This is a genomic window from Sinorhizobium sp. M4_45, assembly GCF_002885915.1.
Lineage (GTDB): Bacteria > Pseudomonadota > Alphaproteobacteria > Rhizobiales > Rhizobiaceae > Sinorhizobium > Sinorhizobium meliloti_A.
Genome location: NZ_NWVE01000007.1, coordinates 280,768 through 337,116, shown reverse-complemented (window position 1 = coordinate 337,116; position 56,349 = coordinate 280,768). Strand labels below are relative to the sequence as shown.

At 63.9% G+C, this 56,349-nt stretch carries 53 protein-coding genes (2 of these 53 cut by a window edge); 24 read left to right on the top strand and 29 right to left on the bottom strand.

Translation table 11 applies throughout. The features are described from left to right. Positions 1-313, bottom strand: the start of a protein-coding gene (locus CN933_RS20690) for a 3-methyl-2-oxobutanoate dehydrogenase (2-methylpropanoyl-transferring) subunit alpha (RefSeq protein WP_026168781.1). Its footprint begins 920 nt before the window's first position; only the first 313 of its 1,233 coding nucleotides appear in the window; the start codon lies at positions 311-313; the stop codon falls past the left edge of the window. 181 nt (positions 314-494) lie between these two features. On the opposite strand from CN933_RS20690, the gene CN933_RS32260 reads away from it, so the two are divergent. After that, positions 495-617 (top strand): hypothetical protein, encoded by a 123-nt coding sequence (locus tag CN933_RS32260; RefSeq protein WP_018096640.1) that lies wholly within the window; start codon positions 495-497, stop codon positions 615-617. Positions 618-638: 21 nt separating this feature from the next. Here CN933_RS32260 and CN933_RS20685 read toward each other — a convergent pair whose 3' ends face one another. Next, complete coding sequence (locus tag CN933_RS20685; protein WP_018096641.1) at positions 639-1,976, bottom strand: NAD(P)/FAD-dependent oxidoreductase; 1,338 nt, start codon at positions 1,974-1,976, stop codon at positions 639-641. 168 nt (positions 1,977-2,144) lie between these two features. On the opposite strand from CN933_RS20685, the gene CN933_RS20680 reads away from it, so the two are divergent. Next, on the top strand, positions 2,145-2,540 hold the full coding sequence (locus tag CN933_RS20680; RefSeq protein ID WP_020487495.1) for a winged helix-turn-helix domain-containing protein: 396 nt from the start codon (positions 2,145-2,147) through the stop codon (positions 2,538-2,540). A 12-nt stretch (positions 2,541-2,552) separates the two neighbouring features. On the opposite strand, the gene modC is transcribed toward CN933_RS20680, so the two are convergent. Genes modC through modA form a run of 3 tightly spaced genes read right to left on the bottom strand, consistent with a single transcriptional unit; the run spans position 2,553 to position 5,161 of the window. Further along, on the bottom strand, positions 2,553-3,626 hold the full coding sequence (gene modC / locus CN933_RS20675) for a molybdenum ABC transporter ATP-binding protein (RefSeq protein ID WP_018096643.1): 1,074 nt from the start codon (positions 3,624-3,626) through the stop codon (positions 2,553-2,555). After that, entirely contained in the window at positions 3,623-4,315 is a 693-nt protein-coding gene (modB, locus tag CN933_RS20670; RefSeq protein ID WP_018096644.1) for a molybdate ABC transporter permease subunit, read from the bottom strand. The genes modC and modB overlap by 4 nt, the downstream gene beginning before the upstream one ends. Before the next feature lie 60 nt (positions 4,316-4,375). Further along, positions 4,376-5,161, bottom strand: a complete 786-nt coding sequence (gene modA, locus CN933_RS20665) for a molybdate ABC transporter substrate-binding protein (protein WP_018096645.1) — start codon at positions 5,159-5,161, stop codon at positions 4,376-4,378. A 202-nt stretch (positions 5,162-5,363) separates the two neighbouring features. Between modA and ung the strand changes: the two genes are divergently transcribed. The 6 genes from ung (at position 5,364) to CN933_RS20635 (ending at position 10,638) form a co-directional block, all read left to right on the top strand. Further along, entirely contained in the window at positions 5,364-6,089 is a 726-nt protein-coding gene (gene ung / locus CN933_RS20660; protein ID WP_018096646.1) for a uracil-DNA glycosylase, read from the top strand. Between the two features lie 121 nt (positions 6,090-6,210). After that, positions 6,211-6,981: a precorrin-6A synthase (deacetylating) gene (gene cobF / locus CN933_RS20655; RefSeq protein WP_018096647.1), complete on the top strand. Its 771-nt coding sequence runs from the start codon at positions 6,211-6,213 to the stop codon at positions 6,979-6,981. A gap of 123 nt (positions 6,982-7,104) precedes the next feature. Continuing rightward, complete coding sequence (cobG, locus tag CN933_RS20650) at positions 7,105-8,472, top strand: precorrin-3B synthase (RefSeq protein ID WP_018096648.1); 1,368 nt, start codon at positions 7,105-7,107, stop codon at positions 8,470-8,472. A gap of 2 nt (positions 8,473-8,474) precedes the next feature. Beyond that, positions 8,475-9,107, top strand: a complete 633-nt coding sequence (locus tag CN933_RS20645) for a precorrin-8X methylmutase (protein WP_018096649.1) — start codon at positions 8,475-8,477, stop codon at positions 9,105-9,107. Next, entirely contained in the window at positions 9,104-9,877 is a 774-nt protein-coding gene (locus CN933_RS20640; protein WP_018096650.1) for a precorrin-2 C(20)-methyltransferase, read from the top strand. The genes CN933_RS20645 and CN933_RS20640 overlap by 4 nt, the downstream gene beginning before the upstream one ends. Further along, positions 9,874-10,638 carry a precorrin-3B C(17)-methyltransferase gene (locus CN933_RS20635; protein WP_018096651.1) on the top strand — a complete coding sequence of 255 codons (765 nt, stop codon included), beginning with the start codon at positions 9,874-9,876 and terminating at the stop codon, positions 10,636-10,638. Before CN933_RS20640 ends, CN933_RS20635 begins: the two co-directional genes overlap by 4 nt. On the opposite strand, the gene CN933_RS20630 is transcribed toward CN933_RS20635, so the two are convergent. Then, positions 10,602-11,402 carry a cobalt-precorrin-6A reductase gene (locus tag CN933_RS20630; RefSeq protein ID WP_018096652.1) on the bottom strand — a complete coding sequence of 267 codons (801 nt, stop codon included), beginning with the start codon at positions 11,400-11,402 and terminating at the stop codon, positions 10,602-10,604. The two genes, CN933_RS20635 and CN933_RS20630, sit on opposite strands and share 37 nt — an antisense overlap. On the opposite strand from CN933_RS20630, the gene CN933_RS20625 reads away from it, so the two are divergent. Together CN933_RS20625 and cobM are read left to right on the top strand one after the other, a co-directional pair. Further along, on the top strand, positions 11,380-12,612 hold the full coding sequence (locus CN933_RS20625) for a bifunctional cobalt-precorrin-7 (C(5))-methyltransferase/cobalt-precorrin-6B (C(15))-methyltransferase (RefSeq protein ID WP_018096653.1): 1,233 nt from the start codon (positions 11,380-11,382) through the stop codon (positions 12,610-12,612). The two genes, CN933_RS20630 and CN933_RS20625, sit on opposite strands and share 23 nt — an antisense overlap. Before the next feature lie 38 nt (positions 12,613-12,650). Beyond that, complete coding sequence (gene cobM / locus CN933_RS20620) at positions 12,651-13,409, top strand: precorrin-4 C(11)-methyltransferase (RefSeq protein WP_018096654.1); 759 nt, start codon at positions 12,651-12,653, stop codon at positions 13,407-13,409. Between the two features lie 77 nt (positions 13,410-13,486). Here the strand turns inward: cobM and CN933_RS20615 are convergent, their stop codons facing one another. Beyond that, positions 13,487-14,419: a LysR family transcriptional regulator gene (locus CN933_RS20615; protein WP_018096655.1), complete on the bottom strand. Its 933-nt coding sequence runs from the start codon at positions 14,417-14,419 to the stop codon at positions 13,487-13,489. Positions 14,420-14,509: 90 nt separating this feature from the next. On the opposite strand from CN933_RS20615, the gene CN933_RS20610 reads away from it, so the two are divergent. Next, complete coding sequence (locus CN933_RS20610; RefSeq protein ID WP_018096656.1) at positions 14,510-15,322, top strand: NAD(P)H-dependent oxidoreductase; 813 nt, start codon at positions 14,510-14,512, stop codon at positions 15,320-15,322. On the opposite strand, the gene mnhG is transcribed toward CN933_RS20610, so the two are convergent. The 10 genes from mnhG to CN933_RS20560 all read right to left on the bottom strand — a co-directional run bounded on the left by mnhG (position 15,323) and on the right by CN933_RS20560 (position 28,102). Further along, on the bottom strand, positions 15,323-15,688 hold the full coding sequence (gene mnhG, locus CN933_RS20605; RefSeq protein ID WP_018096657.1) for a monovalent cation/H(+) antiporter subunit G: 366 nt from the start codon (positions 15,686-15,688) through the stop codon (positions 15,323-15,325). Next, a complete protein-coding gene (locus CN933_RS20600) occupies positions 15,685-15,966 on the bottom strand; it encodes a K+/H+ antiporter subunit F (protein WP_003528834.1) in 282 nt (93 codons plus the stop codon). Before CN933_RS20600 ends, mnhG begins: the two co-directional genes overlap by 4 nt. Further along, positions 15,963-16,448 (bottom strand): Na+/H+ antiporter subunit E, encoded by a 486-nt coding sequence (locus CN933_RS20595; RefSeq protein ID WP_018096658.1) that lies wholly within the window; start codon positions 16,446-16,448, stop codon positions 15,963-15,965. The genes CN933_RS20600 and CN933_RS20595 overlap by 4 nt, the downstream gene beginning before the upstream one ends. Before the next feature lie 2 nt (positions 16,449-16,450). Continuing rightward, entirely contained in the window at positions 16,451-18,094 is a 1,644-nt protein-coding gene (locus CN933_RS20590; protein WP_018096659.1) for a monovalent cation/H+ antiporter subunit D, read from the bottom strand. After that, a complete protein-coding gene (locus tag CN933_RS20585; RefSeq protein WP_003528841.1) occupies positions 18,063-18,410 on the bottom strand; it encodes a Na+/H+ antiporter subunit C in 348 nt (115 codons plus the stop codon). The genes CN933_RS20590 and CN933_RS20585 overlap by 32 nt, the downstream gene beginning before the upstream one ends. Beyond that, positions 18,410-21,319 (bottom strand): monovalent cation/H+ antiporter subunit A, encoded by a 2,910-nt coding sequence (locus CN933_RS20580; RefSeq protein WP_033047511.1) that lies wholly within the window; start codon positions 21,317-21,319, stop codon positions 18,410-18,412. Before CN933_RS20580 ends, CN933_RS20585 begins: the two co-directional genes overlap by 1 nt. 229 nt (positions 21,320-21,548) lie before the next feature. Then, a complete protein-coding gene (locus CN933_RS20575) occupies positions 21,549-24,185 on the bottom strand; it encodes a bifunctional diguanylate cyclase/phosphodiesterase (RefSeq protein WP_033047513.1) in 2,637 nt (878 codons plus the stop codon). 153 nt (positions 24,186-24,338) lie between these two features. After that, complete coding sequence (locus CN933_RS20570; protein ID WP_018096662.1) at positions 24,339-25,952, bottom strand: cisplatin damage response ATP-dependent DNA ligase; 1,614 nt, start codon at positions 25,950-25,952, stop codon at positions 24,339-24,341. 3 nt (positions 25,953-25,955) lie between these two features. Then, positions 25,956-26,966 (bottom strand): ligase-associated DNA damage response exonuclease, encoded by a 1,011-nt coding sequence (locus CN933_RS20565; protein ID WP_102762222.1) that lies wholly within the window; start codon positions 26,964-26,966, stop codon positions 25,956-25,958. A 182-nt stretch (positions 26,967-27,148) separates the two neighbouring features. Beyond that, positions 27,149-28,102: a nucleoside hydrolase gene (locus CN933_RS20560; RefSeq protein ID WP_018096664.1), complete on the bottom strand. Its 954-nt coding sequence runs from the start codon at positions 28,100-28,102 to the stop codon at positions 27,149-27,151. A gap of 199 nt (positions 28,103-28,301) precedes the next feature. Here CN933_RS20560 and CN933_RS20555 point away from each other — a divergent pair, with 199 nt between their 5' ends. Continuing rightward, a complete protein-coding gene (locus CN933_RS20555) occupies positions 28,302-28,922 on the top strand; it encodes a hypothetical protein (RefSeq protein WP_018096665.1) in 621 nt (206 codons plus the stop codon). 53 nt (positions 28,923-28,975) lie between these two features. Here CN933_RS20555 and lysS read toward each other — a convergent pair whose 3' ends face one another. The 5 genes from lysS to CN933_RS20530 form a co-directional block, all read right to left on the bottom strand. Continuing rightward, the gene (gene lysS / locus CN933_RS20550) at positions 28,976-30,472 is read right to left on the bottom strand and encodes a lysine--tRNA ligase (protein ID WP_018096666.1); all 1,497 of its coding nucleotides are present in this window, start codon (positions 30,470-30,472) and stop codon (positions 28,976-28,978) included. Between the two features lie 10 nt (positions 30,473-30,482). Then, positions 30,483-31,940 carry a glutamate--tRNA ligase gene (gene gltX, locus CN933_RS20545; RefSeq protein ID WP_018096667.1) on the bottom strand — a complete coding sequence of 486 codons (1,458 nt, stop codon included), beginning with the start codon at positions 31,938-31,940 and terminating at the stop codon, positions 30,483-30,485. Positions 31,941-32,212: 272 nt separating this feature from the next. Next, complete coding sequence (locus CN933_RS20540) at positions 32,213-32,965, bottom strand: TerC family protein (protein ID WP_018096668.1); 753 nt, start codon at positions 32,963-32,965, stop codon at positions 32,213-32,215. A 166-nt stretch (positions 32,966-33,131) separates the two neighbouring features. Beyond that, entirely contained in the window at positions 33,132-33,971 is an 840-nt protein-coding gene (locus CN933_RS20535; protein ID WP_018096669.1) for an AraC family transcriptional regulator, read from the bottom strand. A gap of 118 nt (positions 33,972-34,089) precedes the next feature. Beyond that, positions 34,090-34,785, bottom strand: coding sequence for a TetR/AcrR family transcriptional regulator (locus CN933_RS20530; RefSeq protein WP_018096670.1), 696 nt, complete (start codon positions 34,783-34,785; stop codon positions 34,090-34,092). Between the two features lie 225 nt (positions 34,786-35,010). On the opposite strand from CN933_RS20530, the gene CN933_RS20525 reads away from it, so the two are divergent. From CN933_RS20525 to CN933_RS20470, 12 genes are all read left to right on the top strand, one after another. After that, positions 35,011-36,216: an HlyD family secretion protein gene (locus CN933_RS20525; RefSeq protein ID WP_018096671.1), complete on the top strand. Its 1,206-nt coding sequence runs from the start codon at positions 35,011-35,013 to the stop codon at positions 36,214-36,216. A 28-nt stretch (positions 36,217-36,244) separates the two neighbouring features. Next, positions 36,245-37,834 carry a DHA2 family efflux MFS transporter permease subunit gene (locus CN933_RS20520; protein ID WP_018096672.1) on the top strand — a complete coding sequence of 530 codons (1,590 nt, stop codon included), beginning with the start codon at positions 36,245-36,247 and terminating at the stop codon, positions 37,832-37,834. Between the two features lie 274 nt (positions 37,835-38,108). Beyond that, a complete protein-coding gene (locus CN933_RS20515; protein WP_102762221.1) occupies positions 38,109-39,194 on the top strand; it encodes a metallophosphoesterase in 1,086 nt (361 codons plus the stop codon). 97 nt (positions 39,195-39,291) lie between these two features. Then, entirely contained in the window at positions 39,292-40,326 is a 1,035-nt protein-coding gene (locus CN933_RS20510) for a LacI family DNA-binding transcriptional regulator (protein ID WP_018096674.1), read from the top strand. A gap of 9 nt (positions 40,327-40,335) precedes the next feature. After that, a complete protein-coding gene (gene xylB / locus CN933_RS20505) occupies positions 40,336-41,790 on the top strand; it encodes a xylulokinase (RefSeq protein WP_018096675.1) in 1,455 nt (484 codons plus the stop codon). Positions 41,791-41,884: 94 nt separating this feature from the next. Further along, a complete protein-coding gene (gene xylA, locus CN933_RS20500; protein ID WP_018096676.1) occupies positions 41,885-43,195 on the top strand; it encodes a xylose isomerase in 1,311 nt (436 codons plus the stop codon). Between the two features lie 191 nt (positions 43,196-43,386). Beyond that, a complete protein-coding gene (locus CN933_RS20495) occupies positions 43,387-44,439 on the top strand; it encodes a sugar phosphate isomerase/epimerase family protein (RefSeq protein WP_018096677.1) in 1,053 nt (350 codons plus the stop codon). Positions 44,440-44,623: 184 nt separating this feature from the next. Further along, positions 44,624-45,808, top strand: a complete 1,185-nt coding sequence (locus CN933_RS20490) for a Gfo/Idh/MocA family protein (protein WP_018096678.1) — start codon at positions 44,624-44,626, stop codon at positions 45,806-45,808. 210 nt (positions 45,809-46,018) lie between these two features. Next, complete coding sequence (locus CN933_RS20485; RefSeq protein WP_018096679.1) at positions 46,019-47,392, top strand: GH1 family beta-glucosidase; 1,374 nt, start codon at positions 46,019-46,021, stop codon at positions 47,390-47,392. A gap of 336 nt (positions 47,393-47,728) precedes the next feature. After that, a complete protein-coding gene (locus CN933_RS20480) occupies positions 47,729-48,805 on the top strand; it encodes a methionine ABC transporter ATP-binding protein (RefSeq protein ID WP_018096680.1) in 1,077 nt (358 codons plus the stop codon). After that, the gene (locus CN933_RS20475) at positions 48,795-49,460 is read left to right on the top strand and encodes a methionine ABC transporter permease (RefSeq protein ID WP_018096681.1); all 666 of its coding nucleotides are present in this window, start codon (positions 48,795-48,797) and stop codon (positions 49,458-49,460) included. Before CN933_RS20480 ends, CN933_RS20475 begins: the two co-directional genes overlap by 11 nt. A 36-nt stretch (positions 49,461-49,496) precedes the next feature. After that, on the top strand, positions 49,497-50,273 hold the full coding sequence (locus CN933_RS20470; protein WP_018096682.1) for a MetQ/NlpA family ABC transporter substrate-binding protein: 777 nt from the start codon (positions 49,497-49,499) through the stop codon (positions 50,271-50,273). A 155-nt stretch (positions 50,274-50,428) separates the two neighbouring features. Here the strand turns inward: CN933_RS20470 and CN933_RS20460 are convergent, their stop codons facing one another. The 7 genes from CN933_RS20460 to CN933_RS20430 form a co-directional block, all read right to left on the bottom strand. After that, on the bottom strand, positions 50,429-51,679 hold the full coding sequence (locus tag CN933_RS20460) for an adenylate/guanylate cyclase domain-containing protein (RefSeq protein WP_018096683.1): 1,251 nt from the start codon (positions 51,677-51,679) through the stop codon (positions 50,429-50,431). After that, positions 51,676-52,065 (bottom strand): response regulator, encoded by a 390-nt coding sequence (locus CN933_RS20455; protein ID WP_026168783.1) that lies wholly within the window; start codon positions 52,063-52,065, stop codon positions 51,676-51,678. Before CN933_RS20455 ends, CN933_RS20460 begins: the two co-directional genes overlap by 4 nt. Further along, a complete protein-coding gene (locus tag CN933_RS20450; RefSeq protein WP_018096685.1) occupies positions 52,062-53,540 on the bottom strand; it encodes a sensor histidine kinase in 1,479 nt (492 codons plus the stop codon). The genes CN933_RS20455 and CN933_RS20450 overlap by 4 nt, the downstream gene beginning before the upstream one ends. A gap of 6 nt (positions 53,541-53,546) precedes the next feature. After that, positions 53,547-54,590 (bottom strand): mechanosensitive ion channel family protein, encoded by a 1,044-nt coding sequence (locus CN933_RS20445; RefSeq protein WP_018096686.1) that lies wholly within the window; start codon positions 54,588-54,590, stop codon positions 53,547-53,549. Between the two features lie 68 nt (positions 54,591-54,658). Continuing rightward, positions 54,659-55,075, bottom strand: coding sequence for a cupin domain-containing protein (locus CN933_RS20440; protein ID WP_026168784.1), 417 nt, complete (start codon positions 55,073-55,075; stop codon positions 54,659-54,661). A 61-nt stretch (positions 55,076-55,136) separates the two neighbouring features. Continuing rightward, entirely contained in the window at positions 55,137-55,889 is a 753-nt protein-coding gene (locus CN933_RS20435; protein ID WP_018096688.1) for an SDR family oxidoreductase, read from the bottom strand. Between the two features lie 136 nt (positions 55,890-56,025). Continuing rightward, positions 56,026-56,349: the final stretch of an MBL fold metallo-hydrolase gene (locus tag CN933_RS20430; RefSeq protein ID WP_018096689.1), read on the bottom strand. It continues 645 nt past the right edge of the window; only the last 324 of its 969 coding nucleotides appear in the window; its start codon lies off the right edge, out of view; it ends in the stop codon at positions 56,026-56,028.

Sequence of the window (56,349 nt, the reverse complement as noted above, 5' to 3'; positions counted from 1 at the left end):
AGGATGTCTTGCCCTGGCGCTGCGCCATCAGCATGCGCGCGTCGAAGGCGCGCAGCAACATCATGTGCCTGAGACCCCTCAGCAGCTCTTCGTCGGAAAGAAAACCGGCCCAGGGGCCGACTGCCTCGCCCTCGCGGTTGAGAACCCGGATGATCGAATAGGCGAGGTCGCGGATCTCCTCCGGGTCCACATCGACTTCCGGCCGCGGCACCGAGCCCGCCTTTGGTATCTTCACGTTGGAGAAATCGGGCAGATCGCCCGGCCGGACGGCCGGTTCGGGGACATGCAGGCTCAATCGGCTGAATTCATCCATGCGGATTCCGGCCTCCCTTCCGGATTGCGCGTCGCGCAACTCCATTCCCGGAAGAACGGCGCCGCCGCCCGGCGGTTCCCGGCCGGCGCCTGGGGTGTCCTCCGCCCCGCCTGCCATACCGCTACGGCATCCCGCTCTCCCGACAGGATATGGGCACAGACTGCCACGAGTCAGGGGCCAGATGAAGCGCTTTCGCCGCCGCGCCCGGCTGCTGCGCGAAGAAAGACAGATTCGTGCCGGCACGCATGCGGCACCGAACGCCGGGCCGGTGCCGGCGCTGGCGGCGGGCAATTTTCTTTCGTGAGGCGGGCGGGCGACCCGGCCTTCAGACCGGTGGCGCGATCTCTATCGGGCTGCCGTCGGAAAAGCGCGAAAGGCGGAACTCGGAGGGATCGACGATGGGCGGATCTCCGGTGACGAGATCGGCGACGAGATGTCCGGCCCCGGGGCCGATGCCGAAGCCATGACCGGAGAAGCCGGTGGCGATGACGAGGCCCGGTACCTCTTTCGCGTGCGAAATGACCGGGACGACGTCGGGCGTGACATCGATCAGGCCGGCCCAGATCTGCACCGGCTCGACGGTACGCAGCTTCGGAAGAGCCTTTCTTGCTTCCTCGAATGCCTTGAGCACGGATTTCGGATCGGGCCGAGGATCGAGGATGCGGTGGCGCTCGAAGGCGCCGGGCCGATCGAGGGGCACGGATGCGATTTCGAAAAGCTCGCGCCAGCTCTGGGCGCTCAAGCCTGCCTGCACGGCCTCGCCCTCGGCCCTTCTCGCCGCGCGAAAATCGCGGAAGAATGCCAAGGTGTCCGGCACGAGCGGATGCAGGTTGGCACCCGCGGTGGCGATCGTGTAGCCGCCGTCGAGGCGTTTGCGATAGGCGTAAGTCGCCGTTGCGCCTGCGCCGGCCGGGCCGCCCTCGACCGGAGCGGTCCTGAGCACGGTGTTGCGCACCTTTAGCTGCGGCAGCCGAATGCCGAGGCCCTTGCAGAAGAGCCGCGACCAGGCGCCGCCCGCAAGCACCACCGTCGAGGCTTCGATGCGGCCCTTTTCGGTGACGACGGCGCTTACCCGACCCGCACTCTTCTCAACCCCCCGCACCGCACAGCCGGTGACGATATGTGCGCCGGCTCGGCGTGCTCCGGCCGCGATTGCGGGCACGGCCTTCTGCGGCTCCGCTCGACCGTCGCTCGGCGTATAGAGCGCGCCTTTGTAGCGGATCGCCGTCCCGGCCATGCGCTCCCGGGTCTCGTCGGCGGTGAGCTGGCGGCTGTCGACGCCATGGGGTTTCGCAAGCGCGAGCCAGGCATCGCGGTTGGCGACGTCCTGCTCCGTTTCGGAAATATAGAGAATGCCGCTCCGGCGAAATCCCGTCTCGCCGCCGACGCGCGCATCGAGGGTGTCCCAGATCTTCAGCGCCTCCATCGCCAGCGGAATCTCGCGCCGATCGCGGCCCATGACGCGCACCCAGCCCCAGTTGCGGCTCGATTGCTCGCCGCCGAGATCGCCCTTCTCGCACAGGACGACTTTCACGCCGCGCTCGGCGAGAAAGAGCGCCGTGCTTATTCCGATGATACCGCCGCCGATGATGACGACGTCGGCACTACCGGGCAGCGATGCATCGGTTTCAACGGGGTCGAGAGCGGGGCCGGGCATGATCATCTCTTGGGTTTGTTCAGTTATGTCTATCGCTGCATCCAATGTCGGCTTCGATCAAGCCTGCTTGGCCGGTTTCGGGCGGCGATGCACAGTTCCCGTGCCCGAAGTTCCCGCATCGTCTTTGAGCGGTCGCGCCTTCCCGTCTCCTGCGCCAGGCTTTATGTTCGCTCCATGCACGATACCGAAGCCGACCCCCGCCCGATCCTCCGCATCGACTTGCCGCCGAACAGCCGTCTCGGGCGCGGCAAGATCATGCTTCTGGAACACATCCGCGAGACCGGCTCCATTTCCGCTGCCGGGCGGGCCATGGATATGTCTTACCGCCGTGCCTGGCTGCTGGTCGACGCCTTGAACCGCATGTTCAAGGAGCCGGCGGTGGACTCGCAGCGCGGCGGCAAGCAGGGCGGCGGCGCCGTCGTCACCGCTTTCGGCGAGATGCTGATCGAGCGCTTCCGGGCGATGGAGGCCAAGGCGCAGGCCGCGATCGCGGACGATCTCGATTGGCTCGACGCCATGCGCGACTGCAACGGTGCTCCGCAAGAGGAGCCAACCGGAAAGCCGCTCTAACCATTCGCTTCTCTAATGATCGAGCGCGACGGTCTTGATGATGACGTGCACCTGCTTTCCCGGGCCAAGCGCGAGCGCATCGCGGGAGACGGTCGTCACGCGCGCGGCGATGACGTTGCCGCCGCAATCCACGCGCATGTCGACGCTTCCTTGCCGCGGCGACGAGACGCCGACGATCGTTCCCGGAAGCACGTTCAGGGCGCTGATGCCTTCCGGGCGACGGGTCGCCAGCATGACGTCGCGCGCGGCAATGTAGAGGCGTAGACTTTGCCCGGCCTCGGCGACGAGATGCGGCACGCGGATCAGGCAGTCTCCGGCGCGCACCACGGTCAGTTCGTGGCCTTCGTCATGACTGTCGACGATGCCCTCGATCAACGCGCCCGCTTGCCGCCGGTCGGCGGCGGATGTCGGAAACGGCTCGTTCAGAACGGCCGCCGTTTTGCCGAAGGCCTTGACCCGGCCGTTTTCCATGACGACGACGCGCTCCGCCAGCCGCGCCACTTCAGCCACCGAATGACTGACATAGACGATCGGAATCCGCGTCTCGTCGCGCAGCCGCTCCAGATAGGGCAGGATTTCGGCCTTTCTGGCGTCGTCGAGCGCGGCGAGCGGCTCGTCCATCAGGAGCAGGCGGGGGGAAGCGAGCAGCGCCCGGCCGATGGCGACGCGCTGCCGCTCGCCGCCCGAGAGCGTCGAGGGCATCCGATCGAGCAGATGTTCGATGCCGAGCATTTCGACGATCCTGCCGAATTCAGGCCCCGATCGGGCCGCGCCTGCGAACCAACGGCCATAGGCGAGATTTCTGCGGACGCTGAAATGCGGAAAGAGGCGGGCTTCCTGGAACACATAGGCAAAGCGGCGGCGGTGGACGGGGGTGAAAAGCCGGCGCTCGCTGTCGGCGATCGTGTCGCCGTCGAGCACGACGCGGCCCTGATCGGGCCGGAGGAGGCCGGCGATGATGTTGACGAGCGAGGTCTTGCCGGAGCCGGAGCGGCCGAAAAGGGCGGTCACGCCGCCCTCCGAGCCGAAGGCGGCGTCGATCGCGAAGGAGCCGAGACGAAGGCGCGCTTCGACCTCGAGCCTCATGCCGCCACCGTCCGCCGCGCCGCGGCTGAAGCCATGGCTTCCGAAAGCATCAGGGCCGCCATCGAAATAACGACGGAGATCGCGGCAAGGCGCATCGCGCCGGCGTCGCCGCCCGGCACCTGTGTGAAGGTATAGATCGCGGCGGAAAGCGTCTGGGTCTCGCCGGGGATATTGGAAACGAAGGTGATGGTCGCGCCGAACTCGCCCATGGCCTTGGCAAAGGAGAGGACCATGCCGGCGAGAATGCCGGGAAGGATCAGGGGCAATGTGACCGTCAGGAAGATCCAGGCGGGGCTAGCGCCAAGGGTTCCCGCCGCTTCTTCGAGCTTGCGGTCGACTGCTTCGATAGACAGCCGGATGCTGCGGACCATCAATGGAAAGCCCATCACCGCGCAGGCGAGTGCCGCTCCCGTCCAGCGAAACGAAAAGACCAGCCCGAAATTCTCAGCGAGAAATGCACCGATCGGGCCGCGCCGGCCGAAAAGGAGCAGCAGAGCGAAGCCCGTGACGACCGGCGGAAGGATCAGCGGCATATGGACGAGGCCGTTCAGGAGCGACTTGCCCCAGAAGCGGCCGCGCGCAAGTATCATCGAGACAAGGAGCGCCGGCGGCAAGCTCGCAAGCATCGCAACGGTGGCGACCCGCAGGCTCAGGCGGACGGCCGTCCACTCCGCGTCGCTCAATGCCATCCAGTCCAAGCTCGTACTCCCGTTCCTGATGCGCCGTGTCGTGCAATCATTCGGCAAGTTCTATTCCAGAACGGTGAAGCCCTCGGCCTGGAAAAGCGCCGCCGCCTTCGGCGAGCGGACGAATTCGAGGTAGGCGGCGGCATCGGCGTTCCTGCTGTCCGCGGTGATCGCGATCGGGTAGATAATTGGGGGGTGGCTGTCCTCGGGGAAGGTGCCGACCACTTTCACATTGGCGTCCGCTGCAGCGTCGGTTCGGTAGACGATGCCGTAGGGCGCCTCGCCACGTGACACGAGGAGGAGGGCGGCGCGCGCGCTTTCGGCGCCGGCGACCTTTCCGGCAACGTTCGGCCACAGCCCGAGCTTTTCCAGCGCGGCCTTGCCATACTTGCCAGCAGGGACGGATTCCACGGCTCCCATGGCCAATCGTCCGTCGCCGAGAAGACCGGCAAGGTCGAGACCCGGCTCGATCTCGACAGCCCGGGCATCCGACTTGCCGGAGACGAGGACGATACGATTGCCGAGCAGGTTGGAGCGCGTGCCGGCCTTGATCAGCTTCTTGTCTGCGAGGTAATCCATCCAGGCGAGGTCGGCCGAGATGAACACATCGGCGGGCGCGCCCTGTTCGATCTGTTTCGCCAGCGCCGAACTCGCCGCATAGGAAACGGTGGCTTCCTTGCCGGTCTGCTTGAGCCATTCGCCGTTGATCGCATCGAGCGCATTCTTGAGACTCGCCGCGGCGAACACGGTGACCTTCTCCGCCGCCTGAGCCGGTGCAAAGGTCGTTCCCGCCAGTACCACGCCGAGCACCAGTGACACGCCCTTGAGCCAATCTCTTCTCGTTGTCACACCCAAGTCTCCCGGTTCGTGATATTTCCCAAGATATAGCGCTCCGGTATTTTGGTTACCGCTATATTCGTGGAAATACAATGCGGCCGTTGCGCTGTAGTCAAAATCGGTGAACCGATGGGGTGGAGACGACGCGAGCGCTTGCGATAGGCGCTCATGCGTCTAAATTCCCGAACGAGACCCAAGGAGGTGGACGATCCACATGGACGCGACGATCAGGCTGGAAGAAAGCTGGAAAGCCGTTCTGGGCGGGGAATTCCGCCACGGTTACATGGCCGAGCTCAAGCGGTTCCTGCTGGAGGAAAAGCAGCAGGGTCGGCAGATTTTTCCGAGGGGCGTCGAATATTTCCGTGCGCTCGATCTGACCCCGCTCGACAGGGTACGCGTCGTCATCCTCGGCCAGGACCCCTATCATGGCGACGGGCAGGCGCATGGGCTCTGCTTCAGCGTTCGTCCGGGCGTGCGCACGCCGCCCTCTCTCGTCAACATCTACAAGGAATTGCAGGAAGACCTCGGCATTCCGCCGGCGCGCCACGGCTTCCTCGAAAGCTGGGCGCGCCAGGGCGTGCTGCTTCTGAACAGCGTGCTGACCGTCGAACGCGGCCGCGCGGCTTCGCATCAGGGCAAGGGCTGGGAGCGCTTCACCGACGCCGTAATCCGGGCGGTCAACGAGCAGGCGCAGCCTGTCGTCTTCATGCTCTGGGGCTCTTACGCACAACGCAAGGCCGCTTTTGTCGATCGTTCGCGTCATCTCGTGCTCACCGCACCGCATCCGTCACCCTTATCGGCCCATGCGGGGTTCTTCGGCTGCCGGCATTTCTCCAAGGCGAATGCGTTTTTGACGTCCAAGGGGCTGGATCCGATCGATTGGCGGTTGCCGGAAGATCCCCCTTTGGCCGTCGAGCGGCAGCTGGCGCCGAACTGCTGACGCGGCCGTAGCGTTTGCCGTCGCGAATGGGCCTTGCACCCGCCGCGGCGATCCGTCAAACACTGGCCCGACATGCGGGCGGGACTGGCCCGATTATGCGGGTGGCGCAATGGGAGACGGCATGCGACACATCCTGATCATCGGTATCGGTGCCGGCAACCCCGAGCACATGACGGTTCAGGCGATCAATGCGCTGAATCGGGCCGATGTGCTCTTCATCCCGACCAAAGGGGAGAAAAAGACCGAGCTGGCCGAGCTGCGCCGAGCGATATGCGCCCGCTACGTGACGCGGGCCGGCAGCCGCACCGTCGAATTCGCGGTGCCCGTCCGCCGCACCGAAGGCCGCAGCTACGTGGAAAGCGTGGACGAGTGGCATGCGGGCATCGCCGCCGCCTACGAGGCGCTGCTGGAGAGCGAGCTTGCGGAAGGCCAGACCGGCGCCTTCCTCGTCTGGGGCGATCCGATGCTCTATGACAGCACGATCCGCATCGTGGAACGCGTGAAGTCGGGCGGCCGGGTTGCCTTCGGCTACGACGTCATTCCGGGCATTACCAGCCTGCAGGCGCTGTGTGCCAGCCATCGCATCCCGTTGAACCTCGTCGGCAAGCCGGTGGAAATCACCACGGGCCGGCGGCTCGCCGAAAGTTTTCCGCACAAAAGCGAGACGGCCGTCGTCATGCTCGACGGCGAGCAGGCGTTCCGGAGTATCGAGGATCCGGACGCCGAGATCTATTGGGGGGCCTATCTCGGCACGCCCGACGAGATCGTCATTTCAGGGCGCCTCGCCGAGGTGAAAGAGCGGATTCTCGAAGCGCGGGCCGCGGCGCGCGAGCGGATGGGCTGGATCATGGATATTTATCTGCTCCGCAAGGGCGCCGATTTCGAAGAGTAATCGGGCGTTGCCCTGCTCTCGGCGGCAGATCTTTGATCTCTCTCGACGCTCCCCCTGTGATATAGGCTCGATCGATCAGGCGTGCCGGGTTGGCTCGCAGATACCGAAGGATTACCGAGACGAATGAAAAGCTGCGCCGCCCCACGAGCCGACCGATCTGCGACCGGCGCATCGATGCGCCGCGGGAGCTGTCCTTCGCTGGCGGCGCCGATGCAGACCGGGGACGGCCTGCTCGTGCGGCTGCGACCGGCAGGCGACGGCCTGACGCCGGCCGAGATGAGGGCGATTGCCGGTGCGGCTGCGACATGCGGCAGCGGGATCATTGAGGTCACGGCACGCGGCAACCTGCAGATCCGCGGCCTGACGCCGGAAAGCGTTCCGGCGCTCGCCGAAGCGATCGGGGCGGCGGAGATAGCCATTGCCGAAGGGGTGGCGATCGAGACGCCGCCGCTTGCCGGCTTCGACCCGGACGAAATCGCCGATCCTCGCCCGCTCGCCCGCGCGCTGCGCATGGCGATCTCCGGCGCGGGTGAGGCGCTCAGGCTCGCGCCGAAACTTTCGATCGTCGTGGATGGAGGCGGCCGCTTCCGCCTGGGAAGCCTGACCGCCGACCTGCGTGTCTCTGCGTTCGAGCATGAGGACGGCGTGCGATGGCTGCTTTCGCTCGGCGGGACGGCGCGCTCGGCAAAGCCCGTCGCGCTCCTGGAATCGAACGAAATCGTGCCTATCGTTCTCGAAATCCTGGGAGATCTCGCTGCACTCGGCCCCGCTAGCCGGGCCCGCGACCTTGATGCCGATCTTCTTCGGCGGCGCGCGGCGGCCGGCGATGCCCTGCCGCGCGCGGACGGTCCCGCTTTTTCGCCGCCACCGGCGGGCATTCACCACTTCGGCGGCGCCGGCACCGTGCTCGGCGTCGGCCTGGCCTTCGCGCAAACCGATGCGGGCAGTCTCGTCGCATTCCTCAGACAGGCGGAGGAACTCGGCGCAAACGAGATACGCTTGGCACCCCCGCGCGGTCTGTTCGTCCTCGGTCTCTCGGGCGAAACGGCGGCCGTCGTGCAACGCCTTGCCTGCTCGCACGGCTTTCTGGTCGCCTCCGACGATCCGCGCAATCACATAGCCGCCTGCGCAGGCCTCGCCTGCGCCTCGGCGCGAATGGACACAAAGGCGACGGCGAGGCTGTTGGTCGAATCCGCGCCGGAGCTCCTCGACGGTTCGGTGACGGTGCATCTCTCCGGCTGTCCCAAGGGTTGCGCCAGACCCACGGTGTCGCCGCTGACGCTCGTCGGTGCGCCATCAGGATATGCGCTTGTCGTAAATGGCACTGCTTCCGTCGCGTCGAGTGCCTACAGGGATGAAAACGGAATAGGATCTGCGTTCGGCGCGCTGAACGCGCTCGTGCGGGAAAACAAAGACGCTGGCGAATCGGCGCTGTCCTGTCTTACACGGCTCGGGACCGCGCGCATCGCCGCCGCGTTTGAACAGGGATAGAAATGCCTGATTACGATTACATCCGCGATGGCAACGCCATCTATGAGCGTTCCTTCGCGATCATCCGCGCGGAAGCCGATCTTTCCGGCTTTTCGGAAGAAGAAGCCGATCTCGCCATACGCATGGTTCATGCCTGCGGATCGGTCGAGGCGGTGCGACAATTCGTGTTCTCGCCCGGCTTCGTCTCCGCCGCGCGCGCGGCGCTGAAAGACGGCGCGCCGATCTTCTGCGACGCCGAAATGGTCGCCCATGGCGTGACGCGCGCCCGGCTGCCCGCCGGCAACGAGGTGATCTGCACGCTTCGCGATGCGCGTACCGCGGAGATCGCCACCGAGATCGGCAATACGCGTTCCGCAGCGGCGCTGAAGCTCTGGGGCGAGCGGATGGCTGGCTCCGTGGTAGCGATCGGCAATGCGCCGACCGCGCTCTTCTATCTGCTCGAAATGCTGCGCGACGGCGCGCCGAAGCCGGCGGCGATCCTCGGAATGCCCGTCGGTTTCGTCGGTGCGGCCGAATCGAAGGACGCGCTTGCCGAAAATTCCTATGGCGTTCCCTTTGCGATCGTTCGCGGCCGTCTGGGCGGCAGTGCGATGACCGCCGCCGCGCTGAATTCTCTCGCGAGGCCGGGCCTGTGAGCGGCGTGGAATCAGGCCGGCTTATCGGCGTCGGAACGGGTCCCGGCGATCCTGAACTCCTGACCGTAAAGGCCGTCCGGGCACTGGGCGAAGCGGACGTCGTCGCCTATTTCGCCAAGGCCGGACGCAACGGCAACGGCCGCGCGGTGGTGGAAGGTCTTTTGAAGCCGGACATGACCGAATTGCCGCTCTACTACCCGGTGACGACCGAGATCGACAAGGATCACGACGCCTATAAGCGCCAGATCACCGATTTCTACGACGCCTCGGCCGAGGTCGTCGCGGCGCATCTCCTCGCCGGACGGACGGTCGCGGTGCTGAGCGAGGGCGATCCGCTTTTCTACGGTTCCTACATGCATCTCCATGTGCGGCTTGCCGGCCGCTTCCCGGCCGAGGTCATTCCGGGCATCACCGCAATGTCGGGCTGCTGGTCGCTGGCGGGGCTGCCGCTGGTGCAGGGCGACGACGTGCTCTCGGTTCTCCCCGGCACGATGGGCGAGGGCGAGCTTCAGCGCCGCCTCGCCGACACGCAAGCCGCGGTCATCATGAAGGTCGGCCGCAACCTGCCGAAGATCCGCCGGGCGCTGGCGGCGGCAGGCCGGCTCGAGGCGGCCGTCTATGTCGAGCGCGGCACCATGAGGAATGCGGCGATGGTTCCGCTCGGCGAGAAGCCGGACGACGAGGCGCCCTATTTCTCGCTGGTGCTCGTCCCTGGCTGGAAGGACAGGCCCGGCCGGAAGGAAAGGCCCGGATCGGAGGGCAGCGCATGACCGGAAAGCTCTTCATCGTCGGCACCGGCCCCGGCAATCCGGCGCAAATGACGCCCGAGGCCGAGGATGCGATAACGGTCGCGACCGAGTTCTTCGGCTACGGCCCCTATCTCGATCGCCTGCATCTTCGGGCGGATCAACGGCGCATCGCTTCGGACAATCGCGAGGAACTGGACCGTGCCCGGGCAGCACTCGCGCGCGCCGCAGCCGGGGCAGATGTGTGCGTCGTCTCCGGCGGCGATCCCGGCATCTTCGCGATGGCGGCCGCCGTCTGCGAGGCGATCGACAAGGGACCGCAGGAATGGCGTGAGGTCGATCTCACGATCACGCCCGGCGTCACCGCGATGCTCGCGGTCGCAGCCCGGATCGGGGCGCCGCTCGGACACGATTTCTGCGCCATGTCGCTTTCCGACAACCTGAAGCCGTGGGATGTCATCACCAGACGACTGAGGCTTGCCGCCGAAGCGGGGCTCGTCATTGCGCTCTACAATCCGATCAGCAAGGCGCGTCCCTGGCAGCTCGGCGAGGCCTTCGAGGTTCTTCGGCAGGTGCTGCCGGCCCGCGTTCCGGTTATCTTCGGCCGCGCCGCCGGCCGGGCGGACGAGCGCATCGCAGTCATGCCGCTCGGTGAGGCCGACCCCGACCGCGCCGACATGGCGACCTGCGTGATCATCGGTTCGCCGGAGACGCGCACTATCGCCCGCGAGGGTAAGCACGACCTCGTCTACACGCCGCGGTCCTTCACCGGAGAAAGCCATTGACGGATGCGTTCGAGCGCCTCGTCGCAGTCGCCGACCGATTGAACGTCGGCAGGCTTGTGGCGCTCGACCATCACCACCTCGATCCCGAGGTGACGCGCCGCCGCTATCTTGCCGTAGGTGGCCGCACCGCCGCTGTTCTTGGCGACGATGACGTCGATCCCGTGGCGTTCGAGCAGTTCTGTTTCGTCGGTCTGCGCAAAGGGGCCGGAGGCGAGGATGGCGGTGACATCCGGCAGATCGAGCGGCGGCATCACCGGATCGACGCTGCGCACGACGTAGCTGTGCTGCGGCGCCTTCTCGAAATGGTAAGCCTCCTGCCGGCCGATTGCCAGCAAGACGCGGCGCGGCTCCTCGCCCAATGCGGACACCGCTTCCGCGACGCTTCCGACGCAGGTCCATCGATCGCCGGGCTCTGCCGCCCAGGCGGGGCGGCGGAGCGCAATGAGCGGCGTTCCGGTCATCTTGGCCGCTGCGGCGGCGTTGAGCGAGATGCGGGCGGCGAAGGGGTGCGTCGCATCGATCAGCAGGGCGATATTTCGTTCGCGCAGAAAGGCGGCAAGCCCTTCGGCGCCGCCGAAGCCGCCGATGCGCGTCGGAAGCGGCTGCGGGCGGGGATCGGCGGTACGGCCGGCAAGCGAGATCGCCGTATCGTAATGCGGTTCGCAGACCAGGCGCTCTGCGAGCTGCCGCGCCTCGGTCGTTCCACCCAGGATCAGAATGCGAGGTCTGCCCGTGGCTGACATGTCGAACAGTGGCTCGGCCATCGTCGCTCCCTGGCTCACCGTGATCGGTATCGGAGAAGACGGTGTAGCCGGTCTCGGCGACGAGGCCAAGCGCCTGATAGAGGCAGCTCCCGTCGTCTTCGGCGGGGCCCGCCATTTGGAACTCGCCGCACCGCTGATCGCCGGCGAACGCCATAGCTGGCAGAGCCCCTTTGAAAAGTCGGTGGAGGCGATCGTCGTTCGGCGCGGCAGCCCTGTCGTTGTGCTCGCCTCCGGCGATCCGTTTCTTTACGGCGTCGGCGCCACGCTGGCGCGCCGCGTCGATGCCGCGGAAATGCGCACCATCCCCGCGCCGTCCGCCTTCAGCCTCGCCGCTTCCCGGCTAGGCTGGCCGCTGCAGGAAGTCGCGACCGTTTCGCTGCACGGCCGTCCGCTCGATCTCATACGGCCGCATCTTCAGCCGGGCGCGCGCGTCCTGGCGCTGACCTCGGACGAGAACGGGCCGAAGGCGCTTGCCGGGCTGCTTGCAGAAAGCGGGTTCGGTCAGTCACGGCTTACGGTTCTCGAAGCGCTCGGCGGCGCAAGCGAGCGTGTCTCCCGCCACCTCGCTTCCGGCTTCGCGATGGAGGAACTCGACGCTCTGAACGTCTGCGCACTTGAGGTGGTGGCCGATGCCGATGCACGCGTTCTGACGCTTGCCAGCGGCCTGGACGATCGGTTTTTCGAGCATGACGGCCAGATCACCAAGCGGGAGGTGCGGGCGCTGACGCTCTCGGCGCTCGCGCCGCGCAAGGGCGAACTCCTCTGGGACATCGGCGCCGGCGCAGGCTCGATCGCGATCGAATGGATGCTTGCCGATCCGGCGATGCGCGCCGTCGCCATAGAGGCGTCGTCCGAACGGGCTGCGCGGATCGGCCGCAATGCCGCCCGCTTCGGCGTTCCGGGGCTTGTGGTCGCCGAAGGGCAGGCGCCGGAGGCGCTGCGCGGCCTTCCGCAGCCGGACGCGATCTTCATCGGCGGCGGCGGCAGCGAGCCCGGGGTGATGGAGGCGGCGATTGCGGCGCTCGCGCCCGGCGGACGTCTCGTCGCCAATGCCGTGACGACGGAGATGGAAGCGGTGCTGCTCGACCGACACGCGCGGTTCGGCGGCTCGCTGATGCGGATCGACATCGCCCGGGCCTCGCCCGTCGGCGCCATGACGGGCTGGCGGCCGGCGATGCCGGTGACGCAATGGTCGTGGATCAAGGCGTGAGCCGATCTACGAGCCATGCTTTTTCGAGAGGACAGATCATGACGGTTCATTTCATCGGCGCAGGCCCGGGCGCGGCAGATCTCATCACGATCAGGGGCAGGGACCTGATCGGCCGCTGCCCCGTCTGCCTCTACGCCGGTTCGATCGTATCGCCCGAGCTCTTGCAATATTGCCCGCCGGGCGCTCGCATTATCGATACGGCGCCGATGTCGCTCGACGAGATCGAGGCGGAATATGTCCGCGCTGCCGAAGCCGGCGAGGATGTCGCCCGGCTGCATTCCGGCGATCTCTCCGTCTGGAGCGCGGTGGCAGAACAGATCCGCCGGCTGGAGAAGAATGGGATCGCCTACACGCTGACCCCGGGCGTCCCCGCCTTCGCTGCCGCTGCCGCGACGCTCGGCCGCGAGCTGACGATCCCGGCGGTCGCGCAGAGTCTGGTGCTGACCCGCGTCTCGGGTCGTGCCTCGCCCATGCCGAACAGCGAGACGCTCGCCGCCTTCGGCGCCACCGGTTCGACGCTTGCGATCCATCTTGCGATTCACGCGCTCGGTCAGGTGATCGAGGAGCTGACGCCGCTTTACGGCGCCGACTGCCCGGTCGCGATCGTGGCCAAGGCCTCCTGGCCGGACGAACGCGTCGTCCGCGGCACGCTCGGCGATATCGGGGCCAGGGTCGCGGCGGACCCGATCGAACGCACCGCGCTGATCTTCGTCGGACCGGGCCTGGAGGCATCGGATTTCCGCGAAAGCTCGCTCTACGACCCGGCCTATCAGCGCCGCTTCCGCGGGCGCGATTGAACGGGCGGGCATCGTTCAAAGTGTTACAGCGAGCTTTCCTGATAAGACACGCGGCGCCGCAGAAAAGCGCCGGCTGATCATTGCCCGTTCGGCGAACGGTCCATTCCCGGAAGCTTGCCGATCTCATTTGCGAGGAAGTCGATGAGAAGGCGGACCCGGGAGATGCCGGCGCGTTCCGGTACGACCAGCACGTTGAGCGGCACGGAAGGAAGCGAATAGTCGGGCAGCACGACCTCGATCCTTCCCGACTCCAGAAGATCGCCGACAAGCCATCGATGCGCAGGCGCGATGCCGCGTCCGGAGACGAGCGCTTCGCGTGCGGCGAGGCCATGGTCCACTCTCAAGCGACCGCCGAAGGGAACGGCGTGGTACCTCCCATCTCGCCCCTGCAGGGCGAGGGTTTCGCTGCCTGCCACATTCGACATCCGGATGCCTTCGTGTCCGATGAGCTCCTGTGGAGTGGCCGGTCTTCCTCGCTTCGCCAGGTAGGCCGGCGCTGCCACCAGCAGCCGTCGGCTTTGGCCAAGCGCCTTCATCCGCATCGAACTGTCGGTAAGAGGCCCCAGGCGGAGCGCCACATCAATTCCCTCCCGCACGAGGTCGATCCGCTCATCGGTAAGACTCAAATCGACGCCGATATTCGGATAGGCGTCCTGAAATTCGAAGATAAGCCGGCTTACATGCAGCACACCGAAAGCCGCCGTGCAGGAGATGCGGATCGTGCCGGCGTGGGCGCCGCGCGTAACGCGCACCTCGTCGCTGGCCTGTTCCACCAGGCGCAGGATCTCGACGCTTCGAGCATAGTAGCGGCTGCCTTCGTCGGTCATCGTGACGCGCCGGGTGGTCCTGCTCAGCAAAGGCGCGCCGACGGCCTCCTCGAGTTCGCGCAGATGCCGCGTCACGGTGGATTGGCCGATGCCGAGCTCTCGCGCCACTGCCGACAGGCTGCCCCGTTCCGAGACGCGAACGAAGGTGCGTATCCGTTCGAGGGTGACGTCCGATTTATCCATTATATGGCTCAATCATATCCATTCCAAACATATAGTGGAATACTGATGCTCCGGCTACAGTGAGGCGACCTACTAACAGGAGAATGATCCATGAAAATTCTGCTCGTCTTTGCCCACCCTGAATCGCGTTCGCTCAACGGAGCGCTCCGCGACGTCGCCGTCGAGGAGCTCATGACCCAAGGTCACGAAGTGCGGATCTCTGACCTCTATGCCGACGGCTGGAAGTCCGAAGTCGGTCACGCCGATTTCCCCCTTTTGCCGCCGGATGCGCGGCTGGTGCCGGTCGCGGCGTCCAAGAAAGCCTTCGAAACCGGTGCTTTGACGGAAGATGTAAGGGCGGAGATCGACAAGCTGCTGTGGGCCGACGTTCTGATCCTCCAATTCCCGCTCTGGTGGTTTTCCATGCCGGCCATTCTCAAGGGCTGGGTCGATCGGGTGTTCGCCTACGGCTTCGCCTATGGCGTCGGCGAACATAGCGACAAGCGCTGGGGCGACCGCTATGGCGAAGGCAGCCTGGCAGGCAAACGCGCGATGCTGATCGTCACCGCCGGGGGGTGGGAAGAGCACTATTCGGCCCGCGGGGTGAACGGACCGATCGACGACCTTCTGTTCCCGATCAATCACGGTATCCTCTATTATCCCGGCTACGACGTGCTTCCTCCCTACGTGGCTTATCGCGCCGATCGCCTCGACGAAGCCGGATTCACTGAGGCCGCTGAGGGGCTTCGGGAAAGGATGCGGACGATCGGGACCGTCTCACCCATTCCATACAGGCAGCAAAATGGCGGAGACTATCTCATTCCAAGCATGCAGCTCCGCCCCGGACTGAGAGATCAGACTGCGTCCGGTTTTGCGCTTCACCTGGATGAGACGCGGGAGGCGCTTCGTCAGGCGGGCGAGTAGCTATTCTTCACCCGGTGCGGGTTTCTGCTTGCGCGGCACGCCCTGCCTTTCCTCGAAGCGGTCGCGGTAGAGGGTCGCTTGGCCAAGCAGCATCAGGGTCACGGGCGTCGTCACCGTCACGAAGAAGATGATGAGAACTTCGTGGAATACCCAGCGGCTCTGCAGGACGGCGAAGCAGAGGATGGACGCGAGGCAGAGGAGGATGGTGCCGCCGCTGGTCGCGATCGTCGGGGCGTGCAGGCGCGCGTAGAAATCGGGCAGGCGCAGGAGCCCGAGCGATCCGATCAGGGTGGTCGCGGCGCCGATAAGCATCAGCCCGCAGACGAGCAGCGCCGCCCATGGCGGAAGGTCGGTCAGATGGCTCATTCGATCACCTCGCCGCGCATGAGGAATTTTGCCAACGCGATGGACGAGGCGAAGCCGATCACTGCGATGATCAGCGCCGTTTCGAAATAGACCGTGTTCGCCGTACGGATACCGAAGGTGATGAGCATCAGCATCGCATTGATGTAGAGCGTGTCGAGACCGAGAATGCGGTCCTGGGCCCTCGGTCCTCTGGCCATGCGGTAGAGCGCGAAGGCCATGGCGAGCGCAAGCATGGTCTGCGCGACGAGCACGGACCAGACGACGGCAAGCTCCATCATTCGAATATCTCCTTCAAATCGGCCGCATAGCGCGTGATCGTTTCCCGCCACAGGTCCTCGTTTTCGATGTCGAGCACGTGGAAGAGCAGGATCTTCCGGCGACGGTCATATTCGAGCCATGCGGTGCCCGGCGTCGCCGTGACGACGCAGGCGAGCAGCGCCAGGGCGTTCTCGTCGGCGAGATCGAGGCTGACCGTCATGAAGCCCGCATTCACCGGACGCCTGCCTGCGCGCAGGATGATGAGCGTGACGGCGATATTCGAGCGGATGACGTCGCCGACGACGCGCAGGATGAATCCGGCGATCCTGCTCCAGCGGTGGAGACGCGAGCGGGCGGGATGCAGGTTGAGCGTCACCCATGCGAGAACCGTGCTGACCACCAGGCCGAGGACGATCGAGCCCGGCGTCACGGACTGGCTCAGAAGCAGCCACATGAGGAGGAGCGCGATCGAGAGCAGCGGGTAGGGGAACCAGGTACGCATCGCTACTGGCTCCCGGCCCGCGGCGCCGAAAGCACGCGATCGCTGTGGGTGAGGGGCGCGAGCAGATCGTCAGCCGTCGCCTGCATGTAACGCATCGCGGGTCCCGCCTGCAGGCTCAGGAAGATGCAGGCTGCGAGCAGGACGACGACCGGCGTGATCTCGATCACGACGACCCGCGGGATCGTACCCTCGATCGACGCCCAGAACGTTCGGATGCCGATGCGGTTCATCGCGATCATGGCAGCGAGCCCGGACAGGATGAGGAGAGTGACATAGGTCCAGTCGGCGGCGGACGTTGCCGTCGCGAGCTCGGCGGCCGGCATGTCGAAGAGGCCGCTGATGAGCGCGAATTTGGCGATGAAGCCGGAGAAAGGCGGCAGGCCGGCGAGCAGCAGGGCACAGAGGCAGAAGCAGAGGCCGAGAACGGCCATAGTGCCGGGAATGGCGACGCCGACCTCTTCCTCCTCCTCGTCCTCGTCGAAATCGCCATAGGCTTCCATCGTCACGGCCAGAACGTCGGCGCCGGCGTCCCGGCCGCGTTCGACGAGCTCGATCAGCAGGAAGAAGGCCCCGATCGTCAGTGTCGAGCTGACCAGATAGAAGAGTGCGCCGGCGAGCATTCCGTCGTGGCCGAGGCCGACCGCGGCGAGCAGGGTCCCCGAGGATACGAGAACGGAGTAGCCCGCAAGACGGCCCATCGCCTGCGAGGCGAGCACGCCGATACCGCCGAAGGCGATCGTCAGCATTCCCCCGGTGACGAGCCAGTCCTGGCCGAAACCGGACGATGCGCCCGCCGCGGTGCCGAAGACGAGCAGATGCAGGCGGATGATGACGTAGATGCCGACTTTGGTCAGGACCGCGAAGACGCCTGCGACCGGCGGCGTCGCCGCGGCATAGGCCGTCGGCAGCCAGAAACTGAGCGGCCACATGCCCGCCTTGACGAGAAAGGCGACGCCGAGGATGGCCGAGCCCATTTCGACGAGTGTTCTGCTTCTGGGTTCGAGGGCTGCGAGCTTCGTCGCGAGGTCGGCCATGTTGAGCGTGCCGGCGGCGCCGTAGATAAGGCTGACGCCGATCAGGAACAGCGCCGAGGCGGCGAGGTTTACGGCGATATAATGCAGCCCCGCCTTCACGCGCAGCGGACCGGAGCCGTGCAGGAGCAGGCCATAGGAGGCGGCCAGCATCATTTCGAAAAAGACGAAGAGATTGAAGAGGTCGCCCGTGAGAAAGGCGCCGTTGAGACCGGCTACGAGAAGCTGGAAAAGCGAATGGAAGTGATGCCCCGCCGTGTGCCACCGCGCCATGGAATAGGCCTGCGCGGCGAGTGCAAGGCCGCTCGTCAGGCACAGCATCAGGGCCGACAGGCGGTCGAGCACGAGGACGATCCCGAAGGGGGCGGGCCAGTTTCCGAACTGATAGACCCCTGATCCGGGCAGGCTGCCGGTGCCGGCCGCGGCAAGTCGCATGAGGATCATCGAGAGGATGAAGACGACGAGCGTGGACGCGAAGCCGATGGCCCCCTTCAATGTCCGGTCGCGCTCGTTGATCGGGATCAGCACCGCAGCCACGGCAAGCGGCAGGAGGATCGGCAGGATGAGAAGATGATCGAGCCAATCAGTCACCGCGCTGCTCCCTTCCGTCCACATGGTCGGTTCCGGTGAAGCCGCGGGAGGCGAGCAGCACCACGAGGAAAAGTGCGGTCATGGCGAAGCCGATGACGATCGCCGTCAGCACCAGTGCCTGCGGCACAGGGTCGGTATAGCGGGCGAGATCGCCGACGCCGCCGGGATCGAGGATCGGAGGAGCGTTCACCCGCAACCGGCCCATGCCGAAGATGAAGAGATTGACGGCGAAGGAGAGCAGCGAAAGCCCGATGATCACCTGGTATGTTCGCGGCCTCAGGAGAAGATAGACGCCCGATGCGGTCAGCGTGCCGATCCCGGCCGAAAGAATGAGTTCCATTAGCGTACCGCCTCCTTGTCCGAGCGTGCGGCCTTCGCATGCGCACGCGGTGCACGGACCGACTGGTGCGCCAGCGCGATCAGGATGAGCACGGTGGCGCCGAGCACCAGCGAGAAGACGCCGAGGTCGAAGAGGATCGCGCTTGCGAGCGGAAACTTGCCGACGACCGGCAGGCTTGCATATTGCGCGTGGGAGGTGAGGAAGGGATAGCCGAAGAACCAGGACCCGACGCCCGTGGCCGTCGCGACCAGCAGGCCGATGCTCATCCAGCGAAGCGGATGGATGCGGAGCCGTTCCTCGACCCAGCGGGTGCCGCCGGACATATATTGCAGGATAAAGCCGATCGACATGGCGATGCCGGCGGCAAAGCCGCCTCCCGGCAGATCATGTCCGCGCAGGAAGAGAAAGGCCGCGAGCATTCCTGTGACCGGAAACATCCAGCGCATGATCACTGCCGGGATGAAGAGATATTCGGCGACGCTGTCCCCGGCGGCGCGCTCGGGATGATCGTCGTCGAAGGCGTTCTGCACCCTTTGCTGCTCCGGCGTCTCCAGGCTGTCGGACTGCGGGCGGAAGCGCAGGAGAAGCGCGAAGACCGTGAGCGCGACGATGCAGAGCACGGCGATCTCGCCAAGCGTATCGAAGCCGCGGAAATCGACGAGGATGACGTTGACGACATTGGTGCCGCCGCCCTCCCGATAGGCGCGCTCGAGAAAATAGCTGGCGATGGTTTCGGGGAGGGGCCGCGTCATCACCGTGTAGGCGATGAGCATCATTCCTCCGCCGGCGCCGATCGCCAGCAGCAGGTCGCGCAAGCGCCTCAGGCGGACCCTGATCGAGATGTCCTCCGCCGCTATCGGCTCCTCGATGCGCTTCGGAAGCCAGCGCAATCCGAGCAGAATGAGCACGGTGGTGACGATCTCCACGAGGAGCTGGGTGACCGCAAGATCGGGTGCGGATAGCCAGACGAAGGTGATGCAGGTGACGAGCCCTGCTCCGCCGAGGAGGACCAGCGAGGCGAGACGGTGGAATTTCGCCTGATAGGCGGAGCCGATGGCGCAGGCGATGCCGATCGCCCAAAGCAGGGCGAAGGCGGGATCGATGCCGCGGATCACGAGCGGCGGCAGTTCGAAATTGCCGAGAAGAAGCGGCGATGCCCCTGCCGCAAGCGCAAGAAAGACGAGGAGACGCATCTGCGGCTGCAGGCGACGCGTGCCGAGCCGCTGTTCGAGCCATCGGGCCCACTTCCAGGAAAGCGTTACCAGCACGCGCTCGAAAATGCGCTGCCCCTGGAGCAGGCGGAAGACCGGCGGACCCTCGACGGCCGTCGCCAGATAGGAGCGCATCAGGAAGTAGAGGCCGATGCCGCCCGAAAGCGCGACGAAGCTCATGATCAGCGGAATGTTCCAGCCGTGCCAGACCGAAAGGCTGTAATAGGGCGTTCCCTCGCGCAGAACCGAGAGAACGGCCGTGTGAAGGAAGGGACCGATCGTCTGGGCGGGAATTATGCCGACGACCAGACAGGCGAGAACGAGGAAGTCGACCGGCGCCCGCATCCAGCGGGGTGGCTCATGCGGCTTTCTCGGGAGGTCCGCCGGCAGCCGGCCGAAGAAGACGCCGTGGATGAAGCGGAGCGAATAGGTGACGGCAAACATGCCCGCGATCGTCGCCACATAGGGCGTAGCCGTGTCGAGCGGGTTTACGAGATGCGTCTCGATCGCCTCGGCGAAGAACATCTCCTTGGACAGAAAGCCGTTGAGCAGCGGCACGCCGGCCATGGCGGCACTCGCCACCATGGCGAGCGTCGCGGTGATCGGCATGAAGTGGAAAAGCCCGCTCAGCCTGCGCATGTCGCGGGTGCCGCATTCGTGGTCGATGATTCCGGCCGCCATGAAGAGAGAGGCCTTGAAGGTCGCGTGGTTGACGATATGGAAGACCGCGGCGACGGCCGCCAGCGGACTGCCGAGGCTCAGGAGAACGGTGATGAGCCCGAGATGACTGATCGTCGAATAGGCGAGGAGCCCCTTAAGATCCTGCTGAAAAATCGCGAAATAGGCGCCGAGCAGGAGCGTTGTGAGGCCCGCAAGGCCCACGATCCAGAACCAGGCTTCCGTGCCGGCCATCACCGGCCAGAACCGCACGAGCAGGAAGACGCCGGCCTTCACCATCGTCGCCGAATGCAGATAGGCCGAAACCGGCGTCGGGGCCGCCATCGCGTGCGGCAGCCAGAAATGGAAGGGGAACTGGGCGCTCTTCGTCAACGCCCCGAGCAGGACGAGGACAAGTACCGTGCCATAGAGCGGATGGTTGCGGATCGCGTCGCCCGAGGCGAGGACCGCGTCGAGTTCATAGCTGCCGACGATCTTGCCGATGAGTATCAGGCCGACGAACATGGCGAGGCCGCCCATGCCGGTAATCGTCAGCGCCATGCGGGCGCCGTCGCGGGCGTGTGCGTTATGGTGCCAATAGCCGATCAGCAGGAAGGAGACGATGCTGGTCAGCTCCCAGAAGACGGCGAGCAGAATGAGGTTGCCGGAAAGGACGACGCCCAGCATCGATCCCATGAAGGCGAGGAACAGCGCGAAAAAGCGCGGGACCGGGTCCTCCTCGGCCATATAGTAGCGGGCATAAAGCACGACGAGAACGCCGATCGCCGTGATCAGCGCCGAAAACAGCCAGGCGAAGCCGTCCATCCTGAGGGTGAAGTTCAGCCCGAGTTGCGGAACCCAGTCGATCCGGTAATGGAGGACGCCGCCCGAGGCGACGTAGGGGTAGAGGCCGGCGGTCACCAGGAAGCAGACAAGCGCGATCGCACCTGCGAACCAGGAAATCGCACCGCGCTGATCGGACGGGAAGAAGATTGCAATGAGGCTTCCCGCGAAGGGGACAAGAATGAAAACAGAAAGCAATTTCTCCGCGTATTCGATCGTTTTGTCTCCTTCCGAGTGTATTGGAGGTCGGGACTTCGGTCCCCCGAGTCTGACGCCGGACGGGTCACGCGGACGAGGTCCGCGCGTTCGCATAAGCGGCAGGAGGCATATGTTTTTATGACTATTTTCCGGACGGCTGCCAAGCCTTAGCAGCAAGAAAAAGCCGCGTCTGTACAGTCCGCCTCCGAAAGCGGGGTCCGGATCCCGGTCAAGCGGCTCGCCACCGCCGCTCGAAGACGAAAGTGGCAAGATCGTTGGCGTTCATCGGCCGGGCGAAGGCGTAGCCCTGCAGCCCATGGCATTCCATTTCCTTGAGGATGCGGGCGTGCTCGAGCGTTTCGACGCCTTCGGCGATTACTTCGATCCCGAGCGACGTGCCGATGTCGATGATCGATGCCACCAGCCGGCGCTCCGCCGGAGAGGCGAGAATAGGCAGCACCAGTTGCCGATCTATCTTCAGGCGGCGTGGCGTCAGCTTCAGCAGGCTCAGGATCGAGGCATAGCCGGTACCGAAGTCGTCGATCTCGATGTCGATGCCGAGTTCCTTGATGCGCCGGATGTTGGACATGACCGTCACATCGTTCTCGTCGAAGGAAATCGATTCGAGCAGTTCGAAGGAAAGCCGCCCCTCGGGTATGGAAAGCTCCTCCAGCCGGTCGATCAGTCCCTCGTCTCTCAGGCGCGGATAGGAGAGATTGACCGACACCTTCGGCACGTAGATGCCGTTTGCCTCCCAGCGATAGATCTGAAAGAGCGCCTGTTCGAGAATTTTCTGATCGATCGCAGCGACGACGTTGATGTCCTCCGCCGTCTTGAGAAAGGCGTGCGGGCCGAGAAGCCCCTTGGTGGGATGATCCCATCGTGCGAGTGCCTCGACGCCGATGATGTCGAGCGAGCTCGGACAGAACTGCGGCTGGAAATATGCGACGAATTCGTTCTGCTCGAGACCGCGCAGGATCTCGTCGGCCGTCTGTTTCGTCTGGAGCACGGCGGTCTTCAGCGCACCCGTAAAGGTCTCTTGCCGGTTGCGGCCCCGGCGCTTGGCCTCGTAGAGGGCGATATCGGCGTTGACCAGTACCTGGGAAAGGTCATCCGTCGCATCGGTTTGAGCGGCAATCCCGATGCTCACGCCTATGCGGCATTCCTGATCTTCGTAGCGCACCGGAACGCTCATAGCCTCGATCACGCGGGAAGCCAGAGCCGCGTCCTCGTCGCCGCCGCCGCTTGCGCGAATGATGACGAACTCGTCGCCGCCGATCCGGGCGACGAAGTCGTCCTGGCGTGCATTGTCCCGCAAAAGGCTTGCCGCATGCTTCAGGATTTCGTCGCCGGCTGCATGGCCCATCGTGTCGTTGATCTGCTTGAAACGGTCGAGATCGATATGGAAGATGCTGATCTTCGCATTTGCGTCGGCCCGTCGGCTGCGGTCGAAGAGAATCTGGTCCAGGAAGCGGCGATTGGGCAGTCCGGTCAATGGATCGTGCAGCGCGTTGAATTCCATGCGATGGCGCGCCGCCTCCAACTCGGCACTGTGGGCTTCCGCGAGGCGTTTGGCCTCCGATAGCGTCGCGCGTGTCTTCACGTCGGCCGTTACGTCCCAGTTGACGCCGACGATCTTCCTGTTGCCGTTCGTTCCGGCATAGGTCGAGCCGACCGCGCGGATATGGCGGACTTCCCCATCCGGAAGGCGGATGCGGAATTCCGTGTTGTATGCGCCGCCCGTGGCGAGCGTTTCGGCGAATTCCGCCTCGGCACGGGCGAGATCGTCGGGATGAAGCGTGTTCCGCCAGTCCTCGTAGACCTCGCGCATCGACGATCCGATGCCGTAGAGCTCCTTCATGCGGCTGTCCCACAGGAGCGTGCCGCTGTCGACGTCGAGCTCCCATATGCCGATCTTCGAAGTGTCGAGCGCGATCCTCAGCCGGTGCGAAAGCTCCTGAAGCTGATCCTTGCTCTGCCTCAATGCGCGAAAGTTCGCCTGCCGCTCGGCCATGAGACGGCCGGCGACGATCATGGGAGCGACGATCATCAGGCCGCCGAATATGATGAGGAAGCGGACCTGCCACGCATTCTGCGGTGTCGTCGGCCACCCGCCTTTGGGGATCGCGGCCATGCGCCAGGAACCGCCGGGCAAGGATACGCTCATCTCGACAGGGGCGCTTTCGAAGATTGCCGGGTCGCCGAAGAAATGCGGGCCGCCGCGTCCCGTGCCGTCGCGGCCGGCAATGGCGATGTCGATGTCGAGCGCCGGCGATGAAAGCCCACTGTCGCGATAAAGGCGATCGACATCGATCACCGCTGATACAACGCCCCAGAAGCGCCTGCCACCTTCCGGACCGGTGGTTACCGGGAAGCGGCCGATCAGCCCGCGACCGCCTTGCACGAGGTCGACAGGGCCCGCGAGCACCATTTCTCCGGATGCCACTGCGCGCATGACGGAACTGCGTTGTTTGTCGTTCGCGCGGTAATCGAGACCGATCGCCTTCTCATTGCCCGTCAGCGGGTAGACCATCGCGACCACCAGTTCGGGCGCGGCGGCGATGTTGCGAAGCTGCGAGCCGCCGCTGAAGACGCTGCGTGCGAGCTCTCCGAAGCGCTGCTGCTGCATGTCGGGTTCGGTCTCGATCGTGGCGATCAGGCCCCGGACCAGCTGAATATTGCCGTTGACGCTGCTCTCGAGGCTCGAGCGTATCGGGTTGAGCGCGTCGGCAACCTCGGAGCGCAGCCGCGCTTCCGAAACGATCCGGTTCTGATTGTCCGCGAGAACCCCGGCGGCGACTACCACAACGGCCGCGATGAGGGCCGGAAGGTAGCTGGGGGTGAGAAAGCGCGACAGACGGGACATGGCATGATGCGGCTTCAAAAGAGCAATTCCAGGGCGTGGCCCACAAAGGGGCGGGGACGGCATGCAGCAAGCCCGGATAATTCCAGACTCTCCTTAACAAACCTTCATTCGGGGTTTCTGAAATAACTTACGGTAACGCGTGGTCCAAGCGCTTCAGCGTTGCGTTCCGATCATAGCCTGCAGTGTTTCGAGCCTGTCGGCATCGCGAGGCAGCTTGTCGGGTCTGAGGCGGGCGATCCGCGGGAAGCGCATGGCCACCCCGGATTTGTGGCGCGTGGAGCGGTTGAGGCCTTCAAAGGCAACCTCGACGACGAAGCCGCTGTCGGGTTCGGCGCGCACCGCGCGCACGGGGCCGAAGCGTTCGACGGTATTGTCGCGCACGAACCGGTCGAGGACCTCCAGCTCGGCATCGGTGAAGCCGAAATAGGCCTTGCCGACGGGAACGAGGCTCGTCCCGTCTTCACCCTGCGCCCAGACGCCGAAGGTGAAATCGGAGTAATAGCTGGACCGCTTGCCATGGCCGCGCTGGGCATACATCAGCACGGCGTCGATATTGAAGGGCGCCCGCTTCCACTTGAACCAGGGCCCCTTGGCCCGTCCGGCCATATAGGGCGAATCCAGCCGTTTCAGCATGACGCCTTCGATCACCGGATCGGGCGGGTTGGAGCGCAGCTCGTCAAGCTCCTTCCAGCTTGAAAAGCCGACGAGCGGCGAGAGATCGAAATGCTGCGGAGAGGCCGCTTCGATCAGCGCCGACAGCGCCTCGCGGCGGAGGTGAAAGGGCTCGGGCCTGATATCGCGCTCGCCTGAAAAGAGAATGTCGTAGGCACGGATGAAGGCCGGAAACTCGTCCATCAGCTTGCGACTGACGGTCTTGCGGTTCAGCCTTTGCTGCAGGTCGGCGAATGTCGCGGTGGCGCGGTTGCTGCGCATCGTTCCGCCGACCAGAAGCTCGCCATCGATGACGCCGGTGATATCGGCAGCCTCGATGATCTCGGGAAAGGCGGAGGATATCTCGTCGCCGCTGCGTGAATAGAGGCGTCGAGTCCCGCCGACATTGGCGAGCTGGACGCGGATGCCGTCCCACTTCCACTCGGCCGCGAAGTCGGCCGGGTCGAGCCCTTCGAGATCGCCCTCTCCGACCGCTGTCGCGAGCATCACCGAATGAAAGACCGCAGGTGTCTTGAGCACCGGCATCTCCGCCTCACCGGTGAGCCAGAGGAAAAGCGGCAGGTATGGCGGCTCCAATCCGTGCCAGAGCGTTTCGATCTCGCTCACCTCCTTGCCGCCCATCTCCGCAAGCGCCTGTTTTGCGAGCCGCGCCGAGACCCCGATCCGCAAGCCTCCTGTCGCGAGCTTGAGGAGTGCGAAGCGGCCGGAGGTGTCGAGCCGGTCCAGAAGGTCGCGGACGAGCGAGCGAACCTCGGAGCGGCCGGCACGCTGCAGCCGCTCGACAACCTCGCCGAGCGGAATGTCCTCGGGGGCGACGTCCGGCGGCGGCTCCCAGGCGAGGGAGACCGTTTCCGCGAGGTCGCCGACATAGTCGTAGGAATAGTGGAACAGCACGTCGTCCATGCGCTCGAGCAAGAGGTCGCGAATGAGGGCCGGCTTTACCGTGTTGAGCGAGAGCGTGCCCGCGATCGCGGCCAGCGCGTAGCCGCGGCTCGGATCGGGTGCGCCGCGGAAATAGTCGACGAGCAACCGGATCTTGCCGTTTCGCTGCGGCGTCAGCACGAGCCGGTCGAGCAATTCGGCGAATGCTCTCATCGCTCACTCTCCCTCATCGTCGTAACCGACAAGATGCAATGGCCGGGCGGGTATGCCCTGTAACTGGCACCAGCGAACCAGCGCCTCCTCACGGCCATGCGTCACCCAGACTTCGGCAGGCGCGATTTCGCGGATCGTGGCCGTGAGCTCGACCCAGTCGCAATGATCGGAGATGACGAGCGGCAGCTCGACGCCGCGCTGCTTGGCGCGCTGTCGGATGAGCATCCAGCCGGAGGCGAAGATGGCGAGCGGATCGGCGAAACGGCGCGCCCATCGCTCGGCAAAAGCCGCCGGAGGCCCGAGGACGATAGCGCCGGCGAGGTCCTGCCGGTTTTCCTGGCCGAGCGTTGCCGGACGGATATCGCCGAGATCGATGCCCTGGCTCTGGTAATATTCGCACAGCCTGGCGAGTGCGCCATGGATGTGGATAGGTTGGTCGTAGCCCTGCTGGCGTATGAGCGCGATGAGACGTTGTGCCTTGCCGAGGGCGTAGGCGCCGACCACATGCGCGCGCTCGGGAAACTGCCGGAGAGACTGGAGGAGCCGCGCGATCTCTCCCTTGTCGTCCGGGTGGTGGAAGACCGGCAGGCCGAAGGTCGCTTCCGTGATGAAAACGTCGCAGGCGACCGGCTCGAAGGACGGGCAGGTCGGATCGGGTCGTCGCTTGTAATCGCCGGAAACGACGATCCGCGTCCCGTCTGCCTCGACGGAGATCTGCGCCGAACCGAGCACATGGCCGGCCGGGTGGAAACGGACGCGCACGCCGCCGACCGAAATCGTCTCGCCGAAGCGCGCGTCTTGGCTCGCGCCGCAGAAGTCGTCACCATAGCGCAGGCGCATGATGTCGAGCGTCTCGCGCGTCGCGAGCACATGGCCATGTCCGGCGCGCGCATGGTCGGAATGTCCGTGGGTGATGAGTGCCCTCTCGACCGGTTGCACCGGGTCGATATAGAAATCCCCGTATTGGCAGTAGAGACCCTTGGGGGCGGGAAAGAGCAAGGCGTCCGGCTTCATACGGATAAAGATAGCCGGCGGCGGCGCATCTGCCAGCTATCCGCGAAAGATTTTCGCCGTAAGGCGGCTGCGGGCCGTCCGCGGATAAACCCTTCCCCAGCGCCGGCGTCAGGAAGCGGCGGTGCGACGGGTCAAGCCCCTCCCGCCTGTGGGAGGGGTTGGGGAGGGGCGCTTTCCGGAGGTTAGTTGCCGCCCGCGAGCGTATCGCCGATGAGTTTCAGCACCGCTTCGGCATCGATGTCGATACAGGCCTGCTGGCTTGGGAAGCCGTCCCAGGCGTTCGGGGGAAACAGTCGCCCATCCGGCTTTTGAACCGTCTGGCCGTCGGCGATGCCGCCGCAAAGGACCCGGATGGCGCCGCCACGGGTCTGAAAGAATTGGGGCGCGACGACATAGGCGCAGGCGCAGCTGTCGTGCACGATCATGCCGTCATCCACATGGTGCTCGTAGAAGTCGATGTAGAATTGCGAGATGTCGGAAAGAAGCCTCGCCGGTGAACCGCCGCGTTCGGCGATCTCGGAGAGCATGGCGCGGCTCATCACCGTCTTGGTCGTCACGTCGAGACCGATGACGGTCACCGGCCATGGCGCCGTCATCACCACATCGGCCGCTTCCGGGTCGCCGTGGATATTGGCTTCCGCCGCCGGCGTGATGTTGCCGGGAACATCGAAGGCGCCGCCCATGATCACCACCGCCTTGACGAGCGCGGCAATCTCCGGATCGTCGCGCAAGGCGCGCGCCAGGTTGGTCATCCGGCCGACGGCAACGAGCGTCACCTCGCCGGGATTGGCGCGCACCGTGTCGATGATGAAGCGGTGGGCAGGACGGGGGTCGAGCGGCAGGTCCATCTGCGCCGGCACGCCGATATTGCCGAGCCCGTCATCGCCGTGAATGCCCGTCGGCCATTCGACATGCGGCCGGCCGGCATCGAACGTCTCGCCCATGCCCCTGGCAACCGGTGCGGCAATATTCCATGCCCCTTTGAGGAACAACGCATTGCGCGTCGTCGTCTCGATCGAGGCATTGCCGAAGACCGTGGTGATGCCGAGCAGCTCTATGGCCGGGTGACGGTGCAGAAAGAGGAGGGCCATCGCATCGTCGACGCCCGGATCCGTATCGAAAATAACCTTGTGCATACCGCCTCTTCCTGGTTACGGGGGATTCCCGCCTACAGCGACGTTGTGCATGGCGCAATGGACAAGCTGCGGAAGAAAGTCAATCTCTGGCCGCCTGCAGGAGGCCTCCGTTTAAACTTTCCGAAAGGTGGTTCGTCTATCTTCGAAGACGCCTTCGGGCCTTTCTTGCGATCCTTTACGACGACAGCGGAGCCATCCCTTGAAGGCCATTCTCAGCAAATTGCGCCCTTCGAAGCGGCTGGTGATCATCCTGTCCGCCGCCTTCGGGGTCTCCGCCGCATCCGGCGGTGCCGCGGTCTATGTCGGTCGCGACAAGATACTGACGCGCTTCGCGGAGCCCTCCGCCTCCGGCCTCGAATGCACCGCGCTCCGGACCTTGAAGCTCGACCACAAGGGGCAGCGGTGGATCCGCATGCATGTGAAGACGGACCGGGCAACCGGGCCGGATCGGATCAGGACCGCCTTGCGCGTCGCAGGTGGCCTCGCCAAAAAGGAGGAGGCCGATCTTTACCAGGTGGTCGTGCTCGATGCGGCAGGTCCGGAGGATCGCGCAGGCGTGCGCGGTTCGGCGATCGGCGCGGAGGTGCTCTTCGCCCCCGGTCCGCGGAGCGTGCCGGGTTTGGATGAACCCTTCCGCGCCTCCTATAACGAGGCCACGGCCAACGCTGCCGGCAGGTTCCACGGCAAGGTCGTGACGCTCGAACTGGCCGACGTCCGCGCCATCATGGCCAAGATGGACGACCGCTCCATGTGCAACGATCCGTCCGCAGCGGGCGATGTCGCGGCCGCTGCGCCGGCCGAGGAACAGGCGAGTCATTAAGGGAGAGCCCCTCCCCAACCCTCCCTTTGTTGGGGAGGGCCTGCTCCAGGGTATCAATCGGCCTTCTGACGGCGGGCCGGGAAGAGGATGATGTCGCGGATCGACGGCGAGTTGGTGAGCAGCATGATCAGCCGGTCGACACCGATTCCCAACCCCCCGGCCGGCGGCATGCCCTGGTCCATGGCATCGAGGAAGTCCTCGTCCAGCGTCTTTTCCTTCTCGCCGCGGGCATGCGCCTGTTCCATCTGCTCGACCATGCGGGCGCGCTGCTCGACCGGGTCGTTGAGCTCGGAAAAGGCGTTGCCGATCTCCCATCCGTTGCAATAGGTCTCGAAGCGCTCGACGAGCCGCGGCTCGCCCGGCACCTCCTTGGCGAAGGGCGAGATGTCCTTCGGGAAGTGGATGACGTGAGCAGGCTGGATCAAGGTCGCTTCGACCTTCTCCTCGAAGAGGAAGGCGAGCACCTCGCCCCAGGTCGCGTCCTTCTCGATCTCGACACCGGCGTCGCGAGCCGCCTGCCGGGCCTCCTCGTCGCTCTTGATGGCAAGGAAATCGATTCCGGTCGCATCCTTGACCGCCGCCGGCATGGAGACGCGCGGGAACGGCCCCTTGAAGGAGAGCTGCTTGTCGCCGAACTCGAATTCCGTCTTGCCGTGAACCGCAAGCGCCAGGGTCTCGAACATGCGTTCCACAAGACCCATCACGTCCTCGTAGTCGGCATAAGCCCAGTAGCACTCCATCATGGTGAATTCAGGATTGTGCCGGGTCGAGACACCTTCGTTGCGGAAGTTGCGGTTGATCTCGAAGACCTTGTCGGTAAGGCCGGAAACGAGAATGCGCTTCAGGTAAAGCTCGGGCGCGATGCGCAGATACATGTCGAGCTTCAGCGTGTTGTGATGCGTCTTGAAGGGCTCGGCCGTCGCGCCGCCATAGATCGGCTGCAGCATCGGCGTCTCGACTTCCATGAAGCCTTCGTCCTCGAGGAATCGGCGCAGGCTCGATACGATGCGGCTTCGCTGCTGGAAGCGCCGCTTCGATTCCTCGTTGACCATGATGTCGAGGTAACGCTTGCGGTAGCGCGTCTCGATGTCGGCAAGCCCGTGATACTTCTCCGGCATCGGCAGGAGCGACTTGCAGAGCATGGTGATCTCTTTGGCGTTGACCGTCAGTTCGCCGCGCTTGGTGCGGCGCACCTCTCCGGTCACGCCGATGATGTCGCCGAGATCGATCATCGGCAGAAGCGCGCGCGCCTCCTCCGGTGCCGTATCCTTGTGCGAAAAGATCTGGATCTTGCCGGAAGCGTCATGAAGATCCATGAACATGCCGGAATTGCGCGAGGAGAAGACGCGGCCGGCAACGGTTACCGTTTCGCCGCTTTCGGTATCGGGCTCCAGCCCGGCATATTTCTCCGCGAGTTCCGAATTGGTGAGCGTACGGTGGAAATGCGCGGGATAAACATCGCCGATCTGCTGGCGCAGCAGGTCGAGCTTCTGGGAGCGCACTTCCGTCGCGTCGGAGGAAAGGCCGGCTGCCTGTGTCTTGTCGGTCATGGTCTCGTCCTTACTTTCCACTGCCCGCCATGGAGGCGACGACCTGCGCGGCGACCTTCAGCCGCTGGCGCACGACCGAACGGCCGAGCAGTTCCATCGAATCGAACAGCGGCAGCGAGCGCTGCGAGCCCGAGCAGGCGACGAAGAGCGGCGCCACCACGGCTTTCAGCTTCTTGCCCATCCGCTCCGCGCTGGCGCGCAGCTCCGTCTCGATCGATTCCTTGTTCCATTCCAGAATCTTTTCGAGATCCGGCTGGACGGTGTTCAGGATTTCGAGCATCTCCTCGGGCGAGGCCTTCACCCCGGCAAAGGCGGCGGGCTGCAGGCCGAGATCCGACTTGAAGAGGAAGGCGGCGAGATCAGGCAGTTCGCCGAGCTTCGAAATGCGGGTCTGAGAGAGCTTCAGACCTTCCTTGAGCCGCTCGTTGTCCATCGCCCAGGCGAGGACGCGGGCTGCGAATTCCTCGTCGGAAAGCTTCTCACGGATCCAGCGCGCGTTCAGCCAGTCGAGCTTCTGGATGTCGAAGATCGCGCCGGCCTTGGACAGGTTTTCCGGATCGAATTTCTCCGCCAGCTCCTCCACCGTCAGCAGTTCTTCGCCTTCGGCGATCTGGATGAAGAACAGGCCGAGGAAGTTCATCAGCGCTTCCGGCAGGTAGCCGAGCGCCGTGTAGTAGGAGATGGAGGTCGGGTTCTTGCGCTTCGACAGTTTCGATTTGTCGGCATTGCGCATCAGCGACAGATGCATGAAGACAGGCGGTTCGAGGCCAAGATACTGATAGATCAGAATGTGCTTCGGCACGGAGGCGAGCCATTCCTCGCCGCGTGCGACATGGGTGATCTTCATCAGATGGTCGTCCACGACGTTTGCCATGTGATAGGTCGGCATGCCGTCGGCCTTGAGCAGTACCTGCATGTCGACGGCTTCCCACGGGATCTCGACATCGCCATAGACGCCGTCGTGGAACTTGCAGGAGCCCTCGGTCGGGATCTTCATGCGCACGACATGCGGCTCGCCGGCGTCGACGCGCGACGTCACTTCCTCGGCCGAGAGGCTGAGGCAGAGGCCGTCATATTTGGGCGGCTTGCCGGCGGCACGCTGCGCCTCGCGCATCTGCTCCAGCCGCTCGGGCGTGCAGAAACAGCGGAAACCGTGGCCGTTCGCAACGATCTTCTCGACGTAAGGCTTGTAGATGTCCTTGCGATCGCTCTGGCGATAGGGGCCGTAGGGGCCGCCGATATCGGGACCTTCCGACCATTCCAGTCCGCACCACTTCAGCGCGTCGAGCACCTTCTTCTCGAATTCCGGCGTCGAGCGCGTCGCATCCGTGTCCTCGATGCGCAGGATGAATTTGCCGCCGTGCTTCTTGGCGAAGAGATAGTTGAAGAGCGCTATATAGGCGGTGCCGACATGCGGCTCGCCGGTGGGGGAAGGTGCGATACGCACCCGGACTGCAGAATCTGCCATTGTCTTTTGCCCGTCTTGACGTGCTTTCGGGGCCCTTTGCCGGAGTGCTCTCCAGCTTGCGGGCGCGCATTTTATGGGAAGGAAAGGCCCGCAAGAGTTCCGCACCAGCGGTTTAGCCAGGCAATTCCAGTCGGCAGGCGTGAGACCATAGAAAGCCCTGCATGTCAACGGAAAGCCGCCGGCGGCAATGTCGTCGTCTCGCCGCACGCAAAGAGCAAAGATCGCCGCGAAGGCCCGCATCGGTGCGATGCGGGCCCTGTCGTGTCGTGCTTCTATTTCGTCCTTGCGGTCTGTCGCTTCATGCGCGCGTTGCGGGCGACCATGTTGAGAACCTCGACCAGTGCGGAGAAGGCCATCGCAGCATAGACGTAGCCCTTCGGCACGTGGAAGCCCATGCCTTCGGCGATCAGGGTCGTGCCGATCATCAGGAGGAAGGCCAGCGCCAGCATGACGATCGTCGGATTTCTCTCGATGAAGTTCGCAAGCGGGTTCGCTGCAACCAGCATGACGGTCACGGCGACGACGACGGCGACGACCATGATCGGCAGATGCGGGGTCATGCCGACGGCGGTGATGATGCTGTCGACCGAGAAGACGAGGTCGAGAAGCAGGATCTGGCCGATGGCGGCCGCGAAGCTGTTGATCGCGGAGCTGGCGATGAAATCCTCCTCGTGATCTCTCGGATCGACACTGTGGTGGATTTCCTTGGTCGCCTTCCACACGAGGAAGAGCCCGCCGGCGATCAGGATCATGTCCTTCCAGGAAAAGCCGTGGCCGAAGGCCTCGAAGACCGGCTGCGTCAGTTGAACGATCCAGGCGATGGTGCCGAGCAGCGCCAGCCGCATGACGAGTGCAAGGCCGATGCCGATGCGCCGGGCGCTGACGCGGTTCTCCGGCGGCAGCTTGTTGGTGAGGATCGAGATGAAAATGAGATTGTCGATGCCGAGGACCACCTCCATGACGATGAGTGTGATGAGGGCGATCCAAGCCTCGGGGCTTTGAGCAAGCGTGAGGATTTCCTGCATCGGCAACGTTTCCTTTTCGAGACACGACAGATGGCGCAGTATTTAGGGATACTTGCGAAAGTCGCAAGCGCCGCCGCGCGTTTCGCGGCGACGTTGTCGGCTCCAGGTGATCGAAAAGGTGGAATTGTCGAAGGAAAGCCGGCTGCAGCTGTCCGTGCACCGGAAATCAGCCCTTCAGCGGCACCCAGATCTCCACCGCACCCATGCCGGAATGCGGATCGAAGCGCTCGTCGTAGCGTTCCATCAGGTCGGGCAATTCACCGTGTCGGTGGCCGGACTGCGGAAGCCAGGTCGTGAAGATGTGATGGGCCGTGTTGGCGATCCCGGAAATGTGCCCGCGATGGATGAAGATCGCGTAACGCTGCCGGGGCAGCTTGAGTGTCGAAAAGCCGGTGGGCAGGGCCTCGGCTTCCCGTATCTCCGCCGCAGCCATGTAGCGGAAGCGGCCCGCCTCGCCGTCCGACTGGGTGCAGACGCCATAGGCGACATTGCCGTGCTGACCGGGAATGCTGCCGAAATAGGCGTTGAAACGCTGCCAGAGGGAAGGGATGCCTTCGGTGCGGTTGTAGTCATAGGTCTCTGCGAGACCGGCGAGAAGAAGCCCCGGGCTTTCCTCGAAGCGCGGCGGCTCGATCTTCAAAGTGCGTGCGTCGTCCATTCTGATCGGCTCCAAAAGCTCGACATTGCGGACGTGCCCCTGCTTGCGGATGGACTCGGGCGTCACCCCGAACTGCTCGCGAAAGGCACGGGTGAAAGCCTCGTGCGAGCCGTAGCCCGCCTCGAGGGCCACTTCGAGAATGCCGGATGTGCCGTTGGCGAGGGCAAGCGCGGCGCCGCTCAGGCGTCGGCCGCGGATATAGGCACTGATCGAGCGACCGGCCGAAAGGCCGAATACGCGCGAAAGATGATAGCGCGAAAGGCCGGCGGCCGCGGCGATGTCATCCAGTGATATATCCTCGGCGAAATGGCTTTCAATGAACCAGATCGCCCTTCCGATGGCACTCATCGTCACTCCCTTTGTGGACACGCAAGGTCTTACGGCCTTTCAGGCGAGCGCGTTTGATCGCGATTGCTGGATTGCAAGAAGATGGTGCGGCATGTTTCGCCGGCAAGGCGCCGGGCGTTTACTTCGTGCCCGTCGTCTTTCCGTAGGCGGCGAGGAAAACGCGGATGGCGGATCTGACGTTCTTTTCGATGCTTTCGGCCGAGACCGCATCGCACATGCCGAAAAGCCGTCCCTTGAACATGCCGGCCATGGCGAGATCGATGAACTGCTTTGCGGCTATTTCCGTGTCTTCGATCGAGAGCGTGCCTGCCGACACCTGCTGGTCGAGATAGGCCTTGAGCACGGTGTATCCGTTCTCCGGCGTCGCAGTGAAGAAGCGCTGCGCAAGCCGGGGCATCCGGTCGATCACGCCGAGTACCGTGCGCATCGCGCGGATCGTGTAATCCGACGTTATGCTCGTCACCAGCTTCACGCCGAAAGCGTGAAGCGCCTCCTCGATCGGTTCATTGCCGTTCAACGATTGCTTGACGCTGTTGACGATAATGTTCCGCTCGCGCGCGATGAGCGCCGTGAACAGATCTTCCTTGTTATCGAAATAGACGTAGAGCGTGCCCTTGGAAACGCCGGCCTCGCGCGTGATGTCGTTCATGCTGGCGGCGTCGAAACTGCTCCGCATGAAAACGCGTTTGGCGCCATCGAGAATTCGCTCGCGTTTGACCGGATCCTCGCCGGCGGCGTGCCGCCCGCCGGTGGACGGGTGTTCGTGCTGATCCTGCAGGGATTTTTCCTGCTCTGCGCTTTTCGCTGACGTCATGGCTGCCGGACGTATCCACTCCTTTGATCTAGCTGCGTCACGGGAACGCGTTCAGATCGATTCCAATGAGAATAGCGGGCGCGGAGAGAACGCGCACACTTTATCTTCACCTTACAAATCGAACCGACCGGTTCGATTTGCTCTTGATATGCGGTGCGAAAGGCATTATGTCAAGCGTCATCGAACCGAACGGTTCAGTTCAATTCCAAACCAGATCGGTGGCCCATGTCCGCTTCCAGCTCTTCCAGTGCTGCCCGTGTTCGTCCCGTAGGCGACGATTTCGAAATGGATACCCAGAAGGCCGAGGCCAAGGGGCTCGGAACCGACGCTGCAGCCGCAGAGCAAACCGGGACCGAAAGCGCTGCGCCCCCGAAGAAGCGGCGCAAAATCCTTCCGGTGCTGGGTCTCGTGCTCCTCGGTGCCGCCGGCTGGTACGGCTATGACTGGTGGACCAACGGCCGTTTCCTGGTCTCGACCGACGACGCTTACATAGAAGGGGACATCGCGACCATCTCGCCCAAGGTGTCCGGCTATGTCGCCAAGGTCGACGTCGTCGCCAACCAGCATGTAAAGGCCGGAGATCCCCTCGTGACGCTCGACGACGGCGATTATCGTATCGCGGCCGAACAGGCAGAGGCGCAGATCGCCACGCAGAAGCTTGCGCTCGACCGCTTCGATGCGCAGATCGCCGGCGCCAAGGCGAGCCTTACTCAAACCGAAGCGCAGAAGAAGGCGCTCGAGGCAACGGTACGTGGCGCGGAACTGGCCCAGAAACGCGCCAGCGAGCTGCAGTCGAAGTCCTTCGGCACCGACGCTTCCCTCGACAGCGCACAGGTCGCACTCGATCAGGCTCGCGCGAACCTCGCCGGCGCGGAGGCGAACATTGCTGCGGCCAAGTCCAACATCACCGTGCTCCAAGCTCAGCGGATGGAAGCGGAAAGCACTATCCGCTCTCTAGAGCTTACCCGCGACAAGGCAAACAGGGACCTGGCCTTCACGGTGCTGAAGGCTCCCTATGACGGCGTGATAGGCAATGTGGCGGTTCAGGTCGGCGATCTCGTTTCGGCGGGCCAGCGGCTGGCCGCGCTCGTTCCGACGGATGAGCTCTATATAGACGCCAACTTCAAGGAAACGCAGATCGCGCATCTGGTGCCGGGTTCCAAGGTCCAGATCCATGTCGACGCCTATGAGGATCATCCGATCGAAGGCACCGTCGCATCGATCTCGCCGGCGTCCGGCTCCGTCTTTTCGCTGCTGCCGGCGGAAAACGCGACCGGCAACTTCACCAAGGTCATCCAGCGCGTTCCGGTGCGCATCACGCTGCCGGCCGACGTGCTGGCGGAAGGGCACCTGCGCGCGGGGCTGAGCGTCGTGGTCGACGTCGATACCCGCACCGCACCGGAACAGTCGAAGGTCGCGGCCGCGAAGTAAAGGGCTCAAGGCCCGAGGAGTGGCGGAAATGGCCGCAACAGCAACAGCGGGCGCGGCTGCGCCGAGCCTAACCAAGGCCGAGGAGCATATGGACCCGCGGCGGCTCATCGCCTTTTTCGCGATGGTCGTCGGAATGTTCATGGCGATCCTCGACATCCAGATCGTCTCCGCCTCGCTCGCCGAGATCCAGGCGGGCCTGTCGGCCGGATCTGACGAGATCGGCTGGGTGCAGACCGCCTATCTGATCGCGGAAGTCATCATGATCCCGCTCTCGGGCACGCTTGCCCGCATCGTCTCGACGCGGGTGCTCTTCTCCGTGGCTGCGGCCGGCTTCACGGCCGCCAGCGCTCTTGCCGCCACGGCCACCAACATCGAACAGATGATCGTTTACCGGGCGATTCAGGGATTTATCGGCGGCGGCATGATCCCGTCGGTCTTTGCCGCAGCCTTCACCATCTTCCCGCCGTCGAAGCGCAACGTCGTCTCGCCCATCATCGGGCTCATCGCGACGCTTGCGCCGACCATCGGCCCCACGGTCGGCGGCTATCTGAGCCATGCCTTTTCCTGGCACTGGCTGTTCCTCGTCAACGTCATTCCCGGCATCATCGTCGCGACGGTCACCTGGATCTTCATCGATTTCGACAAGCCGGAACTCGGATTGATCAAGAAGTTCGACTGGTGGGGACTTCTCTCCATGGCGGTTTTTCTCGGCTCGCTCGAATACGTGCTGGAGGAAGGCAATGCCAATGACTGGTTCAACGACGAGCACATCGTCATGGGTGCCGTCGCCGCCACGGTCGCCGCCGCCGTCTTCTTCTATCGGGCGTTCAAGGTCGATTTCCCGGTCGTCGATCTCAAGGCCTTCGCCAACCGCAACTTTACCTTCGGCTCGCTCTTCTCCTTCGTCATGGGGATCGGCCTTTACGGGCTCACCTATCTCTATCCGCTCTATCTCGGACGTATCCGCGGCTACGACTCCCTGATGATCGGCGAAACCATGTTCGTCTCGGGTCTAGCCATGTTCCTGACCGCGCCGGTTGCGGGTTTCCTCGCCGGGCGAATGGATCCGCGGGCAATGATGACCATCGGCTTTGCCGGCTTTGCCGCGGGCACCTGGCTGATGAGCCAGATGACCGCCGACTGGGATTTCTGGGAGCTGCTCGTTCCGCAGATCCTGCGCGGCTGCTCGCTGATGCTCTGCATGGTGCCGATCAACAATATCGCGCTCGGCACCCTGCCGCCGGCGCGCATCCGCAATGCGTCGGGACTCTACAACCTGACGCGTAACCTCGGTGGCGCGGTCGGGCTGGCGGTCATCAACACGATCCTCACGCAACGCCAGGATTTCCACTACGCCCGGCTCGCCGAGCACGTGGAATGGGGCAACCCGGAGGCCGTCGAACGGATGCGTAACATCGCCACGACCTTCACTGCGCATGGCCTCGACGGAACCACGGCTGCGGTCAAGCAACTGGCGGCGATGGTCCAGCAGCAGGCGGCGATCATGTCCTTCATCGACGTGTTCGTATTGCTCACCGTCCTGTTCCTGTCGATGATCGCCGGCGTCCTGATGATCGCCAAGCCACAAGGCGCCGGCCCAGGAGGCGGCGGGCATTAGAGCGGGAATGAGGAAAAGTGTGCGCGGTTTTCCGCCCGCGTCCCGCTCTACCTGTTGGAATCGATCACGTTCATGATCTTAGGTCGACCCGCCCAAGATCGACGTGATCCACAGGGCGCCGATGCCGCGGGTGGCTGCCTTTATTCCGCTCCAGCGCTTTACGCGGTTTCGAGTTCGCTGCAATATCCCGTCTCGTCGAAGCTGTCGGAGGGCGCGCGGAGCAACGCGCGGGCGGCGCATGAACGATCATCCTTGCCTACGGCCTTCGCGGCGGATGTTCCTCGCCGGTGCGGTCGGATTCGGTCTCTCGATGACCGTCGGCGGCAGACCTGCGAGGGCGGCCGGCCCTCCGGTTGACGTGACCTTTCTCTTTGCCGCGGATATCCATGCCTGCCTCGTTTCGACGGACGGCTTGGCGCCGAACTGTGAAGCGGAGGGCAAGACCGACGCCAGCCTCTTGCGCCACATCGCCGCGCTGAACGCATTGACGGCACAGCACTGGCCGCATGCCGTTGCAGGGAAGCCGAGCGGCCTTGCCAGTGCGGGCACGAGGATTTCGCGTCCGCTCGGTCTGGTGCTCGGCGGCGACATCACCGACGACGGCGGCGGCCAGGTTCGCCAGCCCCGCGAAGGGCGGCAATTACAGCAGTTCCAGAGCCGATACGAGCAGGCGCCGGGCCCGCACCATATCCACATTCCCGTTTATGTCGGCCTTGGAAACCATGATCTCGACCAGGACGGGCCGCCGCCGAATGCCGACTGGTATCGCCGGGAGCTGCGGGACTATGTCGAGCTTACCCATCGTCAAACCGTTTTCTACAAGCCGCCGGTGCCGGTCGCGAATTACGATCCGCTATCGGACAGCTATTCCTGGGACTGGGGCGGTCTTCATCTCGTACACCTGCAGCGTTTCGGAGGCGACGAGAACAAGGGCGCGGTGAGCGGATTGCCGTGGCTCAAGAGCGATCTCTCCTCCCGTGCCGCCGATGGCCGGCCGGTCGTCCTCTTCCAGCATTATGGCTGGGACGCGTTTTCGACCGAGGCCTGGGATCCGGCGGCAAAGACCTTCGACGACAAGGGGGAGGGCGAGCCGCATTGGTGGAGCGCCGACGAGCGCCAGGCATTGCTCGACCATTTGCAGGGTTACAACGTCGTCGGCCTCTTCCATGGGCACGAGCATGACCGCGTCATGGCCTACAGGGTCGGCGGGATCGACGTCTTCAAGCCCAAGGCGGCCTTTCTCGGCGGTTTCGCGGTCGTGCGCGTGACCGGCAGCTTCATGGATGTAGCCTTCGGCGAGGCCGAGGGCGAGCATGGCCACGTCGTGTTCACGCAGGCCTTCAGCAGGCGTTTCGACTGAAGCGACATTCCGGAACTCGTCCATTCGATCGCCCGCCCGGAGTTTTCTGATTTACGTACATCAAAAATTCCTCTAATGGGTTTGCCGGGAGGAAGAGATGCGACCGACAGTTCACGATATCGCCGCCGAGGCGGGCGTCAGCCTCGCCACCGTCGACCGGGTGTTGAACAATCGTCCGGGCGTGAGAAGCGTCACGCGCGAGCGGGTGGAACGGGCGATCGCCACGCTCGGCTATGTTCGCGACGTCGCCGCTGCCAATCTTGCGAAGAGCCGCAGCTATCCTCTGGTCTTCATCCTGCCCGCCGGCGAAAACTCCTTCATGCGCGGTCTCGAGGCGGAGGTTCGCTCGGCAATGTCGCGTTCCGCGACAGAGCGGCTGGATATCACCATCCTCTCCGTTCCAGCCTTCGACGCAGCGGCGCTCGCCGCCGCGCTGCTCGAGGCGCGTAAGCGCCGGCCGGCGGGTGTCGCGGTGGTTGCCGTCGACGCGCCGGACGTGACGGAGGCGGTAAAGCGGCTCCGCGAAGACGGCATTGCCGTCGTTACGCTGGTTTCCGATCTGCCGGGGTCGGGGCGCGACCATTTCGCCGGCGTCGACAATGTCGCCGCGGGCCGCACCGCCGGCAGCCTGATGGGCCGGTTTCTCGGCGGCGAAGGACCGGTCGCGGTGCTTGCCGGCTCCATGCTGGTACGCGACCACCGCGATCGGCTGGAGGGTTTCCAGGCCGTTATGAGCGAGGATTTCCCCTCGCGCCGGATACTGCCGGTGATCGAGGGGCAGGACAATCCGTCGCGTGTCGAGACGCTCGTCGGCGCACTTCTCGGGCAGCATCCCGATCTTGCCGGCATCTACAGCCTCGGTGCCGGAAACCGCGGCCTTGTCGCGGCGCTCGAAAAGGCGGGCAAAGGAAGGGCCGTTTGCACGATCGCGCATGAGTTGACGCCGCACAGCCGCGCCGGGCTTCTTTCCGGCACGATCGACGCGCTGCTCAACCAGAATGCGGGTCACGAGGTCAGGAGCGCCATCCGGGTGCTGAAAGCAAAGGCGGACGGGCTGCCGGTCATCGCGGCGCAGGAGCGCATCCGCATCGATATTTTCCTGAAGGACAACCTGCCGCTCGAGCAGGAATAGGAGGGCACCATGTATCTCGGACTGGATCTCGGCACGTCCGGCGTCAAGGCCATGCTGATGGACGGCGAGCAGCGGATCATCGGCTCCGCCAGCGGCGCGCTCGACGTCGACCGGCCGCATCCCGGCTGGTCGGAACAGGATCCGGCCGACTGGATCCGTGCCGCCGAGGAGGCGATCGCCCGATTGAGGGAAACGCATCCGCAAGCGCTTGCCGCCGTCCGCGGCATCGGCCTTTCCGGCCAGATGCACGGTGCGACATTGCTCGACGAAGGCGATGCGGTCCTGCGGCCGTGCATATTGTGGAACGACACCCGCAGCTTCCGCGAGGCGGCAGCGCTCGACGGCGATCCGCAGTTTCGGGCGCTGACCGGCAATATCGTCTTTCCGGGCTTCACCGCACCGAAGCTCGCCTGGGTGCGTGAAAACGAGCCGGAGCTGTTCGCCAGGATTCGCTGGGTGCTGCTCCCGAAGGATTACCTGCGCCTCTGGCTGACCGGCGAGCACATGTCGGAAATGTCCGATTCGGCCGGCACGTCATGGCTCGATACGGGCAAGCGCAAGTGGTCGGCGAGCCTGCTTGCCGCTACGCAGCTCGAGGAGAGGCAGATGCCCGAACTCGTCGAGGGTACCGATGTAGCCGGCACGCTGCGGCCGGAGCTCGCCGCGCGTTGGGGGATGGGGCCTGGCGTCGTGGTCGCCGGCGGTGCGGGCGACAACGCAGCCTCGGCCTGCGGCATGGGGACCGTCGGGGAGGGGCAGGCCTTCGTCTCGCTCGGCACGTCCGGCGTCCTTTTCGCGGCCAATGCAAGCTATCTCCCCAACCCGGAGAGCGCGGTCCACGCCTTCTGCCACGCATTGCCCAACACTTGGCACCAGATGGGCGTGATCCTCTCGGCGACGGACGCGCTGAACTGGCATTCCGGCATCACCGGCCGGAGTGCTGCGGAACTCGCCAATGAACTCGGCGAGAGCCTCAAGGCGCCGGGCTCGGTTACGTTTCTTCCCTATCTCTCCGGCGAGCGCACGCCGCACAACGACGCGGCGATCCGCGGCGTCTTCGCCGGCCTCGGGCACGAGAGCTCCCGGGCGGTGCTGACGCAGGCGGTGCTCGAAGGCGTTTCCTTCGCGATCCGCGACAGTCTCGAGGCATTGCGCGCGGCCGGCACGAAGCTCACGCGGGTCACGGCGATCGGCGGCGGTTCGCGCTCGCGTTATTGGCTGAGCTCGATCGCGACCGCACTGAACCTGCCGGTCGACCTGCCCGCGGACGGCGATTTCGGCGCTGCTTTCGGCGCGGCGCGGCTCGGCCTGATCGCCGCCACCGGAGCTGACCCGGCCGCGGTCTGCACCGCACCCGAGACGGCGGAAACGATCGCGCCGGAGGCATCGCTCGTGCCCGCCTATGAAGATGCTTACCAGCGCTATCGCCGGCTCTATCCGGCGATAAAGGAAGCGGCGCTGTGAGCAGTTTCGGCGCATCCACCACCTGCCTTCCACCCGATAGCCGGCTCCGTCGCGAACGGTGCCGCCAATTCACAATCCATGAGAGGAGACTGTCGTGAGCACGGGATTTTTCGGCGATATCGCCAAGATCAAATACGAGGGACCGGAAAGCACCAATCCGCTCGCCTTCCGCCATTACAATCCGGAGGACGTCGTCCTCGGCAAGCGGATGGAGGATCATCTGCGCTTCGCCGTCGCCTACTGGCACACCTTCGTCTGGCCGGGCGGCGATCCCTTCGGCGGGCAGACCTTCGAACGCCCCTGGTTCAAGGATTCGATGGATGCCGCCAAGCTGAAGGCGGATGTCGCCTTCGAATTCTTCCAGCTTCTCGGCGTACCCTACTACTGCTTCCACGACGCGGACGTGCGCCCGGAGGGGCGGAACTTCGCCGAGAACACGAGCAATCTCAACGAGATCGTCGATTATTTCGCCGGGAAGCAGGAAGAGACCGGCGTCAAGCTGTTGTGGGGCACGGCGAACCTCTTTTCCAACCGCCGCTTCATGGCCGGGGCTGCGACGAACCCGGACCCGGACGTCTTCGCCTTTGCCGCCGCGACGGTGAAGACCTGCATCGACGCGACGCAGCGGCTGGGCGGCGAGAACTATGTGCTCTGGGGCGGACGCGAGGGTTATGAGACCCTGCTCAACACCGACCTGAAGCGCGAGCTCGATCAACTCGGCCGCTTCCTCAATCTGGTCGTCGAATACAAACACAGGATCGGCTTCAAAGGCACGATCCTGATCGAGCCGAAGCCGCAGGAGCCGACCAAGCACCAGTACGACTACGACGTCGCAACCGTCTACGGCTTTCTCAAGCGATACGGCCTCGAAAACGAGGTGAAGGTCAACATCGAGCAGGGCCACGCGATCCTTGCCGGACATTCCTTCGAGCACGAGCTGGCGCTGGCCAATGCGCTCGGCATCTTCGGTTCGATCGATATGAACCGCAACGACTACCAGTCCGGCTGGGACACCGACCAGTTCCCGAACAACGTGCCGGAAATGGCGCTCGCCTATTACCACGTGCTTGCGGGCGGCGGCTTCAAGACCGGTGGCACGAACTTCGACGCGAAGCTGCGCCGCCAGTCGATCGACCCCGAAGATCTGCTGATCGGCCATATCGGCGGCATGGATTGCTGCGCGCGCGGCCTGAAGGCGGCCGCGAAGATGATCGAGGACAAGGCGCTCTCCGCACCGCTCGAAGCGCGCTATGCCGGCTGGAACGTGCCGGAGGCAAAGAAGATGCTCGACGGCGGCTTCTCGCTCGAGGAGATCGAGGCCTGGGTGCGGAAGGCCGACGTCAACCCGCAGCCGAAATCCGGCAGGCAGGAGCTTCTGGAAAACGTGGTCAATCGCTACGTCTGACGGGCACGGAGATCCTTTTTCGCGAGGGGGGCACAAGCCGATTGCCCCTCGCGAAGAATCTGCTAGCTTCTGGCTCCTGCAACGTTGCAGGTGTATCAGCTTCTGCGAATTCGCGGGCCGGAAGCACTCGAAGTCAACGGTCGGCCGTAGTGCCGGCACATCGGACACCGCTCTATCTGGGAGGAAGTTGTATGAAGACGATCAAAGGACCGGGGCTGTTTCTTGCGCAATTCGCCGGCGATGCCGCACCCTTCAATTCCTGGGATTCGATCACCAAATGGGCAGCCGATTGCGGCTATAAGGGCGTGCAGGTCCCGAGTTGGGACGGCCGGCTCTTCGACCTGAAGAAGGCTGCCGAATCGAAGACCTATTGCGACGAGGTCGCCGGCAAGGCCCGCGACAACGGCGTCGAGATCACCGAGCTTTCGACCCACCTCCAGGGCCAGCTCGTTGCGGCGCATCCCGCCTATGACGAGGCTTTCGACGGTTTCGCCGTTCCGCAAGTGCGCGGCAATCCCCGCGCGCGCCAGGAGTGGGCGGTCGAGCAGGTGAAGCTGGCGCTGACCGCCTCGAAGAACCTCGGCCTCGATGCGATGGCAAGCTTTTCCGGCGCACTCGCCTGGCCCTTCGTCTATCCGTGGCCGCAGCGCCCGGCGGGCCTGGTGGAGACCGCCTTCGACGAGCTCGCGCGGCGTTGGAAGCCGATCCTCGACCATGCGGAGGATTGCGGCGTCGACGTGTGCTACGAGATCCATCCGGGCGAGGACCTGCACGACGGCATCACCTACGAGATGTTCCTGGAGCGCACCGGCAACCATGCCCGCGCCTGCATGCTCTACGACCCGTCGCACTATGTGCTGCAGTGCCTCGACTATCTCGAGAATATCGACATCTACAAGGACCGCATCCGGATGTTCCACGTCAAGGACGCGGAGTTCAACCCGACCGGACGCCAGGGCGTCTATGGCGGCTATCAAAGCTGGGTGAACCGTGCCGGCCGCTTCCGCTCGCTCGGCGACGGTCAGGTGGATTTCGGGGCCGTCTTCTCGAAGATGGCCGCCAATGATTTTGCCGGCTGGGCCGTCGTCGAGTGGGAATGCTGCCTGAAACATCCGGAAGACGGCGCGCGTGAAGGCTCCGAGTTCGTGAAGGCGCATATCATCCGCGTCACCGAAAAGGCCTTCGACGATTTCGCCGACAGCGGCACCGACGAGGCGGCGAACCGGCGGATGCTGGGAATCTAGTTCGTGATCTCACTGTCTGACCCTCACCCTGACCCTCTCCCCGCAAGCGGGGAGAGGGGACTTGCCCCGCGGTCCTGACAAAAGGAGGCGTCGCCACGAGTCCTTCTCCCCGCCTGCGGGGAGACGGTCGCGGCAGCGGGATGAGGGGCAGTTCCACGCCAAACACTTCAGAAGAGGAAACAGAATGGCTATCGAGGGAAGCAGTACGGAAACGCGTCAGAAGCGCATTCGGCTCGGAATGGTGGGCGGGGGCTCGGGCGCCTTTATCGGCGCGGTGCATCGGATCGCCGCCCGGCTCGACGATCACTACGAGCTTGTCGCCGGCGCGCTCTCGTCGACACCGGAAAAGGCCGAGGCTTCGGGCCGCGAGCTCGGGCTCGACCCATCGCGCGTCTATTCGGATTTCAAGGAAATGGCGATCCGTGAGGCGAAGCTGAAGAACGGCATCGAGGCGGTGGCGATCGTCACCCCGAACCATGTTCACTATGCTGCTGCCAAGGAATTCCTGAAGCGCGGCATCCATGTCATCTGCGACAAGCCGCTGACGTCGACGCTCGCCGATGCGAAGAAGCTCAAGAAGGCGGCCGACGAAAGCGATGCGCTCTTCGTGCTGACGCACAACTATACCGGCTATCCGATGGTGCGCCAGGCGCGCGAAATGGTCGAAAATGGCGACATCGGCGCCGTCCGCCTCGTGCAGATGGAATATCCGCAGGACTGGCTGACCGAGAATATCGAGCAGTCCGGCCAGAAGCAGGCCGCCTGGCGCACCGATCCGGCGCGCTCCGGCGCCGGCGGCTCGACCGGCGACATCGGCACGCATGCCTATAATCTCGGATGCTTCGTTTCCGGCCTCGAACTCGAGGAGCTCTCCGCCGATCTCGACAGCTTCGTTGGCGGGCGGCAGCTCGACGACAACGCGCATGTGCTGATGCGCTTCAGGGAAAAGGACGGAACGCGCGCCAAGGGGATGCTGTGGTGCAGCCAGGTGGCGCCCGGCCACGAGAACGGCCTGATGGTGCGCGTCTACGGTACCAAGGGCGGTCTCGAATGGACGCAGAAGGATCCGAATTACCTCTGGTACACGCCCTTCGGCGAGCCGAAGCGTCTGTTGACGCGCGCAGGCGCCGGCGCTTCGCCGGCGGCGGCACGCGTATCGCGCATTCCGTCCGGCCACCCCGAGGGCTATCTCGAAGGCTTCGCCAATATCTATACGGAAGCGGCACGGGCGATCTATGCCAAGCGCAACGGCGGGAAGGCGGATACTTCCGTCATCTATCCGACGATAGACGATGGCATGAAGGGCATGACCTTCGTCGATGCCTGCGTGCGTTCCTCGGAGCGCAACGGCGCCTGGATCAAGGTCTGAACCATGTAAGCCGGAGCATTTCCGCGACTCGGTGAAAAATGGAAATGTTCAGGGAAGGGCGGGGATACCTCGCCCTTTTTCATTGACATTTGCCACCGCGGCCTTAGGCCACATCCACAGACGAGGGCGAGACTACCATGGCCCGCCTTACCATTGACCCGAACGCAGCCATGCCTTCGGTCCGGCTGCGCAGACGATGAGGCTCAAACGATGATCGAAGCCAAGAAACTGGCAGAGCGTTTTCCCGGCGACTTTGTCTTCGGCGTTGCGACCGCATCCTTCCAGATCGAGGGAGCCAGCAAGGCGGACGGGCGCAAAGCCTCCATCTGGGACGCCTTCTCCAATATGCCGGGGCGCGTTTACGGGCGCCACAACGGGGACGTCGCCTGCGACCATTACAACCGGCTGGAGCAGGATCTGGACCTCATCAGCGGCCTCGGCGTCGAGGCCTACCGCTTCTCGATCGCCTGGCCGCGGATCGTACCGGAGGGCACGGGGCCGATCAACGAGAAGGGGCTCGACTTTTACGACCGCCTCGTCGACGGCCTGAAAGCGCGTGGCATCAAGGCGTTTGCAACCCTCTATCACTGGGACCTGCCGCTGGCGCTGATGGGCGACGGTGGCTGGACGGCGCGCACGACCGCCTATGCCTATCAGCGTTACGCCAAGACCGTGATTGCGCGTCTCGGCGATCGTCTCGATGCGGTCGCGACCTTCAACGAACCGTGGTGTTCCGTCTGGCTCGGCCATCTCTACGGTGTCCATGCACCGGGCGAGCGCAACATGGATGCAGGACTTGCCGCACTGCATTTCACCAATCTCGCCCATGGTTTGGGGGTTGCGGCGATCCGCTCGGAACGGCCGGAGCTGCCGGTCGGCATCGTCATCAATGCCCATTCGGTCTATCCCGGCAGCGACAGCGCCGAGGACAAGGCCGCTGCAGAGCGCGCCTTCGATTTCCACAACGGCGTCTTCTTCGATCCGATCTTCAAGGGCGAGTATCCGGAGGGTTTCCTCTCCGCGCTCGGCAAGCGCATGCCGGCGATCGAGGACGGCGACATGGCAACGATCGCCCAGCCGCTCGATTGGTGGGGGCTCAACTATTATACGCCGATGCGCGTTTCGGCAGACTCCGCGAAAGGCGCCGAATATCCGGCGACCGTCAATGCCAAACCGGTCAGCGACGTGAAGACCGATATTGGCTGGGAAGTCTATGCGCCGGCTTTGGGCAGCCTGGTGGAGACGCTCAATGCGCGCTACAGGCTCCCCGATTGCTACATCACCGAAAATGGCGCCTGCTACAATATGGGCGTCGAGAACGGCACCGTCGACGATCAGCCTCGGCTCGACTACATCTCGGACCACCTCGCCGTCACCGCCGATCTCATTGCCAAGGGTTATCCGATGCGGGGCTATTTCGCCTGGAGCCTGATGGATAACTTCGAATGGGCGGAGGGCTACCGGATGCGCTTCGGCATCGTTCACGTCGATTACGAGACACAGGTCCGCACGATCAAGAAAAGCGGTCGCTGGTATAAGGATCTGGCGGAACGGTTTCCGAGGGGCAACCACAAGCCGGGATGATGCCGGAGCGGGCGGACGGCGGTTCTGCACAAAAAGAGTAGACTTTTGCGTCGCACTTTGGGGCTCCGGAAAAACGTACCTGTAAAAGGGCGCGCTCGCGCGCCATAAGATCCACATGCTCCTCGGCGTGGCAGTCATGCCGAGGAGGCGTTGAACTGACCGGTTGGCCGATGATAGAGAGTTGCTCCACGTTTCGAATGCCTTGCCGAATGTTTGTCTGACGAGGCGACATTTTTTCCGTGCCGGCCCTATTTAGCAGGGACCGGAGTTTCGAACATCCGAGAGCATCATGTATCCTCCCATCGTTTTGATCCCTCCTGCGGGGGCGACCGGACAATGACACTCCCTCGATCCGAGATATCGGCCGGTGATGCGGTCGTCTTCGATGCCGTGTCCAAGCGCTTTGCCGCCTCCGGCGGAAATACGGCCTTCACTGCGCTCGACAATGTCAGCCTGACGGTCGCTCGCGGCTCGATCACCGGTATCATCGGCCGTTCCGGCGCCGGCAAATCGACGTTGATCCGGCTGGTGAACGGCCTCGAAAAGCCTTCGAGCGGCAAGGTGTTCGTCGATGGCGTCGATGTGGGTGCGCTGGACGAGGCGGGCCTGCGCGATCTCCGCCGCTCCGTCGGCATGATCTTCCAGCATTTCAACCTGCTTTCCTCGCGCACCGTCTTCGGCAATGTCGCGCTGCCGCTCGAAATCGCCGGCATGGATCGGCGCGCGATCGAGCAGCGTGTGCGCCCGCTTCTCGAACTCGTCGGTCTTGCCGACAAGCACGGGCGCTATCCGGCGGAACTGTCGGGCGGCCAGAAGCAGCGCATCGGCATCGCCCGGGCGCTTGCGACCGAACCCAAGCTGTTGCTTTCGGACGAGGCGACCTCGGCGCTGGACCCGGAAACGACGCAGTCGATCCTGGAATTGCTCAGACGGATCAATGCGGAGCTGGGCCTTACCGTTCTGCTCATCACCCACGAGATGGAGGTCGTGAAAGCGATTACCTCCGACGTGGCAGTGATCGACAAGGGCGAGATCGTCGAGCGAGGGCACACTTTCGATGTCTTCACGCATTCCAGGCACGAGACGACGCGGGCGCTGCTTTCCGGTCTGGCGGGTTCGAAACTGCCGGAAGCCGTTGCCAGAGGCCTGAAGCCGGCGGCGGCAAGCGGCGATCGCGTCGTGGTGCGCCTCACCTTTTTCGGGGCAGCGGCGGAGCGCCCGCTGATCTCGCAGCTCATCCAGTCGGTCGGTGCAGAGGTCAACATCATCGCCGGCACGATCGACGAGATCGGCGGCAAGCCCTATGGCTCGCTCGTCGTCGCCTATGGCGCCGATGCCGAAACCTCGGGCAAGGCGGAGCGCTTCTTCGCCGAAAACGGACTGGTCACGGAGGTGCTCGGCTATGTCGCCTGATCTTCTGCTTCGCATAGGCAGCGCCACGCTGGACACGATGTACATGGTGGCGATCGCCGGCCTCGTGGGGTCGCTGATCGGGCTGCCGATCGGCATCTTTCTGGCGACCAGCGGCAAGGGCGAGCTGTTTCCCGCACCCAATCTCAACCGCGCGGTGGGACTTGTGGTGAACGCGACGCGGTCGACGCCCTTCATCATCCTCGTCGTGGCGATCATTCCGTTGACGCGCCTCATCACCGGTACCTCCATCGGCACCAAAGCGGCGATCGTGCCCTTGACGATTGCGACCATTCCCTTCGTCGCCCGCCTTGTCGAGGCGGCGATCCGCGACGTCGACAAGGGGCTGATCGAGGCGGCGCGCGCCATGGGCGCCACCCCGATGCAGATCGTCTTCAAGGTCCTGCTCGCCGAATCGCGGCCGGCGCTGACGCTGGCGCTCACCATGACCATCGTCAGCCTCATCGGCTATTCGGCGATGGTCGGCGCGGTCGGCGGCGGCGGTCTCGGCGATCTGGGCATCCGCTACGGCTATCAGCGCTTCATGCCCGACGTGATGCTCGTCGTGGTCGTCGTGCTCATCGTACTCGTACAGCTCGTCCAGAGCGCCGGCGACCGGATGGCGCGGCGCTTCGACAAGCGCAGCCGCAAGACCTGATCTTTCCAACACACCACCAGCAACAAGGAGACATCCATGAAAAACCTCATTCTCGCGGCGGCCTTCGCCGCCCTGGCTGCCGGTACGGCGCTTGCAGAGACCATCAAGGTGGGCGTGACCCCGGGCGAGCATGCCGAGATCATGGAGAAGGTGAAGGAAGTCGCCGCCCCCAAGGGCCTCGACATCGAAATCCTCGAATTCTCCGACTACGTGGTTCCGAACCAGGCGCTCGCCGACGGAGACCTCAATGCCAATTCCTTCCAGCACCAGCCCTATCTCGACAACCAGATCGCCGATCGTGGCTTCGACATCGTCAGCGTGGGCCTGACCATCACCACGCCGATGGGCGTTTATTCGAACAAGGTGAAGAGCCTCGATGAGCTGGAGGACGGCGCCACGATCGCCATCCCGAACGATCCGACCAATGGCGGCCGCGCGCTCCTGGTTCTCGCATCGAAGGGCCTCATCAAGGTCAATCCGGATGCCGGGCTGAAGGTCACCCCGGCCGACGTGACGGAAAATCCGAAGAACATCGAGTTCGCCGAGCTCGATGCGGCCCAGCTGCCGCGCTCGCTGGCCGATGTCGACGCGGCCGTGATCAACACCAATTACGCGCTCGAGGCCGATCTCCACCCGAAGGAAGACGCCATCGCCATCGAAAGCGAGAAGTCTCCCTACGCCAACGTGATTGCGGTGCGTAGCGCAGACAAGGATGCGCCCTGGGTGAAGACGCTCGTGGAATCCTACCATGACGACAAGATCAAGGCCTTCATCGTAGAGCACTTCAAAGGTGCGCTTATCCCGAGCTGGTGAAGATCGCACCGGCGGGAAGCGGATACATGCCCCGCGAAAGCCGGTGTTAACGGCAGTCGAGACGCTTGCCACGGGTCCCTTCTTCCCACCCTCGGGGAGAAGGTGCCGGCAGCCGGATGAGGGGCATTCTGCGAAGACCGCTTACAAGTGCTCGATCATCCCACCTGTATGCGGATGCCCGTGGCGCCGTTGAGCAGCCGCCTCAAATGATAGCTGGCGAGCGGATCATCGGAGTGCATGCCAACCAGCGCGGCGAAAGCCGGCATGGCCGTGGCGCAGTTCTGCTCGAGCTTGGCAAAGGCTTTCAGATACTGCGTCGTGATCGGCGCATCGAACTCCGCCGCCGACAAGGGCTCGTGGGCGCGCAACGGCTCGCTGCGTCCGCGCAGGACAAGATCGCCGATCGGCCGCCCGCTGAATTTCTTTGCCCCGCTCGCGACACTGTCGCTGACGCAAATCCGCGTGCCCAGCGCCTTGTTTGCGGCTTCTAGCCTCGCGGCGGTGTTGATTGTGTCGCCGTAGGCGGTGAAATCGAAAAAGCGATCGCCGCCGAAATTGCCGACCAGCGCGGGACCTGCGTGAACGCCGATACGTGTGGTCCCGAAGTCAACGCCTTTCTGTTTCCAGCGCAGGCGAAACGCTTCTGCCCATTGGTCGAGTGCTTGTGCGCAGGCGATCGCGCGGGCCGCATAGTCGGCTTGGTCGTCAGGTGCGTTGAACAGCACCTGAACCGCATCGCCGATCACTTTGGCCACGGTTCCTTCATGCATGAAGACGACATCCGCAAGGCCGCCGACATATTCGTTGAGCAATTCCGCCAGCACCTCGGGAACGGCTGTCTCGACCAGCGAGGTGAAGCCTGTGATGTCCGTGAAGATCACAGCGATGTTGCGCCAGCGTACCTGCATGTCATCGTTATCACCGCCAGCGGCAAGGCGCCTGGCAAGTTCGGGCGAAAAATAGCGAGACAGCGACGCATGCGCGCGCTCCGCTTCCGCCTGGCGGCGGCGTGCCTCGCGCAAGACCTCGACATGATGGATGGTCTTCAGGATCGTCGCTTCCAGATCCGCGAAATCGATCGGTTTGGTTAGGAAGTCGAACGCACCGCGATTCATCGCGGTCCGTATATTACTCATATCACCGTAGGCCGAGACGATGATGGCCGATTTCTTGTCCTCTCTCTCCTGCAGTTTCGCCAACAATGAGAGGCCATCCATGCGCGGCATATTGATGTCCATGACCACAAGATCGACATGGGGATGCTGCTCGATCGCCTGGAGCGCATCAACACCGTCACGCGCGAACACAAAACTGATGCGTCCGTCGCGAACTTGCTTTCGGAATTTCCGCAGAATAAGCGTCTCCAAGTCTGGCTCGTCATCGACCACGAGAATAGTTGCGGTCATGCGGCCGGTCCCAGTCTCGCCTCGATGGCCTGCCGCAGCTGGCTGAGGTCGATCGGTTTGGTCAGCATGCCCTCCGCGCCCCGATCCAGCGCAGTCCTGTGTGTCTCGGCATCTCCATAGGCGGTGATCATGATGATTGGAACATCCGGCCTTCGTGCGCGCATTTCCGGCAGCATGTCGAGACCGGTCATCCCAGGCATGTTAATGTCGGAAAAAATCAAAATCAGCGTTTGCTCACCAGTGTCGGCAATGCGGGTCAGGGCCTGCGCTGCTGAGGCCGCAAAATCCATCACAAAACGTCCGGCGCGAAGATCGCGGCGAAATTGCTGGCGTAACAAGACTTCGACGTCGGCTTCGTCGTCCACCACGAGAACCAATTGAGTCACGGCTCTTCTCCTATTGTGCGAAATTGCTTGCGCGGCAGCAGGATGATGAACTCGGTAAACGCACCGGGCTCGGTCTCGACATCGATCGTGCCGCCGTGTTGCTTCACGATAATGTCGTAGCTCATGGAGAGCCCGAGGCCAGTGCCTTCGCCAGGCGGCTTGGTCGTGAAGAATGGATTGAATATCTTCTCCCTAACCTCTGGCGGAATGCCGCCGCCGTTGTCGCGGATGCGGATTTCGACATGTTCGCCACGGTTGCGTGTGCTGGCGCAGAGCTCGGCTTCAAAGCCGAGGCTTTCATCACGGCTCCGCTTGGCTACGGCGTAGAATCCATTGGACATCAGATTCAGCAGCACGCGTGTGATCTCCTGCGGGAACACGTCGGCGACGCCGGCGTCGGAATCGAATGCCCGTTTGAGGGTCACGTTGAACTGCGGCTTATCGGCGCGCGCACCATGAAAAGCGAGATTGAGACTTTCTTCGACCAGCGTATTCACGTCCGTTGGCCGGTGTTCGCCGCCGCCTCCGCGCGAATGCAAGAGCATGTTCTTGACGATGGAATCGGCTCGCTTGCCGTGCTGCACAATCTTTTGCAGATTGTCCTTCAACAGTCCGCGCAGTTCATCGAGTTCGTCGCGAATATCGTCCGGGAGCGCGGCCGGCGCGAGCGCATCATTCAACTCGTCCGTCAATTCGACCGATAACGCCGCGAAATTGTTGACGAAGTTGAGCGGATTCTTGATTTCGTGCGCGATGCCGGCTGTGAGCTGGCCGAGCGAGGCGAGTTTTTCAGTCTGCACCAGACGATCCTTTACGGCGCGCAGGTCGTCAAGAGACTTGGCGAGCAGCGTGGTCCGCGACTGGATTTCTTCGAACAGCCGCGCGTTCTCAATCGCGATTACGGCCTGATCGGCGAACGTGTTTAGGAGTTTGATCTGGCTGTCGGTGAAGGTGCCCGGTTCGGCACGCGAAACACCGATCGTGCCAATAGCGATGCCCTCGCGAAGCAGGGGCACCACGATGATGCTTCGGTACCCCCTGGCGCGGGCCATCTCCTTGACGGCTTGAGGGATGCCGGGTTCGGTTTCGATATCGGAGCGGAACACCATGGTCGAGTTCATTGCGGCTCGACTGTGGATCCCTGAAGATGCCAACGGAGCAGGAAATGAAGCCCGGATCTCCTCGTGGCTGGCCCGGCTTCCCGCCGTGCATGCCGCCAGATGAAGCATACCACCTGCGACGCGCGTCACAAGCGCCGTTTGCCCGCCGAGCAGCCGCCGGGAGCTCTCAGAAATGACGTCGAAAACGGGCTGCACGTCGGTTCGCGACATGGAGATGACGTTGAGAATTTGCGCGGTGATAGTCTGGCGTTCCAGCGCAATGACAAGCTCCGATTGCAGGCTGGCATTCTCGGCCGCTGCGGAGCGTAGTTGCTGCTCAAGCTCTTCGATCCTGCGCCTCGGTTCGATGTCCATGGCTGATCATTCATTATCTGAAGCGCGCGCATAGCGCGATGAGAGCGGGGTGAGGTTGGCTGCAGGCTCGCCAGCCGCAACGGCTGGCCCCCAGAGCAGGCTCTCCGGCGGCATTGCCAGAGAAAGGCCGTTCGCCTTGCAGCCGCGGTAGACGAGATCGATGACCTCGTTTTTGGCCGGCATTCGGGTCGCCGGGCTCGCCACGCAGAACTGCAGCTCGACCTCGATAGCCATCGCATCGATCGCTTTGAGCGCTATGGCCGGCGCCGGAACCTTGACGATTCGCTCGCTGTTCCGCAGAACGCCTAGCATGATCTCTTCAACGACGGACGGCGCGTGGGTGGCGGCAATGTGCACGGCAAACGCAAGCCAGTGCGTTTCGTCAGGACGGCTGAGGTTGGTTACTCCTTGCTTCGCCAGGACGCTGTTGGGCACCACCAACTCATTATGCGCGCCGGTCAGCAGATTCGTCGAGCGCCAGTTGGTTTCGGCGACTCTCCCTTCCGTGCCGTCGCTGAGCCGGATCCAGTCGCCGATGACATAAGCCCGTCCGAGCGTGAGCGCGATCCCCGAAAAGACGTCGGCGAGCGTATTCTGCAGCGCCAGGCCGATGATGACGGCAACCACGCCCGAGGTGGCGACCAACGGGCCTATTGGCGCGCCGAAGACGAAGCCGATGATCGATAGCGCCACGCCGAGATAAACGAGGGCTACGATCAGATCCTGCAGGAGATGTGCCTCCCGCGGCCTGTGGTTGAGGCCGATATAGATGTGCAGGAAGCCGATGATCGTCCATGCAAGATGGCTCCACCAGAGGATCCTCGCCGATTTGGCAAGCAACAGGCCGGCGCCCTTAAGCTCGGCCTGGTCGAGCTGGAAAGGCGATATTCTGCCCATGCCGAGCACGAGGCTCATGGTGGCGAAAAACAGAATCTGCACAATCAAGCGCCCGGTCGGACGATTGCGCCCCTGAATGTGCCATACGAGAATGCCGGCAAGACCCAGAAGATTGATCAGGGCGAGCGGCAGAAAATGATGTTCGGCGAACATGGCAAGGCTCACCCGGAATGATGTGCAACTGGGCGGAAAGGCCGGGCGTGGGCACCCGGCCTCGCCGGCTACTTCTTGATCGGGAAGGTCAGCTCCTTCTCATTGGTGTCGACGACGAAGACCGCCAGCAGCCTCGCAGGCTGTGTATCGCTGGCATTCTCGCTGACGCCGTGGCGGTCGCCCGGGATTTCCGAGAAGCTTTCGCCCGCCTTGTAAACGGTAATGGGGCCGTCGTTGACCTGGCTGCGGATGGCACCCTCCAGCACCGTCGCATAGATGAAGGCGGAGTTTGGATGGGTATGAGCCGAAGAGAAACCGCCGGGACCATATTCAACGAGGACGCCCTTCATGCTCTTGCCCGGGACGTTGGGCAATTCGTGCTCGTAGACGAGCGTGACTTTGGCGTCCTTGTCGCCGGCGTCGTGGGCCGTGGCCGTCGTGGACAAGAGGGCAGCTACGGCAAGGGCAAGGATTGGCTTGGTCATGTCGAATTCCTTTCTCGAAAACCGGAGGGTGCGCCGCAGGAGGCGGTACACCGTCATCCATTCAGTTGCGGGTAGAGGTTGCGAACCACTGCTCGAAGGTGATCCGGCCGAGGCGGGGATTGTTGTCGGAAACGAGCGAGCCATCTTCCAATTTGGCGCCGAAGTAGCGAGCCTCCGGATCTGCCTCCACTTTCCGGGCATCGCCCTTTGCTTTCAGGAAGCGACTAACGAGTTCGTGCAGCCGGACCCGCTCCGGACCCGAAATCTCCACAATGCCATTGATGGGCGCGGCCGTCGCAACGGCGGCCATGTTGTCGGCCACATCGTCGGAGGCGATAGGCTGGACGTAGGCTGGCGACAGATGCACGGTGTCACCGACCGTGCCGGATTGGGCGATGCCGCCGAGGAATTCCATGAATTGCGTCGAATGGACGATCGTGTAGGGAATGCCGGATTCCCGGATGATATTTTCCTGGGCTACCTTGGCCCGCATGTAGCCGCTGTCGGGCAGCCGGTCGACGCCGACGATGGAAAGCGCGATGTGATGCTTTACGCCGGCCGCCTTCTCCGCTGCCATCAGGTTGCGCCCCGATGTTTCAAAGAATTCGAGCACGGCCTTGTCATCGAACGACGGCGAGTTTGCGAGGTCGATAACGACGGAGGCCCCGGCCAGCGCCTCGGCGAGACCTTCACCCGTGATCGTGTTGACGCCGGTGTTCGGGGCGGCGGCAATGACTTCATGGCCTTGCCTGCGAAGGCGGTCGGCCGTCTTCGAACCAATTAGGCCGGTTCCGCCAATAATGACGATTTTCATGAGCTTCTCCAGGGGCGGCACGCTGAGCGTGCCGCGTTGTTCATTGGTTGCCGAGGGTGGTCACAGGGTCTGGTTCAGGTCGACCCGGATCTGGGGTTCTGTGGCAGAGCCGGGAGCCGCCTGAGCCAATAGTCGGTCAGTAATCCCAGAAGACCGGAACCCACCGAAAGGCATCGCCTTCAATCGCCACCCGGCCAACGGATGGGAAGGGCAGGTGAGTGGCGACGAGTTGCTCGCCAGTCTGAGCCAGCTCCGTCAGAAGTCGCACGCGGACTCGAGCCGCTTCCTCAGGATCGTGCTCGAAACCGTTGAACCAGTCGGGGTGGTCGAAGCCGACCGCAAATACGGCATCGCCGGCAAACGTCAGGCGGTCACCGCCAGATGCCACACGAACTATACTGTGACCGGGCGTATGGCCGCCGGTGCGCTGGACGATCACGCCTGGCGCGACCTCATGCTG

Excerpts from the sequence above, each read along its gene's own strand:
- CN933_RS20525 (WP_018096671.1), top strand. The coding sequence starts at position 35,011 with ATGTCCGCTTCCAGCTCTTCCAGTGCTGCCCGTGTTCGTCCCGTAGGC.
- CN933_RS20595 (WP_018096658.1), bottom strand. The coding sequence starts at position 16,448 with ATGCGTACCTGGTTCCCCTACCCGCTGCTCTCGATCGCGCTCCTCCTC.
- CN933_RS20610 (WP_018096656.1), top strand. The coding sequence starts at position 14,510 with ATGAAAATTCTGCTCGTCTTTGCCCACCCTGAATCGCGTTCGCTCAAC.
- cobG (WP_018096648.1), top strand. The coding sequence starts at position 7,105 with ATGAAAAGCTGCGCCGCCCCACGAGCCGACCGATCTGCGACCGGCGCA.
- xylB (WP_018096675.1), top strand. The coding sequence starts at position 40,336 with ATGTATCTCGGACTGGATCTCGGCACGTCCGGCGTCAAGGCCATGCTG.
- CN933_RS20515 (WP_102762221.1), top strand. The coding sequence starts at position 38,109 with ATGTTCCTCGCCGGTGCGGTCGGATTCGGTCTCTCGATGACCGTCGGC.
- CN933_RS20600 (WP_003528834.1), bottom strand. The coding sequence starts at position 15,966 with ATGATGGAGCTTGCCGTCGTCTGGTCCGTGCTCGTCGCGCAGACCATG.
- CN933_RS20510 (WP_018096674.1), top strand. The coding sequence starts at position 39,292 with ATGCGACCGACAGTTCACGATATCGCCGCCGAGGCGGGCGTCAGCCTC.
- CN933_RS20680 (WP_020487495.1), top strand. The coding sequence starts at position 2,145 with ATGCACGATACCGAAGCCGACCCCCGCCCGATCCTCCGCATCGACTTG.
- CN933_RS20560 (WP_018096664.1), bottom strand. The coding sequence starts at position 28,102 with ATGCACAAGGTTATTTTCGATACGGATCCGGGCGTCGACGATGCGATG.
- CN933_RS20435 (WP_018096688.1), bottom strand. The coding sequence starts at position 55,889 with ATGAAAATCGTCATTATTGGCGGAACCGGCCTAATTGGTTCGAAGACG.
- CN933_RS20575 (WP_033047513.1), bottom strand. The coding sequence starts at position 24,185 with ATGTCCCGTCTGTCGCGCTTTCTCACCCCCAGCTACCTTCCGGCCCTC.
- CN933_RS20495 (WP_018096677.1), top strand. The coding sequence starts at position 43,387 with ATGAAGACGATCAAAGGACCGGGGCTGTTTCTTGCGCAATTCGCCGGC.
- CN933_RS20470 (WP_018096682.1), top strand. The coding sequence starts at position 49,497 with ATGAAAAACCTCATTCTCGCGGCGGCCTTCGCCGCCCTGGCTGCCGGT.
- CN933_RS20480 (WP_018096680.1), top strand. The coding sequence starts at position 47,729 with ATGACACTCCCTCGATCCGAGATATCGGCCGGTGATGCGGTCGTCTTC.
- CN933_RS20450 (WP_018096685.1), bottom strand. The coding sequence starts at position 53,540 with ATGGACATCGAACCGAGGCGCAGGATCGAAGAGCTTGAGCAGCAACTA.
- cobM (WP_018096654.1), top strand. The coding sequence starts at position 12,651 with ATGACGGTTCATTTCATCGGCGCAGGCCCGGGCGCGGCAGATCTCATC.
- ung (WP_018096646.1), top strand. The coding sequence starts at position 5,364 with ATGGACGCGACGATCAGGCTGGAAGAAAGCTGGAAAGCCGTTCTGGGC.
- cobF (WP_018096647.1), top strand. The coding sequence starts at position 6,211 with ATGCGACACATCCTGATCATCGGTATCGGTGCCGGCAACCCCGAGCAC.
- CN933_RS20645 (WP_018096649.1), top strand. The coding sequence starts at position 8,475 with ATGCCTGATTACGATTACATCCGCGATGGCAACGCCATCTATGAGCGT.
- CN933_RS32260 (WP_018096640.1), top strand. The coding sequence starts at position 495 with ATGAAGCGCTTTCGCCGCCGCGCCCGGCTGCTGCGCGAAGAAAGACAG.
- CN933_RS20685 (WP_018096641.1), bottom strand. The coding sequence starts at position 1,976 with ATGATCATGCCCGGCCCCGCTCTCGACCCCGTTGAAACCGATGCATCG.
- CN933_RS20535 (WP_018096669.1), bottom strand. The coding sequence starts at position 33,971 with ATGAGTGCCATCGGAAGGGCGATCTGGTTCATTGAAAGCCATTTCGCC.
- CN933_RS20630 (WP_018096652.1), bottom strand. The coding sequence starts at position 11,402 with ATGGCCGAGCCACTGTTCGACATGTCAGCCACGGGCAGACCTCGCATT.
- mnhG (WP_018096657.1), bottom strand. The coding sequence starts at position 15,688 with ATGAGCCATCTGACCGACCTTCCGCCATGGGCGGCGCTGCTCGTCTGC.
- modC (WP_018096643.1), bottom strand. The coding sequence starts at position 3,626 with ATGAGGCTCGAGGTCGAAGCGCGCCTTCGTCTCGGCTCCTTCGCGATC.
- CN933_RS20625 (WP_018096653.1), top strand. The coding sequence starts at position 11,380 with ATGTCGAACAGTGGCTCGGCCATCGTCGCTCCCTGGCTCACCGTGATC.
- CN933_RS20615 (WP_018096655.1), bottom strand. The coding sequence starts at position 14,419 with ATGGATAAATCGGACGTCACCCTCGAACGGATACGCACCTTCGTTCGC.
- CN933_RS20530 (WP_018096670.1), bottom strand. The coding sequence starts at position 34,785 with ATGACGTCAGCGAAAAGCGCAGAGCAGGAAAAATCCCTGCAGGATCAG.
- CN933_RS20570 (WP_018096662.1), bottom strand. The coding sequence starts at position 25,952 with ATGAGAGCATTCGCCGAATTGCTCGACCGGCTCGTGCTGACGCCGCAG.
- CN933_RS20590 (WP_018096659.1), bottom strand. The coding sequence starts at position 18,094 with ATGTGGACGGAAGGGAGCAGCGCGGTGACTGATTGGCTCGATCATCTT.
- CN933_RS20540 (WP_018096668.1), bottom strand. The coding sequence starts at position 32,965 with ATGCAGGAAATCCTCACGCTTGCTCAAAGCCCCGAGGCTTGGATCGCC.
- modB (WP_018096644.1), bottom strand. The coding sequence starts at position 4,315 with ATGGCATTGAGCGACGCGGAGTGGACGGCCGTCCGCCTGAGCCTGCGG.
- CN933_RS20585 (WP_003528841.1), bottom strand. The coding sequence starts at position 18,410 with ATGGAACTCATTCTTTCGGCCGGGATCGGCACGCTGACCGCATCGGGC.
- CN933_RS20520 (WP_018096672.1), top strand. The coding sequence starts at position 36,245 with ATGGCCGCAACAGCAACAGCGGGCGCGGCTGCGCCGAGCCTAACCAAG.
- gltX (WP_018096667.1), bottom strand. The coding sequence starts at position 31,940 with ATGGCAGATTCTGCAGTCCGGGTGCGTATCGCACCTTCCCCCACCGGC.
- lysS (WP_018096666.1), bottom strand. The coding sequence starts at position 30,472 with ATGACCGACAAGACACAGGCAGCCGGCCTTTCCTCCGACGCGACGGAA.
- CN933_RS20445 (WP_018096686.1), bottom strand. The coding sequence starts at position 54,590 with ATGTTCGCCGAACATCATTTTCTGCCGCTCGCCCTGATCAATCTTCTG.
- CN933_RS20565 (WP_102762222.1), bottom strand. The coding sequence starts at position 26,966 with ATGAAGCCGGACGCCTTGCTCTTTCCCGCCCCCAAGGGTCTCTACTGC.
- CN933_RS20460 (WP_018096683.1), bottom strand. The coding sequence starts at position 51,679 with ATGACCGCAACTATTCTCGTGGTCGATGACGAGCCAGACTTGGAGACG.
- CN933_RS20440 (WP_026168784.1), bottom strand. The coding sequence starts at position 55,075 with ATGACCAAGCCAATCCTTGCCCTTGCCGTAGCTGCCCTCTTGTCCACG.
- CN933_RS20475 (WP_018096681.1), top strand. The coding sequence starts at position 48,795 with ATGTCGCCTGATCTTCTGCTTCGCATAGGCAGCGCCACGCTGGACACG.
- CN933_RS20490 (WP_018096678.1), top strand. The coding sequence starts at position 44,624 with ATGGCTATCGAGGGAAGCAGTACGGAAACGCGTCAGAAGCGCATTCGG.
- CN933_RS20635 (WP_018096651.1), top strand. The coding sequence starts at position 9,874 with ATGACCGGAAAGCTCTTCATCGTCGGCACCGGCCCCGGCAATCCGGCG.
- CN933_RS20485 (WP_018096679.1), top strand. The coding sequence starts at position 46,019 with ATGATCGAAGCCAAGAAACTGGCAGAGCGTTTTCCCGGCGACTTTGTC.